Genomic DNA, 56,292 nt, shown 5'->3' with positions numbered 1-56,292 from the left:
CCCCTCGTGCCGGCGCCGACGCCGAACTCCTCCTCCAACCGCAGAGCCACCAGGAAGTTCAGCCCGGAGATGCAGCCCCACCCGACCGCCGCCACCACGCCGGCGCGCAGCACCGAGGGCTGCCATGCCGTGCGGAGACTGGGCCGTTCTCCCAGCTGCGCATTGCTCGCCGGAACACCGACGACCGCGAGCGCGCCGGCCACCGCCGCCACACCGGCGAATGCGATTCGCCAGTCGGCCTCGGCCGCGAGCCCGCCGACCAGCGGCGCGGAGGTCTGGCCCACCGCCTGCATCGAGCCGAACCAGCCGAGCGCCCGGCCGAGGCGTCCTGCGGGCACGCTGCTGGCCAGCGCGGCGAGCAGCAGGGGAGTGGTGAACGCGTTCGCGGCTCCCTGCAACGCGCGAGCCGCGAGGAACAGCGGCAGCGTGGGCGCGAGCAGGCACGCCACCGACGTGATCAGGTACGCGATGTAGGCGAGGGTGACCGTTCGGCGGCGTCCCCAGCGCTCGCCAAGCGTGCCCGACACCAGCATCGCGACGGCGAACGGCGCCGTGTAGGCCGTGATCGACAAGGACGCCGTGGCCGCCGACACGTCGAACGACGCGCCGAGCTCCGGCAGCATCGCGACGGTGATCCCGCCTCCGAAGGGGCCCAGGGCTGCTCCGGCGTAGAGACCAGCTCTGGCGAGGCGAGTGCGGGGGGAAGTGCGGGATAGCGGTGGATCTATCAGTTGCCCGAGCCCCCGGTGCCGCGCCGGCGCAGGTAACGCTCGAAGTCGGCGGCGATGGCGTCGCCGTCGGCCTCGGGGAGGACGTCGGCGTCGGCCTCGGCCTGCTCCTCGAGCTGACGTACGTACTCACGCACCTCGTCGTCCGCCTCCGCCATCTCCGAGACGGTGCGCTCCCACTCCTCCGCCTGTTCGGGAAGACCCCCGAGGGGGACCTCCACGTCCAGCAGCTCCTCGACGCGGTGCAGCAGCGCGACGGCGGCCTTGGGCACCCGGGCCTGCGACACGTAGTGCGGCACCGCCGCCCAGAACGACACCGCGGGGATGCCCGCCTCGACACAGGCGTTCTGGAAGACACCCACGATCCCGGTGGGTCCCTGGTAGCTCGACGGCTCCACCTGCAGGTCGCCCGCGGAGGACACGTCGTAGGAGATCCCGCTGACCGGCGTGGGCCGGGTGTGCGGCGTGTCGGTGAGCAGGGCGCCGAGGGTGATGACCTTTGTCACACCGAGCTTCTCGACATAGCCCAGCAACTCGGCGCAGAAGGTGCGCCACCGCAGGTTGGGCTCGATTCCGTTGACGAGCACGACGTGCCGGTCGGTGCCGGGAAGTGTGGCCACCGAGAGCCGGGTGGTCTGCCACTCGATCTTGCGCGTGACACCTCCGGCATGCCGCACATGCGGCCTGGTGACCTGGAAGTCGTAGTACTCCTCCGGGTCGATCGAGACCAAAGGTTCGGCGTCCCAGCTCAGCTCCAGGTGCTCCAGCGCCGTGCTGGCCGCCTCCCCGGCGTCGTTCCACCCCTCGAACGCGGCGATCAGCACCGGGTCGACGAGGCGGGGCAGTTCGTTCTCCGCTCCGGTTTCCGGCTCGCGATCGGTCATCCGCCCAGCCTACGGCCGGAGGCCGCAGCGCGATGGACGCCTCCCCCGGCCGCTACCGTGTCCACTGTGCAGCCTGACATCCGCACCCAGTCACCACCTGCCTTCGACACCACCATGATGGAGACCCTGTCGGAGCGGGTGGTGATCGCCGACGGCGCGATGGGCACCATGCTTCAGGCCGCCGACCTCGCCATCGACGACTTCGACGGCCTCGACGGCTGCAACGAGATTCTCAACGCCACCCGGCCTGACGTCGTGCGCAGCATCCACCGCGCCTATTTCGAGGCGGGCGCCGACGCCGTCGAAACCAACACTTTCGGGGCGAACCTGCCCAACCTGGCCGAGTACGGAATTTCGGAACGAATCCGGGAACTCGCACTGAAAGGTGCGGAGCTCGCCCGTGGCGTCGCCGACGAGATGAGCACGCCGGACCGTCCGCGCTACGTGCTGGGTTCGGTCGGGCCGGGCACCAAACTGCCCACCCTGGGCCACGAGACCTTCGCCCGGTTGCGCGACGCCTACGCCGAGTGCGGGCGCGGGCTGCTCGCCGGCGGCGCCGACGCCCTCGTCGTCGAGACGTGCCAGGACCTCCTGCAGGTCAAGGCCGCGGTCCTCGGCATGAAACAGGCGATGACCGACGAGGGCCGCCGGGTCCCGCTGATCACGCAGGTCACCGTCGAGACCACTGGCACGATGCTGCTGGGCACTGAGATCGGGGCGGCGCTCACCGCCCTGGAGCCGCTCGGCATCGACCTGATCGGGCTCAACTGCGCCACCGGCCCCGCCGAGATGAGCGAGCACCTGCGCACGCTGTCCAAGCACGCGCGCATCCCGCTGTCGGTGATGCCCAACGCCGGCCTGCCGCGGCTCGGCCCGAACGGCGCCGAGTACCCGCTCACCGCCGACGAGCTCGCCGAGGCGCTGTCCACCTTCGTGCGCGACTACGGCCTTCGCCTGGTGGGAGGCTGCTGCGGCACCACCCCCGAGCACGTGCGTGCCGTCTCCGAGGCGGTCCGCGACCTCGTGCCCGCGCCGCGGTCCCCGCGGCCGGAGCCCGGGCTGAGCTCGCTGTACGCGTCCGTGCCCTTCCGCCAGGACACCTCGGTGCTGATGATCGGCGAGCGCACCAACGCCAACGGGTCGAAGAAGTTCCGCGACGCGATGCTCGCCGAGGACTGGGAGGCCTGCGTCGCGATCGCCCGGGAGCAGACCCGCGACGGCGCGCACCTCATCGACCTGTGCGTCGACTACGTCGGGCGCGACGGTGTGGCCGACATGGCCGAGCTCGCCGGACGGCTCGCCACCGCGTCCACGCTGCCGGTGATGCTCGACTCCACCGAGCCCGAGGTGCTCCGCGCCGGGCTGGAGCGGCTCGGTGGGCGCTCGATCATCAACTCCGTCAACTACGAGGACGGCGACGGTCCCGGCTCGCGGTTCCAGCGCGCGATGGAGCTGGTGCGCGCGCACGGGGCCGCGGTCGTGGCGCTGTGCATCGACGAGGAGGGCCAGGCCCGCACCGCCGAGTGGAAGGTGCGGGTGGCGGACCGGCTCATCCGCGACCTCACGACCAACCACGGCATGCACGTCGAGGACATCGTCGTCGACACCCTGACGTTCCCGATCACCACCGGTCAGGAGGAGGTCCGCCGCGACGCGCTGGAGACCATCGACGCGATCCGCGAGCTGAAGCGCCGCTACCCGGACGTGCAGACCACGCTGGGCGTCTCGAACGTGTCGTTCGGCCTGAACGCCGCCGCGCGGCAGGTGCTGAACTCGGTGTTCCTGCACGAGTGCGTGAACGCCGGGCTGGACACCGCCATCGTGTCGGCGGCGAAGATCCTCCCGATGGCCAAGATCGACGACGAGCAGCGGTCGGTGGCCCTCGACCTCGTCTACGACCGGCGGCGGGAGGGCTACGACCCGCTCAACCGCTTCATGGAGCTGTTCGAGGGCGTCACGGCCTCGTCGGCGAAGGCGGGCCGTGCCGAGGAGCTGGCGGGGCTGCCGCTGTTCGAGCGGCTGGAGCGGCGGATCGTCGACGGCGAGCGACTGGGACTGGAGGCCGATCTCGACGAGGCGCTGGAGTCCCGCCCGCCGCTGGAGATCATCAACGACACGCTGCTGGCGGGCATGAAGACCGTCGGCGAGCTCTTCGGGTCCGGTCAGATGCAGCTGCCGTTCGTGTTGGCCAGCGCCGAGGTGATGAAGACGGCGGTGGCGCACCTCGAGCCGCACATGGAGAAGACCGACAGCGACGGCAAGGGCACGATCGTGCTCGCCACCGTGAAGGGCGACGTCCACGACATCGGCAAGAACCTCGTGGACATCATCCTCACCAACAACGGCTACAACGTGGTCAACCTGGGGATCAAGCAGCCGATCTCCACGATCCTGTCGGCCGCCGCGGAGCACCGGGCCGACGCGGTCGGGATGTCCGGGTTGCTGGTGAAGTCCACGGTGATCATGAAGGAGAACCTCCAGGAGATGAACTCCCGGGGGGTCGCCACGAAGCTCCCGGTGCTGCTCGGCGGGGCCGCGCTCACCCGCTCCTACGTCGAGAACGACCTCTCGGACGTCTACGACGGCCGGGTCGCCTACGCCCGCGACGCGTTCGAGGGCCTGCGGCTCATGGACGCCACGATGGCGCGCGCCCGCGGTGACGCACCCGAGGTCGACGCCGAGGAGGAGGCCCGCAAGGCCGAGCGCCGCGCCCGCCACGAGCGGTCGCAGCGGGTGGCGGCCAAGCGGAAGGCGGCCGAGGCCGAGGTCGCAGGCCCGTTGCCGGAGCGCTCCGACGTCACCGTGGACAACCCGCTGCCCACTCCGCCGTTCTGGGGCTCCCGCGTGGTCAAGGGCGTGTCCCTGGCCGACTACTCCGGGATGGTCGACGAGCGCGCCCTGTTCCTGGGCCAATGGGGTCTGCGCGGGGCGAAGGGCGGTTCCGGCCCGAGCTACGAGGAACTGGTGGAGACCGAGGGCCGCCCGCGGCTGCGGTACTGGCTGGAGCGGTTGTCCACCGAGGGCGTGCTCGCGCACGCCGCCGTCGTCTACGGGTACTTCCCGGCGGTGTCGGAGAAGGACGCGCTGCTCGTGCTGGAGGAGCCGCGCGCGGACGCGGCGGAGCGGTTCCGGCTGGAGTTCCCCCGCCAGCGCCGCGACCGGCATCTGTGCCTGGCCGACTTCTGGCGGCCGCGCACGCTGGCCGTCGAACGCGGCGAGGTGGACGTGCTGCCGCTGCACCTGGTGACGATGGGCTCGCCGATCGCCGACTACGCCAACGAGCTGTTCGCCAAGGACGCCTACCGCGACTACCTGGAGGTCCACGGCCTGGGCGTCCAGCTCACAGAGGCCCTCGCCGAGTACTGGCACCGGCGCATCCGAGAGGAACTGCGGTTCCCGACCGGTGACGCCGTGGCGAAGGAGGACCCCGCCGACGTCGAGGAGTTCTTCAAGCTCGGCTACCGCGGGGCGCGTTACTCGCTCGGCTACGGCGCCTGCCCCAACCTCGAGGACCGCACCAAGATCGTCGAGCTGCTAGAGCCCGGGCGGATCGGTGTGGAGCTCTCCGAGGAGCTGCAGCTGCATCCGGAGCAGTCCACCGACGCGATGGTGGCGCATCACCCTGAGGCGAAGTACTTCAATGCAGGCTGAGGGTCGCTTGCCGGGCCCGAACATCAACGCTGAGGGTCGCTTGCCGGGCCCGAACATCAACGCTGAGGGTCGCTTGCCGGGCCCGAACATCGACTCCGAGCTTCCCGCGGCCGTTCTGTGGGACATGGACGGCACGCTGGTCGACTCGGAGAAGGTCTGGAGCATCTCGCTCGCGGAGACGGCTCGCTGGCTCGGGGGAGAGCTGAGCCCGGAAGCGCGGGAGGCCATGATCGGGTCGAACATGGCTCGCACGCTGGTGCTCATGTTCGACGATCTGGGGCTCGACCGCGATCCGGTCCGGATGGCAGAGGCCGAGAAGTGGATGACGGCGCGCACGGGCGAGCTGTTCGCGGCCGGCCTGGAATGGCGGCCGGGTGCGCTCGAGGCATTGCGCATGGTCCGTGCGGCGGGCTGGCCTATGGCGTTGGTCACGAACACCGAGCGGGTCCTCACGGAGATGGCGCTGGAGACCATCGGGCGTGAGCATTTTCTCGTCACGGTTTGTGGCGATGAGGTGCCACACGGTAAACCCGATCCGGATCCGTACCTGCGGGCGGCGGAACTGCTCGGTGTCGCCCCCGACGATTGCCTCGCGGTGGAGGACTCCCCGACCGGGTCGCTCGCGGCAGAGCGTGCGGGCGCGGCCGTGCTCGTGGTGCCCTGCGAGGTGGCGGTTCCGGCAGGTCCGGCGCGTGTCCAGCGTCGCTCTCTCGCTGGACTCACGGCGGACGACGTGCGCGACGCCTACGCTCGGGTGCGCACCGATCGCGTGGCCTGAGGCTGAAAGTGGGCCGCGGGTGCGGTCGGCGATGGCGCCGTTGGACGTTGGCACTGCCGCCGTTCGCCGAATAAATCGCGCCCCCCATAATGCGCACAGCGACCGTTCGGCGAACCATCCGGCGCAGCACATGTGCCGGGCGCAGCACGCTCGGTGGTGCTGTACGCGTCGACCCTGTCGACGTATCAGACTGATGATGTTGTGAGGGAGAGAGCGAACGTGAAGACCTTCGACGAACTGTTCGTCGAGTTGACCGAGAAGGCCGCCACCCGCGCGGAGGGCTCGGGCACGGTCGCGGCTCTCGACGCGGGGGTGCACGAGCAGGGCAAGAAGCTGCTCGAGGAGGCCGGCGAGGTGTGGCTGGCCGCCGAGCACGAAGGCGACGACGCGCTGGCCCTGGAGATCTCCCAGCTGCTCTACCGCATCCAGGTCCTCATGCTCGGGCGCAAGATCTCGCTCGAAGACGTCTACAAGTTCCTGTAAGACCACAAGCAAGGCACTAGGAGAACTCTGATGCTCCGCGTCGCACTCCCCAACAAGGGAACGCTGGCCGAGCCTGCCGCCACGATGATGCGTGAGGCGGGGTACCGGCAGCGGTCGGACTCGCGCGACCTCAGCATGCTCGACGAGGAGAACGGGATCGAGTTCTTCTATCTGCGGCCCAAGGACATCGCCACCTACGTCGGTTCCGGCGACCTGCACCTGGGGATCACGGGTGCCGACCTCATGGACGAGTCGGGCAGCCAGGTGAAGCGGGTCATCGAGCTCGGCTTCGGTGCGTCGAAGTTCCGCTTCGCGGCCCCCGAACGCACGGACGACGGCCGGGACTGGAAGCTCGAGGACCTCGAGGGCAAGAAGATCGCCACGTCCTACCCCCGGCTGGTCCGCGCCCACCTCGCCCGCAACCGCGTCCGCGCCGACATCATCAAGCTCGACGGTGCCGTGGAGATCTCCGTCCAGCTCGGGCTGGCCGATGCGATCGCCGATGTCGTCTCCTCCGGGCGCACGCTGCGCCAGCACGGCCTGAAGCCGTTCGGTGCGGCGATCGCGGAGTCGCAGGCCACGCTGATCGAGCGGGAGCCGCGCCCGGACCGCGAGGAGACCGTCGAGGTCAAGTCGGCCAAGCAGGTGTTCACCGCGCGCATCCAGGGCGTCGTCTACGCGCGGCAGTACCTGATGCTCGACTACGACTGCCCGGAAGACGTGCTCGAGGAAGCCAAGCGCATCACGCCCGGCATGCAGGCGCCCACCGTGTCGCCGCTGATGCAGAAGGGCTGGTTCGCGGTCCGCTCCATGGTGAGCCGGTCGTGTGCCAACAAGGTGATGGACGATCTCGCCGCGCTCGGCGTGCGCGCCATCCTGACCTCGGAGATCCGTTCCTGCCGAGCGGTGGACGGCACCGGCATCGGGATCTGAGCCCCGAGTGTCGAGGAAACGAGGTCGTCTTGCCCGTTTCCGCGACACTAGCGAGGCCGCAGCACCACACTCTGCGCGGAGCGCCCTGTGTGCCCGTGCTCGTCGAAGAGCAGGCCCGACACGGTGCCCATGCCGGTCGGGCCGAGCACGGTCTCGGCGGCCACGGCCATCCATTCCCCGACCGGGGGCCGGTGCAGGTGGATCGTGAGCTCGGTGTTGACGAAGAGCCAGCTCGTCAGGTCCAGCGGGGAGGCCGCGCCGTTGGCGGTGTCGGCGAGCACGGCCAGCCGCTGCAGCGGGCTGGGTTTCTCGCCCTCGACGAGGGGCACCCGCAGCCGTCCCCAGGTGGTGCCCGGGCCGGGCTCGCCGAACCAGCCACGCAGCCAGCGCCACTCCACACAGTTCATGAAGCCCGGCAGCCAGCCCGGTGGCAGCTCCTGACGGGGTGTCCCCTGCTCCGGCGGCGGTAGCGGCTGGGCCTCTCCGGCGGCCACGACGCTCGTGTCGCCGAGGGCCAGGCGCCACGCACGGGCCCTGAGCACCGTGCGGCCGCCTGCGTGCATCTCGGCCGCGAGCAGCTCGACCGTGCGTCCCGGCCGCTCGATGTCAGCGCAGACCCGGACCTCTCCAGCGGGTACGGGACCGAGAACCTCCACGGTGATCCGGGACAGCTGCGTGCTCGCCGTGCTCGGGCAGCGTTCCAGCGCTCGCACCAGCAACGCAGAGGGTGGCCCGACGTGCTGCGCGTCGGCGAACCACGGCCCGGTGGTGGACGTGGTGGCGTGGAAGCGCTCGCCGTCGGCGCCGTCCAGCGGCCGGTAGAACGGCTCGAGCTCGGGCACGTCGGCTGGCACCCCTCGATGATGCCCCGGGACAGGCACCGCCCAGGCCGGCGGGTTCAGCCCGCCCGCTCCAGGGCACTCTCCTCGGCGTTGACGTCGGCAGGGTCGGCCAGCCAGCCCGGGTACTGCGGCGGGGTGCCGTCCCAGGCCGGGCAGAGCGCCTTGTGGCTGCACCACTCGCAGAGCTTGCTGGGGTTGGGACGGAAGTCCCCGGACTCACCGGCCGTGCGGATGGCCTGCCAGATGGCGTCGAGCGTGCGCTCGAAGCGGCGCAGCTCCGCCTCCTCGGGCTCGTAGGTGAGCGACTCGGTGTCGGCGAGGTACATCAGCCGCAGCTGGGTGGGCACCACCCCGCGCAGGTGGAGCAGCGCGAGGGCGTAGAACTTCATCTGGAACAGCGCCCGCGCCTCGGCCACCGGCCGCGGCGCCGCGCCGGTCTTGTAGTCGACCACCCGAATCTGCCCGGTGTGCGCGACGTCGAGCCGGTCGATGTAGCCGCGCAGCAGCAGCCCGGACTCCAGTTCGGTCTCGACCAGCAGCTCGCGCGCCTCGGGCTCCAGCCGGCGAGGGTCTTCGAGCTGGAAGTACGCCTCCAGCAGTGGCGCGGCGGACTCCAGCCACGGCGTCAGCTCCGGATCGTCCGGGCCGTCGAACAGCTGCCCCACCAGCTCCGGCTCCTGTGCACACAGCTGCTCCCACGCCGTCGCCACGAGCTCACAGGCGGCCTCGAGGGACCGCTGCGCAGCCGGTAGGTCGTAGAGGCGCTCCAGCACGGCGTGCACGACCGTGCCGCGGACCTGAGCCCTGGTGGGCCGCTCGGGCAGCCGGTCGATCGCGCGGAACCGGTAGAGCAGTGGGCACTGCTTGAAATCGCCCGCCCGTGACGGCGACAGGGCCGGCCTGCGCCGTGGACGGCCCGTGGTGGCGTCGGTGGCGGTCTGGGTCTGCGCGGTGCCGGCTTCGGTGGACTCTTCGGTGACTGTCGCTTCGGGGATCGACCCATGCGTGATCGCCGTGGGATCCGGGGTGGCGGGTTCGGCGGTGGCCGTGCCGAGCCCGTGGCCTGCGCCGTGTGTGTCCGTCACGCTCCGCAGGGTAGGCGACACCACCGACACTTCTGGGCAGCGCCGGGACGCTCGGGAGCCGGGCCGTCGTGTACAGCGGGTTGCGAGGACTTCGTGCATCCGATGCCCGGATCACGAACGGGAATCGGTCCGGCCGGGCGCTGCGACCGACGCCGTCCCCACCCTTTAGCGTTGTGCCTCGTGTCCAGACCGCTGCCACCGCTCTCCGATGAGGCGCCCGCTCTCGCTGCGCGGGGTGGCCCGTTCCGTCCCGGCGACCGCGTGCAGCTGACCGACCCGAAAGGCCGGCACTACACGCTCACCCTGGAGACAGGGGGCCAGTACCACACCCACCGCGGCGGCCTCGCCCACGACGACCTGATCGGCAAGCCGGAAGGCAGTGTGGTGATCTCGCGGGTGGGCACCCCCTACCTCGCGCTGCGGCCGCGGCTGGCCGACTACGTGCTCTCGATGCCGCGCGGGGCGCAGGTGATCTACCCGAAGGACGCCGCCCAGATCCTCATGTGGGGCGACATCTTCCCGGGTGCCCGTGTGCTGGAGGCGGGAGCGGGTTCCGGCGCGCTGACGTGCTCGCTTCTGCAGGCCGTCGGACCCGAGGGTGCGGTCGTTTCCTACGAGATCCGGGCCGACCACGCCGAACACGCCGAACGGAACGTTCGTCAGTTCTTCGGATGTTCGCCACCCAACTGGTCCTTGAAGGTCGCTGATCTTCATACTCATGATGGCGAGGCCGAACCGGTCGATCGTGTCGTTCTGGACATGCTGGCCCCCTGGGAACACCTGGACACAGTGGCGAAAGCACTGATTCCGGGTGGGGTCCTGGTGGGCTACGTGGCCACCACGACACAGCTCTCGCGGCTCGTGGAGGACCTGCGCGAGCAGCAGTGCTGGACGGAGCCCCAGGCATGGGAATGCCTGGTCAGGCCATGGCACGTGGTGGGTCTGGCAGTGCGGCCGGACCACCGTATGCAGGGTCACACCGCGTTTCTGGTGTCGGCCCGCCGGCTCGCCGAGGGGGTGGTCCCGCCTCGCCCTCAGCGCAGGCCGACCAGCCGGTGACGCCGGCCGGACGAACTTCCGCTCGTGCCTCGGAAGGACCAGGAGGGGTCGATGCGTCAAGGTGCCGTCCGGTTGAGTGGTGGATCACCGGTTCGTCGCAGGCCTTCAACGTTCGTTCGCAGGTACCGTATGGAAACGGAACACGGAGGGAGGATGCCGTGAACCCCTACGACGGTCCCGGCAGGCGTGACCCGGGTGACGGCGGGGAACTCAGCCCCGCGGAGGCTCGGGCGCAGATCCGCTTTCTCGAGGAGGAAGTGGCTCTGCTGCGCCGCAAGCTCGCGGAGTCGCCGAGGCACGTTCGCGTGCTCGAGCAGCGGCTCGCCGAGTCTGCCAGCCGGCTTGCTCAGCTGTCCGCGCGCAACGAGAAGCTCACCGAGACTTTGAAGGAAGCTCGGGGCCAGCTCGTCGCGCTGCGCGAGGAGGTAGATCGACTCGCGCAGCCGCCGAGCGGCTACGGCGTGTTCCTGGCGCGGTTCCCGGACGAGACGGTGGACGTCTTCACCTCCGGGCGCCGGATGCGTGTCGCCGTGTCGCCCGCGGTCACCACCGCGGAGCTACGCAGCGGGCAGACAGTCCGCCTGAACGAGGCGCTCACCGTCGTCGAGGCAGGCGACTACGAGCGCATCGGTGAGGTGTGTGCGCTGCGCGAGGTGCTCTCCGAGCCCACGGAGGACGGTCTGGCAGGGCGCGCGCTCGTCGTCGGGCATGCCGACGAGGAGCGGGTGGTCTGGCTGGCCGCGCCGTTGATCGCCGGTGCGGAGTACCCCGACGCCGTTCCGCTGAAGCCCGGCGACTCCCTGCTCGTGGACACGAAGGCGGGCTACGCCTACGAGCGGGTGCCCAAGGCCGAGGTGGAGGACCTCGTGCTGGAGGAGGTGCCCGACGTCGACTACTCCGACATCGGTGGCCTGTTCCGGCAGATCGAGCAGATCCGCGACGCCGTGGAGCTGCCGTTCCTGCACGCCGAGCTGTTCAAGGAGTACGAGCTGCGTCCGCCCAAGGGCGTGCTGCTCTATGGCCCTCCCGGCTGCGGCAAGACGCTCATCGCCAAGGCCGTGGCCAACTCGCTGGCCAAGAAGGTGGCCGCCGTGCGCGGCGACAACCCCGAGGACGGCCGAGCGTTCTTCCTCAACATCAAGGGCCCGGAGCTGCTCAACAAGTTCGTCGGCGAGACCGAGCGGCACATCCGGCTGATCTTCCAGCGCGCCCGGGAGAAGGCCTCGGCCGGCACCCCGGTGATCGTGTTCTTCGACGAGATGGACTCGATCTTCCGCACCCGTGGCTCGGGCGTGTCCTCCGACGTGGAGACCACGATCGTGCCGCAGCTCCTCGCGGAGATCGACGGCGTCGAGGGCCTGGAGAACGTCATCGTCATCGGCGCCTCCAACCGTGAGGACATGATCGACCCCGCGATCCTGCGGCCCGGCCGCCTGGACGTGAAGATCAAGATCGAGCGGCCGGACGCCGAGGCGGCGCAGGACATCTTCTCCAAGTACCTCACGGAGACGCTGCCGATCCACACCGACGACATCGCGGAGTTCGCGGGCAACCGCAAGGCCTGCGTCGACGCGATGATCCAGCGTGTGGTCGAGCGGATGTACGACGAGACCGAGGAGAACCGGTTCCTGGAGGTCACCTACGCCAACGGTGACAAGGAGACCTTGTACTTCAAGGACTTCAACTCCGGCGCCATGATCCAGAACATCGTCGACCGGTCGAAGAAGTCGGCGATCAAGTCGGTGCTCGAGACCGGCCAGCCGGGTCTGCGCGTGCAGCACCTGCTGGACGCGATCGTCGACGAGTTCGCCGAGAACGAGGACCTGCCCAACACCACCAACCCCGACGACTGGGCGCGCATCTCCGGCAAGAAGGGGGAGCGGATCGTCTACATCCGCACCCTCGTCACCGGAAAGAACGCCGAGACGGGCCGCGCGATCGACACCGCGTCGAACACGGGCCAGTACCTGTAAACGCCGAACACACGTGCGGCCCGTCCCCGTTGGGACGGGCCGCACGTGTGTTCGGGAGCCGTAGTGCTGCGGGGGCATGGCCCCTGACAGCAGTACGGCTCCGAAACGCGAGAAGATCTGGGTGTGGTTGCGAGCTGCCCGTGTGGGCTTCCCCAGGGGTATCCCGACTGCTGTGGGCGGTTTCATCGTGGGGAGGCGGCGCCTACCGCCGAGCTGCTCATGCGGTCCCGGTACACCGCTTTCGCCCGTGGCGACACGGCGTACCTGCTGCAGACCTGGCATCCCGACACCCGCCCCCCTCGCCTCCGGCTCGACCCGGAGGACGAGTGGACGCGGTTGGAGATACTCGGCGGCACCGGGGGCGGATTGCTGGGGGCGACCGGAACGGTCGAGTTCCGCGCCCACCGCACCAACCGCGGCCACCCCGACGTGCTGCACGAGAACAGCGAGTTCGTCCGTGAGGACGGCCGCTGGAGCTACCTCGGCCCCCTCTGACGGCCGGCCCGGCGAGTGCTCCGCCGAACGTGCGTCCGATTCGTTCACGACTCGGGCTACGGCGGGCCCTACGGTGCCTGCCATGACGATCGAAGCACGGTTTGACGCGGTCGGGGTCGTGGTGGCCGACATGGCGAAGGCGCTCGAGTTCTATCGAGCGCTCGGGCTGGCGATACCCGCCGAGGCGGACAGCCAGCCGCACGTGGAGGTGGCGCTGCCCGGCGGGCTGCGCCTGTTGTTCGACACCGAGGAGACGGTGCGCTCGTTCCATCCGGAATGGCAGGCGGTGGCCGGTGCCGGACGGCTGGGCCTCGCCTTCGCCCTGCCCGACGTTGCCGCCGTGGACGCCCTGTATACGGAGCTCACCGGTGCGGGCCACCGCAGCGAGATGGCGCCGTTCGACGCGTTCTGGGGCCAGCGCTACGCAGTGATACTCGATCCGGACGGCAACGGGGTGGACCTGTTCGCCCCGCTCGCGAGCTGACGGGGGGCCACGCCCGCCAACGCCCGCACCTCCCGCGAGAGGTGCGGCTGGTCGGCGTACCCGGCGCGGGCCGCGGCCTCGGCGATGGGGACGCCGGCGTAGAGCAGAGCTGCGGCCCGGCGGAAGCGCAGCACACGCCGTAGCACGGCGGGTCCGTATCCGAACGCGGCCAGGCAGCGGCGATGCAGGGAACGGTCGGTCCAGCCGAGCCGCTCGGCGGTGGCAGCCACCGCGGCACCGGCTCCGAGCTGGGTGGCCACGGCGCGCAGGGCGGGCTCGGCCGGCATGCCCGGCAGCGCCTCGGCGACCTTGGCGAGCACGGACGCGGGAGCGGCGCCCGCCTCCAGCCGGGCAATGGCCCGCCGGGCCAGGCCCGGGTGCAGCTCGTGAAGGGGGACGCGCTGGTCGCGCACCACGGCGGCCGGGACGTCGAGCAGCGCGGGCAGCCGTCCGGGCGCGAAGCGCAGGCCCGCACTCAGCACCCCGGGCTCGCGGTGGACGCGGTGGGAGTGGGTGTCCGGGCCCGCCACGACGAACTCGTCGCCCGTCCAGACGAGGTCCATGCAACCGTCGGGCAGCACGTCCTGCGCCTGCATCGGGTCGCCCGCGTCGACGCCGGCCGTCCACACGCACTCGACCTCGGTGCGCAGCGCCGGCGGCGGCGGGCTCTCCAGGTAGGACACAACCGGCACGGTAGCCCGGCACCCCGACATCAGTCAGGCAGCTCCAGCGCGAGCAGGCGGGAGCTGAGCGCCTTCCCATGGGTGTCGAGCGCGAGCGAGGTGGTGACCCCGCCGTCGAGGATCCCGGTACAGACGAACTGAAGGGCGGGCAGCAGCGGCAGCTCGAAGCGCAGGACGTCACCACCGACGTACCGGGCCAGCCGCCAGCGCACCCGCTGCGGCGTGAGCTCGCGGACGAGCAGGGCGTAGTCCGTGTCGACGTAGGGGATCACGGACAGCGTGGCGACATTGCCCTTGTCGCCCGCGCGGCAGTGCGCGATCTCATGCAGCCGGACGGACACCGGGAGCCTCCAGGATCGTGACGCCGGGACGCACCGCCGTGCGCGGTACGAGGGTGGACACCACACCGATCACCTCGCCCGTGCTGACACGCACGCCGCCGCCCCCCGCGGGACCGTTCGTGTACAGCGCCTCCACTTCGTGCCCGACCGTTTCGAGGGTCGCCGGGTCGGCGCCGAGCGCCACCACCCGGAGCCGGCACTCGACCCGGTCGTCGGCGTCCGGTGGCACGATGCCGATGACCTCGATCCGCGGCCGCAGCGGCAGGCCGGCCACCCGGGCGGCGACGATGTCGGCGGCCAGTGCGGCCCGGCGGTCGGCACCCGGGCCCGAGTAGGAGATCTCCGCCTCGACCTTGTGGCCTGCCTGGTAGCCCACGGTGACCTTGAGCCGGTCCGGTCGCGGGCGCCCGACGGCCCCTGTGACGCGCACGCTGCTCGGCCCGAACGGCGTGACCGTCACCCGGCGCAGGTCGAGCACCACGTCGGGCGTGGGGTAGCCGGTGGGGTCGGTGACCTCGTAGAGCATCTGCTCGCGCACCGTCGCCCGGTCGAGGCGCCCGCCGGTGCCGGGCAGCTTGGCGAAGACGGCCGAGCCGTCGGATTCGACGTCGGCGAAGGGGAAGCCCAGTTCGGCGAGCCGCGGAACGTCCTTGACACCGGGGTCGGCGAAGTAACCGCCGGTGAGCCGGCCCGCACATTCCAGGAGGTGCCCGACGAGGGTGCCCCTGGCGGCGAACGCCACGTCGTCCAGGTCGGCGTCGAAACGATGGGCGAGCGGGGCGAGGAACAGCGACGTGTCGGCGACCCGCCCGGTGATCACCACCTGGGCGCCTGCGTCGAGGGCGGGCAGCAGCGCGTCGGCGCCGAGGTAGGCGTTGGCGGAGACGAGCTCGCCGTGCTCACGCAGTGGCCTGCCGTCCTCCAGAGCCGGGGCGTCGAGGTCGAGGGCGTCGAGGACGTCGTCGCCGGTCACGACGGCGACACGTGCCGCGGACCCCGCCATGTCGAGGAGGTCGCGGGTGACGTCTCCGGCCGCGAGCGGGTTGGCCGCGCCCATGTTCGTCAGGACACGCACCCCGCGCTCGACGGCCAGCGGCAGGAGCCGGGAGAACCGCGCGACCAGGCGCGGGTCGTACCCGGCCGCCGGGTCCGCGAGCCGCCGCTGCTGTCCCAGGGCGACCGTCTGCTCGGCGAGGCATTCGAGCACGATGTCGTCCAGCCTGCCGCGGTCGACGAGGTCGACGGCTGGTTCGAGACGGTCGCCCGCAAACCCGGCCCCGCAGCCGATCCGCACTGTGGTCGTTCGCGCGCTCATCGGTCTCCTTCCGCCTCAGGGAAGCGGACGGCGCCGGCGAGGAGGGCGACTGCCCTCGTCACCGGCGTCGTGCCGAACTCCATCGGAACACGAACCGTTGGTGCGCGCCGAGCTCGACGCCCGCCGTACCCGGCAGGATGAAATGTCGAGGCAGGAGCGGGTTCAGCGGGAGCCGAATGGCGGTAGCGGCGGGCGAGGGAACCTCCCTCTCGCCCGCCGCCGTCGTCGTGGAGCCGGATGTCCAGCCGGTCAGGCCTGGCGGCGCACGGCCTCGATCTCCAGGGTGATCTGCACCTTGTCGCTGACGACCACGCCGCCGCCGTCCATCGGCATCTTGATGTCGACGCCGAAGTCGTTGCGGTCGATCGTGGTGCTGGCCGAGAACCCGGCGCGGTAGCCGCCGTAGGCGTCCGGACCGAAGCCGTTCGCCTCCAGCGCGAGCGTGACCGGCTTGGTCACGCCCTTGATCGTCAGGTCGCCGTGCAGCACGACGTCGTCGCCGTTGGCACGGGCGCCGGTGGAGCGGAAGGTCCACTGGGGGTGGTTGTCGGCGTCGAAGAAGTCGGTGGAGCGGATGTGGTTGTCGCGCTGCTCGTTGCCGGTGTCGATGGAGTCCGCGGCGATGGTGGCGTTCACCGAGGAGTCGGAAATGTCCTCACCTGTCACGATCTCGCCCGAGAAGTTTGTGAAGCGACCGCGTACCTTGCTGACCATCATGTGGCGGACTGAGAAGGAGACATCGGAGTGCACCGGGTCGATGTCCCATGTGGCCGCGACGTAACCGGGGATCCGGACCGAGGATGTGGTCATGTTGACCTCCGTGAGGCTCTTGAACTCTCACTTGTTGAGAGTCGCATTACCCTGAACAACATCACGGCTGACCTATTCCGGAGGTGTGGTGCCTGACACCCGGTGGCTCAACGATGAGGAGCAGCGCACCTGGCGCAGCTACCTCACCTCCTGTCGACTGCTGTTCGACCGGATCGAGCGACAGCTTCAGCAGGATGCGGGACTGCCGCACGCCTACTACGAGATCCTGGTGCGCCTTTCCGAGGCGCCGGGCCGTTCGATGCGGATGAGCCAGCTCGCGACCTCGGCGATGTCCTCGCGCAGCAGGCTCTCACATGCCGTCGCCCGGCTGGAAGAGTCGGGCTGGGTGCGTCGTCGCCCGTGCGCGGACGACCGCCGAGGAGCGCTGGCGGAGCTCACGGACGAGGGGCTCGCCCGCCTGAAGGCCGTGGCCCCCGGTCATGTGGAGGCGGTGCGCGAAGCGATGTTCGACGCGCTCAGCCCGGAGCAGATGCGGGCGTTGCGCGACATCAGCGACACGCTCGTGGCGAACCTGGCCGACGCGCCGGTCTGGCCGGCTTCGGAGGACAAGTACGACGACCCGGAGTAGCGCGTACGCCGCGACTGCGCGTCCGCTGTGGGTCTTAGAGTCGTTGTATGGCTTCACATGTCGATGTCGTGGTTCTCGGAGCGGGTCCCGGTGGGTACGTCGCAGCGATCCGGGCGGCCCAGCTGGGCCGCAGCGTCGCTGTGGTGGAGGACAAGTACTGGGGCGGGGTGTGTCTGAACGTCGGCTGCATCCCCTCCAAGGCGCTGCTGCGCAACGCGGAGCTCGCCCACCTGGTGACTCAGGAGGCCAAGACCTTCGGCATCTCCGGGGACGTGTCCGTCGACTACGGTCCCGCGTTCGACCGCAGCCGCAAGGTGGCCGACGGCCGGGTCAAGGGCGTCCACTACCTGATGAAGAAGAACAAGATCACAGAGTTCGACGGGTGGGGAAAGTTCGTCGACGCCTCCACCATCGAGGTCGCTCTGTCCGACGGCGGCACGGAGACGGTCACCTTCGACGACGTGATCATCGCCACCGGTGCGACCACCAAGCTGCTCCCGGGCACGTCGCTGTCGGAGCGTGTGGTGACCTACGAGGAGCAGATCCTCAGCCGCGAGCTGCCCCGCAGCATCATCATCGCCGGGGCGGGCGCGATCGGCGTCGAGTTCGCGTACGTGATGAGCAACTACGGCGTGCAGGTCACGATCGTCGAGTTCCTGGACCGGATGCTCCCGCTGGAGGACCCCGACGTGTCCAAGGAGCTGGCCAAGCGCTTCCGCAAGTACGGCGTCGACGTCCTGACCTCGACGCGGGTGGAGTCGATCGACGACTCCGGCGACCAGGTCACGGTCACCGTCTCGCAGAACGGCGAGACCAAGCAGCTCACCGCCGACAAGGTCATGCAGGCCATCGGTTTCGCGCCGCGGACCACGGGCTACGGCCTGGAGAACACCGGCGTGGAGCTCACCGAGCGCGGTGCCATCGCGATCGACGAGCACATGCGCACCAACGTGCCGCACATCTACGCGATCGGTGACGTCACGGCCAAGCTCATGCTCGCCCACGTGGGCGAGGCGCAGGGGGTGGTGGCCGCGGAGACCATCGCCGGCGCGGAGACCCAGGAGCTCGAGTACGTGATGATGCCCCGGGCGACGTTCTGCAACCCGCAGGTGGCGAGCTTCGGCTACACGGAGGAGCAGGCGCGGGCGCTGGCGGACGAGAAGGGCTGGAAGGTCAAGGTCGTCCAGTTCCCGTTCACGGCGAACGGCAAGGCGCAGGGGCTCGGGGAGCCCGGCGGGTTCGTCAAGCTCGTCGCCGACGAGACCTACGGCGAGCTGCTCGGCGGGCACCTCATCGGCCCCGAGGTGACGGAGCTGCTGCCCGAGCTGACGCTGGCGCAGAAGTGGGACCTGACCGCCCACGAGCTCGCCCGCAACGTGCACGCGCACCCCACGCTGAGCGAGGCGCTGCAGGAGGCGTTCCACGGCCTCACCGGGCACATGATCAACCTGTGATCCCGGCGTCCCGGGCGGCCAGCCAGCGTTCGATGCCCACGCGGCCGTCCGGGACGAAGGGCCAGCGCCGGCCGTCGGCGAGCCGTGCGCGCAGCTCGGTGAGCGTCACCCAGTCTCCCCACACGACCTCCTCTGGCTGGTGGTGCAGCGGGCCGTCCCAGCGCACCTCGTAGGTGAACATGTGGCAGCGCAGCGTGCCGTCGTCGTAGGCGAAGGGCCCGTAGCTACGTTTCAGCGACACGCCGGTGACACCGAGTTCCTCCGCCAGCTCGCGGGCGGCGGCGTCGTCGGGCGACTCGTCCGGCCCGATCACCCCGCCCGCCCAGCAGTCGTACATGCTCGGGAAGATCAGCTTGTCCGGTGAGCGTCGGTGCAGGTACACCCGCTCGCCGTCGCTGCTGCGCACGAGCACGCCGGTGGTGCCGTGCCACAGTCCGTCCCGGTAGACCACGCCGCGCGGGGCCACTCCGACCACTGCTCCACCCGGGTCGTAGACCGCGACCGGCTCGTCCTCTGCGGGGGTCCCTGCCTGCATGCGCTCATCATCCTCCGGCCGCGGTTAGGCTCGACCCATGACAGCGCACGTCGAGGGCCGCCCATGACCGCCCGCCGGATCATGGGCACCGAGATCGAGTACGGCATCTCGGTGCCGGGCGACCCCACCGCCAACCCGGTGATCACGTCCACACAGGTGGTGCTGGCCTACGCAGCGGCAGCGGACATCCCACGTTCGCGCCGTGCCCGGTGGGACTACGAGGTGGAGTCCCCATTGCGCGATGCGCGCGGGTTCGACCTGTCGGCACCCACCGTGCACAACCCGGCGGAGTCCGAGCTCGACGACCTCGGCGCCGCCAACGTGATCCTCACCAACGGCGCCCGGCTTTACGTCGACCACGCCCACCCGGAGTTCTCCACCCCCGAGGTCACGACGCCTCGCGACGTCGTCATCTGGGACAAGGCGGGGGAGCGGGTGATGGAGGAGGCCGCGATGCGGGCGGCCACCGTGCCGGGCGCTCCGCGGATCCAGCTCTACAAGAACAACGTCGACAACAAGGGGGCCAGCTACGGCTCCCACGAGAACTACCTGATGGCCCGCACCACCACGTTCCCCGCGATCGTGGCCGGGCTGACGCCGTTCTTCGTGACGCGTCAGGTCATCTGCGGGGCCGGACGGGTCGGCATCGGCGCATCGGGCGACGAGGCCGGCTACCAGCTCGCGCAGCGCAGCGACTACATCGAGGTCGAGGTCGGGCTGGAGACCACCCTCAAGCGCGGCATCATCAACACCCGCGACGAGCCGCACGCCGACGCCGACAAGTACCGCCGCCTGCACGTCATCATCGGCGACGCGAACATGAGCGAGTACTCCACGCTGCTCAAGGTCGGCACCGCCGCCCTCGTCCTCGACATGATCGAGAACGGCGTGCGGTTCGACGAGCTGCGCCTCGCCGAGCCCGTACGCTCCGTGCACCGCATCAGCCACGACCCCTCGCTCAAGACGCTGGTCGACCTGGCCGACGGCCGCAAGATGACCGGCGTCGACGTGCAGCGCGCCTACTTCGAGAAGGCGCAGAAGCACGTCGAGAACACGATGGGCGCCGACGTCGACGACGCCACGGCCGAGGTCCTGCAGCTGTGGGGCGAGGTGCTGGACGCGCTCTCGCGCGACCCCATGGAGTGCGCCGACCGCCTCGACTGGCCCGCCAAGCTGCGGCTGCTCGAGGGCTACCGCGAGCGCGACGGGCTGGCCTGGAACTCCGGGCGGCTGCAGCTGGTCGACCTGCAGTACACCGACGTGCGGATGGCCAAGGGCCTCTACAACCGGCTGGTGGCGCGCGGGTCGATGAAGCGGCTGGTCACCGAGGAGCAGGTGGTCGCCGCCATGCGCCGGCCGCCGGAGGACACCCGCGCGTACTTCCGTGGCCGCTGTCTCGAGCGTTACCCGTCCGAGGTGGCGGCGGCGTCGTGGGATTCGGTCATCTTCGACCTGGGGCGCGAGTCCCTGGTGCGGATACCCACCCTCGAGCCGCTGCGCGGCACGCGCCGCCACGTGGGTGAGCTCATCGACAACTCCCGTACCGCCGAGGAGCTGGTCGAGGCGCTGACCCGCGGCTGAACCGCGACTCGCCCATCGGCATGGCTTCGATCGCGGGCGTGTCGCCGATCGGCTGGGTAAAGTTCAAATACCGGACCCCGGTACGCCGTGCAGTTCGACGGCACCGGGCAGGCGAAGAGGAGACGGCCATGTCCCAGGAGCAGACCAAGCGTCAGGGTGGTGGTGGCGGCGACGACGAGGACGGCGCCGACGCCGCGGCAGCCGGTCAGGAGCGCCGTGAGAAGCTCGGCGAGGACGTCGACACGATCCTCGACGAGATCGACGACGTCCTGGAGGAGAACGCCGAGGACTTCGTCCGGGCGTACGTCCAGAAGGGCGGCGAGTAGCCGCTCCCTGCGTCACCGCACCAGCCCTGCACCGCACGACGAGAGGCACTCACCAGACCATGGAGCCCCGGCTGCCGGTCGCCCCACCGGGCCCGGGCGCGTATCTCGCGCCCGGCCCGTCGTCATTCACCGACTTCGTTACGGCCAACGCGCCGCATCTGCTTCCGGGCCGGCTTCCCGAGGGGGTCACGCCGGGCGCCGCGGGCGTGGGCGGCCTCCAGGTGCCGCACGGCACCACCATCGTCGCGCTCACATTCGCCGACGGGGTGATCATCGCCGGTGACCGCCGGGCCACGGCCGGCAACGTCATCGCCCAGCGCGACATCGAGAAGGTGTTCATCACCGACTCGCACTCGGCGATCGGGATCGCGGGCTCGGCGGGCATCGCGCTGCAGATGGTGCGGCTGTTCACGGTCGAGCTCGAGCACTACGACAAGATCGAGGGCGTGTCGCTCTCGCTGGACGGCAAGGCCAACAAGCTGGCCAGCATGATCCAGCAGAATCTCGGCGCTGCGCTGCAGGGCTTCGTGGTCGTGCCGTTGTTCGTCGGCTACGACATGGACTCCGCCGATCCGTCGAAGGCGGGCCGCATCGTCACCTACGACGCCACGGGTGGCCGCTACGACGAGCTGCTCGGCTACCACTCCGTGGGCTCCGGGTCGGTGTTCGCGAAGTCGTCGCTGAAGAAGCTCTACGACCCCCAGGCCGATCTGGCTGCGGCCGTGCGCACGGCCGTCGAGGCGCTCTACGACGCCGCCGACGACGACACCGCCACCGGCGGCCCGGACCTGGTCCGCAAGATCTACCCGGTGGTCGTCAGCATCACCGGGGAGGAGGGAGCGGTGCGCCGCTCCGACGAGGAGATGGAGGCGGTCGTCCGCGCTGTCATCGCCGGTCGTACCGATAAACCCGGCGGATAGTTCGCCGGACAACCCTGCCGTGCTCTCCATCCCTGCGACGCCTCTGGAGTCCGCCCCGTGACGATGCCGTTCTACTCCTCCGTCGACCAGCTGCTGCGCGACCGCTCGGAGCTGGCGCGCAAGGGCATCGCCCGTGGCCGCAGCGTCGTCGTGCTCACCTACACCGGCGGCGTGCTGTTCGTCGCCGAGAACCGTTCCAGCGAGAATCGGCCCAGCGCCCTGCGCAAGGTCTCCGAGATCTACGACCGCATCGGGTTCGCCGCCGTCGGGCGCTACAACGAGTTCGAGACGCTGCGCAACGCCGGCATCCGCATGGCCGACGTGCGCGGCTACTCCTACGACCGCCGTGACGTCACGGGCCGGATGCTCGCCAACTTCTACGCCCAGGTGCTCGGCACCTCCTTCGTCGAGCAGCAGAAGCCGTACGAGGTGGAGCTCTGCCTCGCCGCGGTCGGCGAGACGCCGGACGGTGACCAGCTCTACCGCATCACCTACGACGGCTCGATCACCGACGAGCCGCAGTTCGTGGTCATGGGCGGCACCACCGACCCGATCAGCGCCAAGCTCAGGGACACCTACCGGGCCGGGATGGAGCTGGGACAGGCGATCGGCGTCGCCGTGGAGGCCCTGCAGGTCGCAGGGGCGGCAGGCTCCGGGCCGTCGGGCGGCAACGGCGGGGCACAGGCCGCCCGCGTGCTCGGTGCGAGCGCGCTCGAGGTGGCGGTTCTCGACCGCACGCGCCCGAGGCGCACGTTCCGGCGGATCACCGGGCAGGTCCTGCGGAACCTGCTGCCCGAGGCGAACCGCGCCGTCGACGCCCCGGCCGCCCCCACCGTGGCCGGAGGCGACGACCTGCCGGCGGGGAGCGGGGCCGTCGACGGCGAGCAGAGCGGCGGCAACGGCTCGAACGGCACCACCAACGGCTCGTAGCCGTCCCGCAGGGGCCAGCTCGTAACGCTTGACCTGAACCTGGGTTCAGGTCGCACTCTTGGGTCATGAGCATCGAGCTGAACCACACCATCGTCGCGGCCCGGGACAAGCACGCGGAATCCCGGTTCGTGGCCGAGGTCCTCGGCCTTCCCGAACCCGGAACGTTCGGGCCGTTCGCCGTCGTGGAGCTGAGCAACGGCGTGAGCCTCGACTTCATCGACACCGATGAGGTTCCCTCGCAGCACTACGCGTTCCTCATCAGCGAGGAGGAGTTCGACGCGGTCGCGGGCCGGCTGCGCGAGCGCAGGGTGGCGACCTACGGCGACCCGGGGCACAACCAGCCGGGGCACAACACCCACGACGGCGGGCGCGGCCTGTACTTCTCCTCGCCCGAGGGTCACAACCTCGAGGTCATCACGCGGCCCTACGGCAGCGGCGGTAACTAGCGGCGCCCGTCCGGTGCCCTGATTCGCAACGTGCGTGCCGTTCGCGCCGTCCGGGCACTCGGAGGTGGCCTCGGCCGTACGGAGCCGCTCAGGGCCGCTCAGCCGATGAAGGGGCGTTCGCGCCCGGTCCACCTGTCCTCGTGGCGCCGGTAGACCGGGATCGCGTCCTTCGCGACGCGGAACGTGAAGCGCCCTGCCTCTTCGACGACCTCGCCGTCGGTGGCGAGCATGCCCGGCACGGCGAGCTCGACATCGAGTTCCGGAACCTCGCGCTGGTGGTAGACGCGGCTGTGCCCCAGTGCGCCGAGCAGCAGCGCGGCGACGGCGCGCAGCCGGGAGAACCGGACGTCGGCACGCAGCCAGCGCACGTCGAGCAGGCCGGTGTCGAGCGAGGGCCGCCACGCCGGCACCGCGCCGCGCGGGTAGTAGGGCCCGTTGCCGACGAAGAGGAACCAGACCGACGTCCAGCGGCCGTCGATCTTGATCTCGACGGGTTCGGCGCGGTGCAGCACCATCACGAGCGCCGCGGCGAAGGCCGGCCACTTGCCCCACCGGGACTGCCACTTCTCGCGCAGCCGCACGAGGTCGGGGTAGGAGCCGAGGCTCGCGGTGTTGAGGAAGCAGCGGACGCGCACGACCTGTTCCGTCTCGGGGTCGCTCCCGTGGCCGGGGTGCACGTCGATCAGGCCGAGGTCGACGGCGACGGCCTCGCCTGCCCCGGTGGCGTCCACGGCCTCCTGCATGTCGTAGATGCCGACGTCACGGGCGAAGTGGTTGAGGGTGCCCGTGGGCACCACCACCAGCGGCAGGCGGCGCCGCCCGGCCACCGCCGCGGCGGCCGCTGCCGTGCCGTCCCCGCCTGCCACGCCGATCGCGCGCACCCAGTCGCCCCGCTCGGCGACCGCGGTGTCGAGCTGTTCGTCGAGGTCGCGGTCCGGTTCGGCGCGCAGTACGACTGCCGCCGGTAGCGCCGTCTCCAGCTCGGTGGCGGGGTCGTAGTCGGGGATGCCCGAGCGCTGGTTGGACACGATCACGAGGCCCTCCCCCCGGGGGAGCTCGGGCACCGCGTCGAGCGGGCGGGCCCTGGCCTCGTCGGTGCGCCGGACCGGCCACCAGCGGCGGGTGGCGAGCGCGATCCCGCTGCCGAGGGCCGCCCCGGCGAGCACGTCCGACGCCCAGTGCACGCCGACGTGCACGCGCGAGTAGGCCACCGAGGCCGCGAGCGGGGCCACGGCGAGACCGAGGCGCGGGCTCTCCAACGCCACCGCCGTGGCGAACGCCGCGGCCGATGCCGCGTGCCCGGACGGGAACGAGGACGAGGTCGGCGGGTTGTCGATGATCTGGTAGGCGGGCAGCTCGGCGGCAGCCGGGCGCCGGCGCGGAAGCGCAGGCTTGAGCAGCGCGTTGGCGGTGGCGCTGGCGCCCGCGATCGCGAGAACCCCCCGGAACGCGCCCTTGCGGCTCGCTCCCCGCCGCGCCGCCAGCAGCGCGGCGATCCCGAACCAGAGCAGGCTGTGGTTGGCGGCCGTCGACACCGCCTTCATGGTGTTGTCGAGCGCTGACGGAGGCATGGAGGAGATCGCCCGTGAGACGGCTCGGTCGGCGTCGTTCACCTCGTCGGCGGCCCGCTGCAACCACGAAATCACGGGCTGACAGTACGCACGTATTTCTGCACCCGGAGGAGGACCTGTTGAGCCCGCGATGAGGACCCACCGTAATCAGATGGCCCGCCGGACACCCCCCAGCGTCCGGCGGACCGACCGCGGGCAACGCTAACGGCGTAATCGGCGACCGGCTTCAGTAGAACTACTCGGACGACGCGCCCGAACCGGTCGGTCACAGCCATGACATCAAGGGGCGTACTGCGCCTACGCTGACGGGATGCAGCGGCGGATCTACGGTGTGGAGACCGAATTCGGGGTCACATGCACCTTCCACGGACAGCGGCGACTCTCACCTGATGAGGTTGCGCGTTACCTGTTCCGCCGGGTCGTGTCGTGGGGGCGTTCGTCGAACGTCTTCCTACGCAATGGTGCCCGGCTCTACCTCGACGTCGGTAGTCACCCCGAGTACGCCACGGCGGAGTGCGACTCCCTCGCCCAACTCGTCGCACACGACAAGGCGGGTGAGCGCATCCTCGAAGACCTGTTGGTCGACGCCGAGCGCAGGCTCGTCGACGAAGGCATCGGCGGCGACATCTACCTGTTCAAGAACAACACCGACTCTGCGGGCAACTCCTATGGCTGCCACGAGAACTACCTGGTCGCACGCGCCGGGGAATTCTCGCGGATCGCGGACGTGCTGCTGCCCTTTCTGGTCACCCGCCAGCTGATCTGCGGCGCGGGCAAGGTGCTCCAGACGCCCCGGGGTGCCGTGTACTGCCTGTCGCAGCGCGCCGAGCACATCTGGGAGGGGGTCTCCTCGGCCACCACCCGCTCGCGCCCGATCATCAACACCCGCGACGAGCCGCACGCCGACGCTGAGCGTTACCGCAGGCTGCACGTGATCGTCGGCGACTCGAACATGTCCGAGGTCACCACGCTGCTCAAGGTCGGCTCGGCCACCCTCGTGCTCGAGATGATCGAGGCAGGCGTCCAGTTCCGGGACTTCACCCTCGACAACCCGATCCGGGCGATCCGCGAGATCAGCCATGACCTGACCGGCAAGCGCACGGTCCGGCTCGCCGGCGGGCGGGAGGCGAGCGCGCTGGACATCCAGCGCGAGTACTACAGCCGCGCCGTCGAGCACGTCGCCACCCGTGGCACCGAGGACCCGACGATGGAGCGGGTGCTCGAGCTGTGGGGGCGCACCCTCGACGCCGTCGAGTCGCAGGACCTGTCGCTGATCGACCGCGAGATCGACTGGGCCATCAAGCACCGGCTGGTCGAGCGGTACCGCCGTCGCAACGACCTGGACCTGGCGAGCCCGCGTATCGCGCAGCTCGACCTGGCCTACCACGACATCCGGCGTGGCCGCGGGCTGTTCGACCTGCTGCAGCGCAAGGGCATGGTCGACCGGGTCACCGACGACGGGGAGATCGAGGCGGCCAAGGACACCCCGCCTCAGACCACGCGAGCCAAGCTGCGCGGCGACTTCATCGCCGCCGCCCAGGCCGCGGGGCGGGACTTCACGGTCGACTGGGTGCACCTCAAGCTCAACGACCAGGCGCAGCGCACCGTGCTGTGCAAGGACCCGTTCCGCGCGGTCGACGAGCGCGTCGACCGGCTGATCGCCTCGCTGTAGGGGTCGCGCGGATACGGGTGCCGCAGCACTCGTATCCGCGCCTGTGTCAGAGCGTCAGCGCTCGCCCAGCATCCGGGCGCGCAGCGCGGCCAGCTCGTCCTGCACCAGCGGCGAGGTCACGCTCTCGTCGTTGCGTCCCGGCTCGATGCCGAACGCGCGCAACAGCGCCGTGGCCGGCACCGCGGGGTCCCCGGCCTCGCCCAGCACCGGGTGCAAGCCCTGGTCGGCGAGGTGATGGAACACGAGGTTGACCACGGTCCACGGGTTGAACGTCTCGACACGGTCCGTGTCGCCGGGCCGGCCTGCATTGGTGTCTGTGTGCTCCACGGTGCCTCTCCCCGGTCCGGCGGATACCTCGCAGAGCCTCGGCTCGGGGGGTGATCGGGTCAAGGGTTCGGGTGTCGCAAGCTGAGACACTCGACCAGGTTGCGCCGGTCGCCCACGATGCGGGCGGTGCCGGTCGTACGATGCCGGTCGTGTCCTCTGCACGGGCCGAGCGTCTGGTGAACCTGGTGCTCTGCCTGCTGTCCACCCGGCAGTTCCTTCCTGCCGAGCGGATCCGCCAGATCGTGCCGGGCTATGCCGACGCCCGGGGCGACGAGGCGTTCTTCCGGATGTTCGAGAGGGACAAGAACGAGCTGCGGGAGCTCGGTGTGCCGCTCGAGACAGGGCGCATGTCGAGCTTCGACACGGTCGACGGCTACCGGATCGCCCGCCAGGACTACGAGCTCGGCGAGATCGACCTGGAGCCCGACGAGGCCGCCGCCGTCGCACTCGCCGCGCGGCTGTGGGATTCCCCCGACCTGGCGGCACCCGCACACAGTGCGCTGGTCAAGCTGCGCGCTGCCGGCGTCGAGGTCGACGAGGAACAGGGCCGCGTGCAGCCGCGCGTGCGCACCACCGAGCCGGCGTTCGCGCCCCTGCTCGCCGCGGTGCGCTCCGGGCGCGTCGTCATGTTCGAGCACCGCCGTGGTGGTCCCGGCGGAGCGCTCCAACGGCGGATCGTCGAACCGTGGGGCGTCGTGTCGTGGCGCGGGCGTTGGTACCTCGTCGGGCACGACCGCGACCGCAACGCGCCCCGTTCGTTCCGGGTGTCGCGCATCAGCGACTCCGTCACCCCGGTCGGTCCCGCGGGTGCCGTCACGGTGCCTGCCGATATCGACCTCATGGCGATGGTGCGCCACAACGTCGACCCGCCCCCGGTCAGCGGCACCGCCAGGGTGTGGGTCGCTGAGGGCAGGGCGCAGGGCCTGCGCAGGCTCGCACGGATGATCGGCCCCCGCACGCAGGGCGGACGACCCGGCGACGAGATGGAGCTCGACCTGCGCAGTGTCGAGACCGTCGCCCGCTGGCTCGCCGGTCACGGTCCCGACGTCGCCGTGCTCGGCCCGGAGAGCCTCGCGCAGGCGGTCCGGAGCAACTGGGCGGCATCGGCGGCGGCGCATGTCCCCGACGACGCCGGCGACGCCACCGGCGACGGCCCCGCCCTCGTCACCGACGTCAGCGGGCCCGTCGGGCGCCTGCGCCGTCCCGACCGTGCCGGGACGTGGCGGTGAGCAGCGGCGGGGTCACCGAGCGGCTGCCGCGGCTGCTGTCGCTGGTGCCCTACCTGCTCGCGCGGCCGGGCATCCCGGTCGCCGAGGCCGCGGCCGACTTCGGCGTCACCGAGCGGCAGCTGCGCCGCGACCTCGAGCTGCTGTGGATGTGTGGCCTGCCCGGGTACGGACCGGGCGACCTGGTGGACCTGTCGTTCTCCGGCGACACCGTCACCGTCACCCACGACGCCGGGATGCGCCGGCCGCTGCGGCTCACCACGGCGGAGGCCACCGCGCTCCTGGTGGCCCTGCGCACGCTCGCCGAGGTGCCCGGCATGGTCGACACGGCGGCGGTGCAACGGGCCACCGCGAAGATCGAGCGGGCGGTCGGCGACGCCGGCAGCGTGGGCGTGGCGGTCGACCTGCCACACGAGGAGGCCGCGGCCACCACCACCGTCCGGGACGCGCTGGACGCGGGACGGGCACTGCGCATCGTCTACTACACGGCGGGACGCGACGCCGTCTCGCAGCGCACGATCGACCCGATGCGGCTGCTGATCGTGGAGGGGCGCGCATACCTGGAGGCCTGGTGCCGCCGGGCAGAGGCGGTGCGGATGTTCCGGCTGGACCGGGTGGAGGAGGTCGAGGTGCTCGACGAGCCGGCTGCCCCGCCGCCGGACGCGGAGCCCTCCGACGTGTCCCACGGTCTGTTCCGTCCCAGCGAGGACCACCGGTCCGCCGTGCTGCTGCTGGAGCCCGAGGCCCGGTGGGTGGCGGAGTACTACCCCGTCGACGAGGTCGTGGAGCTCGACGGGAACCGGGCGAGGGTGCTGCTGCGCTACGCCGACCCGGCATGGCTGGTCCGGCTGGTGCTGGGGCTCGGGGGCGGGGCGCGGCTGCTGGAGCCACCGGAGCTGGTGGAGACAGTCGGCCGGCGGGCGCGCGAGGCACTGACCGCCGCGGAGGCAGGCGGTGCCGATCAGACCGGCGAGCAGGACGGCGACGAGGGCGGAGAGCGAAACGATGGGTGAGTTCTTGCCCGCGGTGGTCACCGCGGGTGCCGGGCTCGTGCTGCTGGCGCTCGTGCTGCTGCTGGCCGTGCCGCCCGTGCGCCGTTTCCGTCGGGCGAGTGCTGAGCTGCAGGTCGACACGCGTGGGCGCATCGCGCTGTTGCAGCAGCTGGTGAACTCCCGGCGACGCCCTTACGAATGAGCAACGACCAATCGGACGTGCCCGGCCCGTACCCGTATCGGGCGTTCCGGGCGGCGTAGACTCCGCGGCACGTGCTCACGGCGGAAGGACGAGAATCATGCCGAGCCTCGGCGGCTGGGAATTCGTGATCCTCATCGGGATCTTGGTGCTCTTGTTCGGTGCCAAGCGGCTCCCGGACATGGCGCGTTCCATCGGACAGTCCGCCCGTGTCTTCAAGGGCGAAATGAAAGGTATGAAGGGCGACGAGACGCGCGAGGACGCTGCCGGCACCACCGACAAGCCGGCCGCCGCCCAGCCTGCGCCGCCTGCGCCTCCTGCGGCCCTTCCCGCAGCGCAGCCCGCACAGGTCCAGGAGCCCCGGCCGGAGGGCACCCGCACCACGCAGCCGGGTGCCAGCAACACCGGGCAGTAGCCCAGCCCGGTGGCCAAGTTCTCCGTGAAGTTCGGCAGCCGTCGGCCGAAGAACCCCGACGGCACGATGACGCTCATCGAGCATCTCTATGAGCTGCGCAACCGGCTCGCGATCGCGCTGATCGCGATCGCGGTCACCACGATCATCGGTTACATCTGGTACGGCACGAACTTCTTCGGGCTGCCCAGCCTGGGCGACCTGCTCAAGGAGCCCTACTGTGCCATCCCCGCCTCGTCGCGGGGTCAGTTCAGCGCCGATCCCAACGCCTGCACACTGCTCGCGACGGGCCCGTTCGACCAGTTCAACCTCCGGTTGAAGGTCGCCATGACGGCCGGCATCGTGCTGGCCTGCCCGGTGTGGCTGTACCAGATCTGGGGGTTCATCACCCCCGGTCTCTACGCGAAGGAGCGGCGCTACGCGCTCACCTTCGTCTCCGTGGCCGCAGTGCTGTTCGTCTTCGGGGCGGTGCTGGCCTTCCTGGTGGTCACCCAGGGCCTGAGCTTCCTGCTCAGCATCGGCGACGAGGTGCAGACCACGGCGCTGACCGGTGAGTACTACTTCTCGTTCATCATCGCGCTGCTGCTGATCTTCGGGGTCAGCTTCGAGATCCCCCTGCTCGTGGTGATGCTGAACCTCGCGGGCGTCATCTCCTACGAGAAGCTCAAGGCGTGGCGGCGGGGGCTGATCTTCGCCTTGTTCGTCTTCGCCGCGATCGCCACGCCCGGTCAGGACCCGATCTCGATGCTGGCGCTTGCGCTGGCCCTCGTGGCGCTGTTCGAGATCGCCATCCAGATCACGAGGATCAACGACCGTCGTCGTGCCGCGCGCCGCGCCGCCGAGGGCTGGGACGAGTGGGACCCCGACGCCCCGAGCCCCATCGACACCACGCCGAGCAAGATCGACGTCAGCCCGAGCTCGATCGACGAGCCGAGCACCCTCGACCCGCCCGGCCCGATCGAGGTGCCGCAGAACAACTCCGACTCCGCCCGCCGGGTCGACGACGCCACCTGACCCCGAGCCGCTCCGCCGCCGCTGCTGCGCCGCTACGGCTGCGCGGCTGCCGGCGGAGCGCTCGCACGAAGCACGTCGGTGGCCCGGTGGTCCGGTCCCACCCCGTCCACCAGCAGTACGTCCGCGATCGAGTTCTCCGTGCGCAGCGGGAGGATCGCCCGGTAGGCGGGTGAGTCGTACCAGTCCTGCGCCTGCTGCCGCGTGGGGAAGGCGACCACGATGAGATGTCCGGGGAACTCGCCCTCGACCACGGTCGTCTCGGCGCCGTGCACGATGAACCGGCCGCCGAACGGCTCGAGCGTCGCGTCGATCCGCTCCAGGTACTCAACGATCGCCGGCCCGATGGTGACCTCGCGCATGTGCGCGACGGCGTAGGTCGTCATGGTTCCTCCCCGGTCCGGCGGCCGGGCTGTCCGGCCGTCGGGTACCAGCCTGGGCGGGAGCGGAGTGCCCGGTCGATGACCTGGGAGGTAAGGCGGCCGGCTCAGGCCGCCTCGCGCCAGACCATGATCCGGTCGTTCTCGCCCGCCAACAGCACCGCCGCGGGCTGCACCTGCAGTCGCCACGGCTCCAGCCGCAGCGCGGCGAATCCGGGGGAGAGCGGCCCGTCCCAGCCGGAGATGATCGCCGGGTCGTAGCCGACCGGCTCCGGGGCCGAGCGGAAGCGCTCCCACAGCTCGGTCCGCGTCTCCTCGTCGGTGTGCAGGCTCGCCCTGCACTGGGCGGTGGCGGTGTCCTGCGAGGGGTCCCAGTAGGTCAGCGAGACGTACGGGTGGGCGTCCAGGTGCGCCTGCTTCGTCGGCGACGGCCCGGTGCCGACCCAGCCGACCAGACGCTCGCCGTCCCACTCCCAGATGGGGTGCAGGATCCGGGTCCACGGCCTGCCCTGCGTGTCGACGGTGGCGGTGGTGGCCCAGACGATGCGGTGGGCAAGCGCGACGAATGCGGGAGCGGTTTCGGAGAGCGAGGACACGGGACGACCTTCTCATGACGTGCGATTGCCCCGTTGTGACCAGGCAGTCCCGATTGACGGTGCTCCGATGTGGAAACCTGGGCCGGTGGCAAGCAGCAATCCCGCTCCCGCGGAGGCATACGCCGCCGCCAGGAGCCGCGCCGCACGCCCCCGCCTCGCGGAGTTCGCAGGGAGTCTCCCCTTCGAGCTCGACGGGTTCCAGCACACGGCGTGTTCCGCTCTCGAAGACGGGCACGGGGTCCTCGTATGCGCGCCGACCGGTGCCGGCAAGACCGTGGTCGGTGAGTTCGCGGTGCATCTCGCGCTCGCCCAGGGTCTCAAGTGCTTCTACACGACCCCGATCAAGGCACTGTCGAACCAGAAGTACGCCGACCTTGTGCAGCGCCACGGTGCCGACGCGGTCGGCCTGCTGACCGGCGACACCGTCATCAACGGCGACGCGCAGGTGGTGGTGATGACCACCGAGGTGCTGCGCAACATGATCTACGCCGGGTCCCGCCAGCTCGAGCACCTGGGCTTCGTGGTGATGGACGAGGTGCACTACCTCGCCGACCGCTTCCGCGGTGCCGTCTGGGAGGAGGTCATCCTCCAGCTCCCGGAGCACGTCGCGCTGGTGAGCCTGTCGGCCACCGTGAGCAACGCCGAGGAGTTCGGCGACTGGCTGGTGACCGTGCGCGGCGACACCACCGTGGTGGTCGACGAGCATCGTCCGGTGCCGCTGTGGCAGCACATGATGGTCGGCAACCGGCTCCTGGACCTGTTCGCGGGCGAGGACGCCGCCGGCGAGCTGAAGGTGGACCCCGACCTCGTGCGCTACACCCGCGATCTCGACCGGCAGAGCGCCGTGTGGGACCGGGGACGGGGCCGCGGCCCCCGCGGTGGCGGGAACGGCCGCTCCTCCAGCCGGTTCCGGCCTCCTTCGCGCACCACCGTGATCGACCGGCTGGACCGCAACGCGCTGCTCCCCGCGATCACGTTCGTCTTCAGCAGGGCGGGCTGCGACGCCGCGGTCGGCCAGTGCGTGCGCTCCGGACTGCGGCTCACCACCGAGGTCGAGGCCGAGGAGATCCGGCGCACGGTGGAGCGTCGCACCGTCGACCTCCCGCAGGCCGACCTCGCGGTCCTCGGGTACTGGGAGTGGCTCGAGGCGCTGGAGCGCGGGATCGCGGCCCACCACGCCGGGATGCTGCCCGCGTTCAAGGAGACCGTGGAGGAGCTGTTCGTCCGTGGCCTGGTCCGCGCGGTGTTCGCGACCGAGACCCTGGCCCTCGGGATCAACATGCCCGCTCGCACCGTCGTGCTGGAGCGCTTGGTCAAGTTCAACGGCGAGTCGCACGCCGACCTGACTCCGGGCGAGTACACGCAGCTCACGGGCCGCGCCGGCCGCCGCGGGATCGACGTGGAGGGCCACGCGGTCGTGATCTGGCAGCCCGGCGTCGACCCCGTCCAGGTCGCCGGGCTCGCGTCGACCCGCACGTACCCGCTGCGCAGTTCGTTCCGGCCCGGCTACAACATGGCCGTCAACCTGGTCAAACGGCTCGGCACGGAGGCGGCCCGCGAGCTGCTCGAGAAGTCGTTCGGGCAGTTCCAGGCGGACCGGTCGGTGGTGGGGCTGGCCCGGCGCATCGAGCGCAACAACGAGGCGCTCGCGGGCTACGCCGAGTCGATGCACTGCCACCTCGGGGACTTCGCCGAGTACGCGGCGCTGCGCCGCCGCGTCGGGGAACGGGAGAAGGCGCTCTCACGTCAGGGTGTGGCCGACAGCCGGGAGGCCGCGGCCGAGTCACTGCGGGCCCTGCGGCCGGGGGACGTCATCGCGGTACCCGGTGGCCGGCGCGCCGGTCTGGCCGTGGTGCTCGATCCCGGTCTCGCCCCCGGGGCCGACCCGCGCCCGCTGGTGCTCAGCGAGGACCGGTGGGCGGGCAGGCTCTCCTCCGCCGATTTCCCCACGCCTGTCGAGCCGCTCGGGCGGATGCGGCTGCCCAAGCGTGTCGACCACCGGACACCGAGCGTGCGTCGCGACCTCGCGTCGTCGCTGCGCAACACGGGGATCGTCGCTCCCGCTGCGCCCCGGCGGCGCTCGCGCGGCGGAGCCACCGACGATCCGGAGCTCGCGACGCTGCGCCGGACCCTGCGTGCCCACCCGTGCCACGGCTGCGACGACCGCGAAGCCCATGCGCGGTGGGCGGACCGGTACGCCCGTCTGGAGCGCGAGACCGAACAGCTGCGGCAGAAGGTGCGGGCGACCACCCACTCCCTGGCGCGGGCCCTCGACCGGATCCGCGCGATCCTCGCGGAACGGGGCTATCTCGACGGCGACGAGGTCACCGCGCACGGTGAGCGGCTCGCGCGGCTCTGGGGTGAGTCGGATCTGCTGACCGCGGAGTGCCTGCGCCACGGCGTGTGGGACGGGTTGGGCGCCGCGGAGCTGGCTGCGGTGGTGTCGTCGCTGGTCTACGAGTCGCGACGGGATAACGGCCCGATGCCGCAGGTGCCGTCGGGTCCCGTGTCGGATGCCCTGGGCCGGACGGTGCGGACCTGGGCCGAGCTGGAGGGCGACGAGCGCCGCCACCGGGTGGATCGCACCCGTGAGCCCGACCTCGGTTTCGCCTGGCCCATGTACCGCTGGGCTCGGGGTGAGTCGCTGTCGGTCGTGCTGACGGCCGCCGAGCAGAACGGCGCGGAGCTCTCGGCAGGCGACTTCGTGCGCTGGTGCCGTCAGGTGCTCGATCTGCTCGACCAGATCGCCGGCGTCATGGGCCGCAGCGACGGTGTGGGCCGTGCGGCGGCTCAGGCGGTGGCGGCTGTGCGGCGCGGAGTGGTCGCCGTCGGCGCCGTGTGAGCAGGGTGTTCCCAGGCCCGTGATCGGGTTGTGCTTGGATCGCCCGACCGCACCTGGCAGAAAGGTCCCCGATGAGCGCGCCCCAGGGTCCCAACCCGCCGCATGGCAGTCCTCCGGGGAACCCGGCGGATCAACCGGCATGGGGTCAACAGCCGCCCGGCGGCTGGGGCCAGCAGCCACAGGACGGGGATCCGGACCAGACCCGAGCGGTTCCGACCGGCCCCGAGACCCGCGCCGTGCCGACGCAGGGCCCGGGCAACGAGCCGCCGCCCCAGCCGGGGCAGTTCGCCAGCCCGCACAAGCAGCACACCGAGACCGTCCCGGGCATGCCGGCGCAGCACTCGGAGACCATGCCGGGCATGGCGCCGTACGGCCAGCCGCCCCAGCCCCAACCGGGCCTGCCGCCCTACGGCCAGCCCCACCCGGGTCAGCCGCCCTACGGTCAGCCCCAGCAGTTCGGGCAGCCGCCCTACGGCCGTCCCCAGCAGGGCCCACAGCAGCCCTACGGCGGGCCGCAGCCCGGCGGACCCCAGCAGTTCGGATCGCCGGGCTGGGGGCAGCAGCCCACCCAGCAGTGGGCGGGCCAGCAGCCTGCGGGTCAGCAGCCGTGGGGGCAGGCCCGCCCGCCTGCGCCGGCTCCGGCCGGGAAGAGCGGGGCGAAGCGCCTGCTGCTGCCGATCATCGGCGGCGTCGTGGTCATCGCGGTCATCGCCGTGCTCGGGTTCGTGTGGCCGGGGTTCTTCGTCAGCAAGGTGTTCGACCAGGCCGCCCTGCAGGACGGCGTGCAGCGAGTCCTCGCACAGAACTACAACCTCGACGTGTCCGCCGTGCAGTGTGACGCGGGGATCCGCGTCTCCGAGGGCACGAGCTTCGAGTGCCAGGCCACCGTGGACGGCGCCACCGTGAAGGTCCCGATCACGATCACGAGCCCGGACGGCGCGTACGAGGTGGGCCGCCCCGCCTGACCCACGGAGGGCCCGGAACCGGGTTTGCCCGGGAGAGGGCTTCGGGCAGCATCACGCTCTGTGAACCCCGACGTCCGCGTCCTCGAGGCCGACCAGCTCCGATCGGCCCACATGCTCTTCGCCGCCACGATCCACCGCGGCCCGGTCGATGACCAGCGGTGGTCCCACACGGCCACGACCTACAGCCCCGGGCGCACCCTCGGGGTCCATCACGGCAGCGCGCTGGTGGCCACGGCGACGTCCATCCCGAGCCAGCTCGTGGTGCCCGGTGGCGCCGTGCTCCCGATGGCCGCCGTCACGCGCGTCGGTGTGCGGGCCGACCACACTCGCCGGGGCCTGCTGACGGCCCTGATGCGAGCCCAGCTCGACGACGTCGCGGCGCGGGGCGAACCGGTGGCGACGCTGCGGGCCAGCGAGGCGCGGATCTACGGGCGGTTCGGCTACGGCGTGGCCACCCGCGGGCGGGACCTGAATGTGAACGCCGAGCGCGCGGGGTGGCGGTCCGGTGCGCCGCTGGGCGGGTCGGTACGCCTGCTCGACCGGGACGAGATCCTCCCGACGATGCGGGACGTGCACGCGACCATCGCGCTGAACCGTGTCGGGAGCATCACCAGGCCCGACCGATGGTGGCAGAGCATGTTCGGGAAGCGGATCGACGAGCGCGAACCCGTCCTCGGCGTCGTGCACACGGGAGCAGGCGGCGACGACGGCTTCGCGATCGCGTTCCGGACCTCCGCCGCGGGCTTCGCGGAGCAGACGCTGGAGATCGCCGACCTGCAGGCCGCGGACGTGCAGGCGACGGCGGGGCTCTGGCGGTTCCTGCTCGGCGTCGACCTGATCACCTCGGTTCACACCGAGCTGCGGCCGTTGGACGAGCCCCTGGAGCTCCTGCTGGGCGACCCGCGGGCCTGCGCGGTCGCCGGGCAGCACGACGAGACGTGGTTGCGGCTCGTGGACGTGCCCGCGGCTCTCGCCGCCCGCTCCTACGGGCCCGCCGATCCGGTGCTGCTCGCGGTGCACGACCCGTTGCTGGAGAAGAACGCCGGCGTCTACCGGATCGCCGACGGCAGCGTGGAGTTCGTCGGGCCCCTCGGCGGCCCGGTGACGCCGGAGTTGGAGTGCGACGCGGCGGCGCTGGCGATGGCCTATCTCGGGGACCGCACGCCCTCGCAGCTCGTGGCCACGGGCTGGTGGAGCGCACCCGACCCGAGCGCCGTCCGGCGCGCCGACACCGCGTTCGCCACAGCCGAGGTGCCGTGGTGCGGCACGTACTTCTGAGCTGCCGCCTATCCGGCCGCGGCGGACTTCGCCAGCGCGGCGAGCAGCCGGTCGACCGAGCCGCCGAGTCCCCAGCGCTCGGTCAGTGCGGCCAGGCGGCCCGGGTCGGCAGGTGACCCGGGCAGGGCGTCGGGCCGGTCGTGGCGGACCGGGGCGTCCTGCGCCACCCGGACCACGGGTTCCACGACCGCGAGATACGGCGCCGCCGCGGCCAGCTTGGTGCGGACGGGCGGGGACAGCCGCGCGTCCGACCGATCGGTGACGGCGGCCACGAGCTCGGCCCACGAGTCGAAGCGGCCGACGAGCGTGGCCGCGGTCTTCGCCCCGACCCCGGGCACGCCGGGCAGCCCGTCGGACGGGTCGCCGCGCAGCATGGCCATCTCGGCGTAGGCCTCGCCTGCCCGGGACACGGGCACGCCGTACTTCGCTGCCACCTCGGCCGGGCCCAGGTGCTCGGCCTTCGCGAGGCCCCTGCCGACGTAGAGCAGGCGCACCGGGACGGGTTCCTCGCGCACGATCTGCATCAGGTCACGGTCGCCGCTCACGGCCAGCACCGCGTCCGTCCGCTCACCCGCCGCGAGCGTGCCGATCACGTCGTCGGCCTCGTAGCCCTCGGCACCGGCAGTGGCGATGCCGGCCGCGGCCAGCACCTCGAGCAGGATCGGGACCTGAGGCGCGAGGGTGTCGGGCACCTCTTCCGGGAGCCCGGCGGGGGCCACGTCGGGCTCACCGGGCACCCGGTGCGCCTTGTAGGACGGCAACGCCTCGACGCGAAACGCCGGGCGCCAGTCCAGGTCGAGGCACGCGACGAGCCGCGTGGGCCGCCGTTCGGTGATCAACCGCGCCACCATGTCGGTGAACCCGCGCACCGCGTTGACGGGGGTGCCGTCCGGCGCGGTGATCGTCTCGGGCACGCCGTAGTAGGCGCGGAAGTAGAGGCTCGCGGCATCCAGCAGCATCAAAGAGGGCGCAGGCGCGGTCACGCTGGGACAGCTTGCCGGAATACGCTGCCATCCATGACACCGGCCGTTCCGATCGCGCTGCTCGCCGACCGCATCCGCCGTGCCGGAGAGGTTGCAGCGGCGCACGACACCGACTTACTGCTCGTCACCCCCGGCACCGATCTGCGTTACCTGATCGGTGCCGATGGCGAGTCCCACGAGCGCCTCACCTGCCTCGTGCTACCCGCTGCCGGCCACAGGGCGCCCCCGGCCCTCGTGGTGCCGCGGCTGGAAGCACCGGGTTACGCCGGGCTGCCCCTGGACGATCTCGGCGTGGAGGTCGTCACCTGGATCGACGGCGAGGATCCCTACCTGCTCGTCAGCGATCTCGCGGGCGGGCCGACCAGGGTCGCCGTGGTGGACTCGATGCCGGCCGCTCACGTCTTCGGTCTCCGCGACGCGCTCCCGGACGTCCTGCAGGAGCTCGCCGGTCCGGTGTTGCGGGACCTGAGGATGCGCAAGGACGCCGCCGAGGTGGCCGAGCTGCGCGCGGCCGGAGCGGCGATCGACCGCGTGCACGCCCGGATGGCCGAGTTCCTGAAGCCCGGCCGCACCGAGCAGCAGGTGGGAGCCGACATCGCCGCGGCGATCGTGGAGGAGGGCCACACGTCGGCCGCCTTCGTGATCGTCGGCTCCGGGCCCAACGGCGCCAGCCCGCACCACGGCGTGTCCGACCGGGTGATCGCGGACGGGGACGTCGTCGTGATCGACATCGGCGGCCCGCTGCCGAGTGGCTACTACTCCGACTGCACCCGCACCTACGCCGTGGGAGACACCCCGCCGGCGTCAGTGCGCGAGGCCTACGCCGTGCTGCAGGACGCGCAGGACCGCGCCGTGGCCGCCGTCCGGCCGGGTGTCACCGCCGAGCAGGTGGACGCCGCTGCCCGGCAGCCGATCACCGCCGGAGGCCTCGGTGAGCGGTTCGTGCACCGCACGGGGCACGGCATCGGACTGGACGTGCACGAGGACCCCTACATCGTCGGCGGGAACGCGCTTGCGCTGGAGCCGGGTATGGCGTTCAGCGTGGAGCCCGGCGTCTACCTCGACGGCGAGTGGGGTGCTCGGATCGAGGACATCGTCGTGGTGACCGACGACGGTTGTGAGCGGCTCAACGGCCGTCCGCGCGACCTCGTGGTGCTCTGACACCAGGGCCTCTGCGGGCCGGGCCGGGGTGTGCGACCAGACCTCGAGCCCGGCGCGGGCGGCTGAGGCGGCTCAGGCGGCCGCCGGTGCCGGGTGCGCCGCCTCGACCCGGTTGTGGCCGTCCGGCCCGGTCACGCACGAAGCCGCCTGCGCGGGTGAGCGCACGAAGTCGGCGAGGCAACGCCCCATCTCGGCGTGCGCTGCAGCATTGGGGTGGAACGACTCCTGGGCGAGGTGGAAGCCGACCGCGTCGAGGCCGCCGTGGACCAGCGCCTGCGGGTCGACGGTGATGCGGCGCTGCCACTCGTCCGAGGGCAGGGGGTGGCTGCAGGCCTCACGGCCCTCCGTGGCCCGCACCATGTCGAGGAACCGCGCGCCCGTGCGCTGGGCGACACCGGCGAGGGCGGCCGAGAGCGCGGGGAACAGCGTGGTGCGACCCCACGCGGCGTCGGCCTTGTTGTAGGGACAGCCCTGGAGCGCCTGCGCGCGCACCGCGTGCTCCGAGACCGGCGAGGCATAGGACAGCAGCACGAGCTGGTAGCCGTTGTCGGCGTAGCCCGCCCGGCGCATCGCCTCCCGGACATCGCGCACCGCCGCCTCGACCTTCGACGCGGTGGCGGCCATGCGGCCGCCGACCAGCGGCCCGATCGTGTCGCGGCACGGGGGCCGGCGCGTGTCGAGGAACGCGGCGATGCAGGCGATACCGGTGGCGGTGAGCGCGGCGTCGTCGTTGGCGCCGACCTGCAGGACGACGGTGGTGACCTGGTAGCGGGTGGCGACGTCGATGAGGCGCTGTGCCTGCGACCCCTCGGTGTTGTGGCTCCCGCCGAAGGCCACGGCCGCGGAGTCGGCACCCGAGCAGGCGAGGTTGACCGACTGCTGGGCCAGCCCGGTGCGGTTGATGTAGGCGTGCGGCGAGCGGTGGCACCAGTCGCCGTTCTCCCCGCGGGTGCCGGGCTCGTAGTCGCCCGCCCCGTCGCCGGACGCGGCGCTGTCGCCCAGTGCGACGACCGCTGTGGGCCGCGCGTCGGCGGCTGCTGCCGGCCCGCCCAGCAGCGCCGCGACGACGGCGAGCAGGCAGGCCATGGCGACCACGGCGAGCGGGGAGCGAGATCGATTCACGATGACGACGCTAAGCGGCGGTCCCGAACCCGGCCAGGGCGTCCGGCGACATCAGTGGACAGGTCACAGCCAACGCCCGGGCGGAGCAGCGTAGACCTCACGATGGGCGAGTGCTCTCCCTCGTTCGGGGGTATATCCGGGGAGAACTCAGGGCTGCATCGGGGCGCTCACCGAGTTCTCCCCTTTCGCCGCCGCTGCAAACTGGATCTTGAGCGGCGACGGACGCCGCATCTGGAAGAAGGAGCTCCTCGTGGCATCGACACTGGCCCGCCCGCAGCACGGGAAGGTCATCGCCGGGGTCTGCGCGGGACTCGCCGAACGTTTCGGCTGGAGCCCGTTCGCCGTCCGGCTCGCGTTCCTGCTGTCCTGCCTGTTGCCCGGCCCGCAGTTCGTCGTCTACATCGTGCTGTGGATGATCATGCCCAAGCGCCCCTACTGATCGGTGCGGTAGACAGGCCCGGTGACCCGCACCCTGCTGCTCGGCGCCCGGGTTCTCGACCCGGGCGGCCGGGGGGACGCCGAGGCCGTCGAGCTCGACCGTGACCGCATCAGTTTCGTCGGCACGGCCGCCCAGGCCCGGGAGCGGGCGCCGGGCGCCACCGTGCTCGAACTGGACGGCGCGGTGATCGCCCCGGCGTTCGTCGATGCCCACGTCCACGCCACGGCCACCGGCCTGCTGGTCGACGGTGTCGACCTCACCGGCTGCGCATCGCCCGAGTCGCTGCTCGCGGCGGTGGCCGCCCGCGCGGCGCAGCGCCCGGGCGCGCTGGTCTGGGGCCACGGCTGGGAGGACCAGCTCTGGGCGGGCGCGCTGCCCACCCGCGCCGCGCTCGACCGGGCCGCCGCGGGTGCCCCCGTGTACCTGAGCCGGATCGACGTGCACTCGGCGCTCGTGTCCTCCGCGCTGCTCGACCGGGCTCCCGCCGCCGTCGGCGCGGCTGGCTGGTCCGACGGTCCGCTGTCGGCCGACGCGCACCACCACGCCAGGCGGGCGGCGCTGGCCGCGGTGGACAGCACGGGCCGAGCCGCAGCCCAGACCGCCTTCCTCACCGCGGCCGCCGCCCGGGGCATCGCCGTGGTCCACGAGTGCGCCGGGCCCGACATCTCCTCCGCCGACGACCTGGCCGAGCTGGTCGGTCGTCCGGGCCCCGAGGTGGTCGGCTACTGGGGTGAGGCGGTGACCACGGCCGGGGAGGCCCGTGAGCTGCTCGCCGCCACCGGCGCGCACGGCCTGGCCGGGGACCTGTTCGTCGACGGCTCGATCGGATCGCGCACCGCTGCGCTGCGGGCCCCCTACGTCGGTACTGCCGGGTGCACCGGCAACCGCTACCTGGACGCCGGCGCCGTTGCCGCGCACGTCGCGGCCTGCACCGGCGCCGGAGCGCAGGCGGGTTTCCACGTAATCGGCGACGCCGCCACCGACCTGCTCCTGGCCGGGCTCGACGCCGCCGCTGCGGCCACATCGGTCGGGGCCCTGCGGGCGGCCGCCCATCGCGTCGAGCACCTCGAGATGATCGATCCCGAGCAGGCGCGGCGGCTGGCCGAGCTGGGCGTCGTCGCCAGCATGCAGCCGATGTTCGACGCCCTCTGGGGCGGCGCCGCCGGGATGTACGCCGAGCGGCTCGGCCCGGACCGGGCGGCCGGGATGAACCCCTTCGCCGCGCTCCGGGACGCGGGGGTCGTGCTGGCGTTCGGGTCCGACTCGCCCGTCACGCCGCTGGGCCCATGGGCGGCCGTGCACGCCGCGGTCCGCCACCACACCCCCGGCTCGGGGCTGCGGCTGTCCGAGGCGCTGGCGGCGCACACGGCCGGCGGGTACCGCGCTGCCGGCGAGCGGGGACAGCTCGCCGGCAGGCTGGTGCCCGGCGCCCCGGCCTCCTACACCGTCTGGGACGCAGGCCCCGACGCCGTCGATCACGCCCGGCCGCCGCGCTGCCTGCGCACCGCCCACAGGGGGGTGGTGCTGCACGACACCCTTCCTGGTGTGGGACCATTCGCGTCATGACGGACCGGACGGGCTTCGCGGGTGTGTCCCGCTGCTGTCCGGGGTGTTGTCGCTGCTGTCGCTGTCGCAGCTGACCACCCCCGCTTCCGTCCATTCGGCCGCCATCGCGGCCCGCACAGTCTGTGATCACGAACGTGACCGCTTCCCCCGATCTGCGTGGCCACACCGTCCTCGTGCTGCACGCCCACCCCGACGACGAGGCGATCTTCACCGGCATCACGCTCCGCCGCCTGGCCGAGGCCGGTGCGCGCACCGTGCTGGTCGTCGCCACCGCAGGTGAGCTCGGCAGCTCCCGCCTTCCGCTGAGGCCCGGCGAGACGATCCCCGAGCGCCGCGTGGCCGAGCTCGAACGGGCAGCCGAGCTGCTCGGAGTGTCCCGTCTGATCCTGCTCGGCAAGCGCGATTCGGGGCTCCCCGGGTGGACGGCCGGTGAACACGCACGCGCGCTCGCCGCGGCCGACCCGCTGCACCTGGCGCGCCACGTCGCCGAGATCGCCGACGACGAGGGCGCCGGCACCGTCGTCCACGACGACGAGCACGGCATCTACGGCCACCCCGACCACCGGGCGGTGTTCCGGATCGGCGCCACGGCGGCCGAGATGGTGCAGGCGAGCGCCTACCGGATGACCGTCGACAGGGAGCACCTGCACGTGACGGCGCGGGACGGCCACCTGGTCCACGGAGCCGCGCGCGCGGCCGCGGTGCCCTTCGGCCGGGCCACCGCGGAGATCGGCCTCGCCGTGTCCGGCTCCGGCGAGCACCTCACGGTCAAGCGGGAGGCGATGATCGCGCACGCCTCCCAGATCGCACCCGACGAGGTGCCGGCCGCGGATTTCGCCGCCGCCTACGGCTACGAGTGGTACCGGCGCAGCGGAAAGCCAGGTCTCCTGGACGCGCTCGGCAACGTGCACCTGCTCGCTCCCGTGCCTGCCTGACCGGGCAGGTCCGACATCGGCGACGGACGGGACGACCGACGTGCCGGTCGGGGGAGAGTCGGCAGCCGACAGCCCGGTTCCGGGTGCCGCTGGTCACGGCCGTCATACATCGGCGCCGTAGGCTCTGCTCCCGTGGCCGTACCCACCACCACCGTCGCGTCGGAGCCGTCCGAGCCCGGTCCGCCTCCTCCCGCCCGGTGGCGCCGCCGCGCCTGGTCGGCCTTCGCCGCGCGGTTCGTGGCGGTGGCCGGTGGCGGTCTGCTGTTGTACCTGAGTTTCCCGCCCCGCACCGTGTGGTGGCTGGCTTTGCCGGCGTTCGCGCTCCTCTGGGCGGCACTGCGCGGCCGTGGCGTGCGGGCCGGGTTCGGCTGGGGCTACCTGTTCGGGTTCGCGTTCCTGCTCCCGCTGTTGGTCTGGATCGGCTCGCTCGTCGGCCCGGTGCCGTGGGTGGCGCTGTGCGTGTTCGAGGCGCTGTTCTTCGGTCTGGCCGGCGCGGGGATGTCCCTGGTGTCCCGGCTACCTGCCGCGCCGATCTGGGCCGCGGCGGTGTGGATCGGCGGCGAGGCGCTGCGGGCGCGGGTGCCGTTCGGCGGGCTGCCGTGGGGCCGTGTCGGGTTCGGCCAGCCCGACGGACCTCTGCTGCCGCTCGCGTCGATCGGCGGTGAGCCGCTGCTGTCGTTCGCCACGGTGCTGGCCGGGCTCGCGCTCGGCGAGGTGGTGCGCCGGATCGTCCGGGATCCTGGCGTCCTCCGGCGCCGTCCCGTTGCGCTCGCCACGCCCGCCGTCATCCTGGTGCTGACGCTGGTGGCAGGGCCGCTGGCGGCGCTCGTACCCGCCGCTCCCGGCGCGCCCGACCGCACCGTCACGATCGCCGCCGTGCAGGGCAACGTGCCGCGCCTGGGCCTGGACTTCAACGCCCAGCGCCGTGCCGTGCTCGACAACCACGTCCGCGTCACCGAGCAACTGGCGGCCGACGTCGCGGCCGGGAAGCGGCCGAAGCCGGACCTGGTGATCTGGCCGGAGAATTCCAGCGACATCGACCCGTTGCAGAACCCCGATGCGGCCGCGCAGATCGACCGCGCCGCACGTGCCATCAACGTCCCGATCCTGGTCGGTGCGGTGCTCCGCAATCCCGACGGTCGCACCACCACCAACTCCGCCCTCGTGTGGCAACCGGGGGTCGGGGTCGTCGAGCGCAACGACAAGCGCAGGCTGCAGCCCTTCGGGGAGTACATGCCGTGGCGCAGCTTCTTCCAGCACTTCTCGTCCTACGTCGACCGCGCGGGCTACTTCGTGCCCGGCCCCGGCACCGGCGCGGTGGACATGGCGGGAGTCCGGGTCGGGATCGCGATCTGCTGGGAGATCGCGTTCGACGACCTGGTCGAGCAGAGCGTCGAGGCCGGGGCCACCGTGCTCGCCGTGCCGAGCAACAACGCCACATTCGGGTTCTCGGAGATGACCTACCAGCAGCTCGCGATGTCGCGGGTCCGGGCCGTCGAGCACGATCGGCCGGTGATCGTGGCGACCACGAGCGGCGTCAGCGCGACGGTGACTCCGGACGGCACCGTCACCGCCAGCACCCGCGAGTTCACGCCCGATGTCCTGGTGGATCGAACCACTCTCAAGGACACCACTACGCTGGCCACTCGGTTGGGCGCCGTACCCGAATGGGTTCTGGTCGCGTTGGGAGTGGTGGCGGTCGGCGTCGGGGTTGTGGCCCGGCGTCGCACGGGCACGCGTGTGGGGAAGGACGAGGATGGTTGAGCCCACGGTTCCGGTGCTGGTGGTGATCCCGACCTACGAGGAGCGGGACAACCTGGAACCGGTGCTGTCCCGCCTGCACGCCGCGGTTCCCACGGCCGACGTCCTGATCGTGGACGACGCGAGCCCGGACGGCACCGGTGAGCTCGCCGACGCTCTGGCCGCCGCCGATCCCCGGATCTCCGTTCTGCACCGGGCAGGAAAGGCCGGACTCGGCGCCGCCTACCTCGCCGGGTTCGCCGCCGCCTTGCGCGGCGAGTACCAGTTCGTCGTCGAGATGGACGCCGACGGTTCCCACCCGCCCGAGGACCTGCCTGCCCTCCTCGCGGCCCTCGACGACGCGGACGTCGTGATCGGCTCGCGGTACGTGCCCGGCGGCGTGGTGCGCAACTGGCCAATGCACCGCGAGATGATCTCCCGGGGCGGCAACCTGTACTCCCGCATCGCGCTCGGTGTGCCGATCAAGGACATCACGGCGGGCTACCGGGCGTTCCGCCGGCAGGTGCTGGAGGAGCTCGACCTCGACGAGGTCTCGTCGCAGGGCTACTGCTTCCAGATCGACATGGCCTGGCGGGCCGTGCAGGCCGGCTTCCGGGTGCGCGAGGTCCCGATCACGTTCACCGAGCGGGAGCGTGGCAGGTCGAAGATGAGCGGGGCGATCGTCGCCGAGGCGTTCTGGCGCGTGATGTGCTGGGGCACCTCCCGGGTGCTGCGCCGCTCGCACGGCCGAGACGACGCGGTGTCGGGCGGCCCGGTGCGTGCATGACCGAGGCTCGCGAGGAACTGAGCTGGGAGCAGTTCGGCACGGCGGCGCGTGAGCTCGCCGAACAGATCGCGGCCGACGGCTACCAGCCCGACATCATCCTGTCGATCGCGCGGGGCGGCCTGTTCGTGGCCGGTTCGCTGGGTTACGCGCTCGACGTGAAGAACCTGCATGTGGCGAACGTCGAGTTCTACACGGGAGTCAACGAACGGCTGCCCGTGCCGATCATGCTCCCGCCGGTGCCCAACGTGGTGGACCTGTCCGGCTCGCTGGTGCTCATTGCCGACGACGTCGCCGACACCGGTGCCACCCTGAAGCTCGTCCGCGACTTCTGCGTCGGCCACGTGGCCGACGTCCGCTGCGCGGTGGTGTACGAGAAGCCGCAGAGCAGCGTGCAGTGTGAGTACGTGTGGCGGCGCACCAACCGATGGATCAACTTCCCGTGGTCCACGCAGCCGCCCGTGGTGCGGCGCGGCGCTGCTCAGGTTATCGACTCCTAGCGGTCGGCCGCCCGGAGCGTCCGGCTCCTGCGTGCAGACGCACGAGAGCCGGACCACCCGATGGGGCGACCCGGCTCTCGAGGAACTGCGTCAGGCGATCTCGCGACGGCGCTCGGCCAGAAGTTCGAGCCGCTCGTTGAGCAGCACCTCCAGTTCAGCCACCGAGCGACGCTCGAGAAGCATGTCCCAGTGGGTGCGTGGCGGCTTGACCTTCTTCTGCTCGGGCTCGCTCCCGTCGACAAGCCGGGAAATGCTGCCGTGAAGACGGCACTCCCACGTCGCCGGCGCCTCCGCGTCGTTGGCAAAGGGCACTTCGAAGTCGTGCCCCCGCGGGCACGCGTAGCGCATCGACTGCCGCGGTGCGAGGTCGTGGTTGCGATCGGTCTCGTAGCTGACAGCCCCGAGCCGGCTGCCACGGAGCACGCGGTCGGCCATGCGTCGTCCTCCCGTTCACGGCCCGAGGGAGGCTCCCTCGGGCGAATCCACCGGGTGTAACGTCTGCGGAGCAGCCGTCTGTTCCCGCCATCGGGCCGGTTCCGTCAGGTGTCGTTGTCGTATGACGGACACCAAACGTTTCACGCCCCGACCGGTGAGTGTCCCCGATCGGGTGCAGCTACACACGCGACTGTGACGTGTCAGCCAACTGTGACTTATGTCACCGCTGTTGACGAGGTGTTCACACGCGGAGCGGTTGCTCGTTACCGGTGGCCCTGATTGCCCGTCTCACCGGCACGAACGCGAGGGCCACTCCGCCCACGACGAAGAACACCACGAGCGAGACGATCGCGGGCCGGAAGGACCCCGTGACGTCGGCGACCGTGGCGAAGAGCAGCGGACCCAACCACGAGGTGCCCTTCTCGCCGATCTCGTAGAGCGAGAAGTACTCGGCCTCCCTGCCGGGCGGGATGAGCTGGCTGAACATCGAGCGGGTGAGTGCGAGCGTGCCGCCCAGCACCACCCCGATTCCCACGCCGACCGCGAGGAACGGACCCACCGCACCCGGGGTGAGGGCGTACGCGCAACACACGACGGCTGTCCACCCGACGAGGCTGCCGAGCACCGTCCGCTTCGCGCCGAACCGGGCGGCCAGGCGGCCGTGCAGCACGGCGCCGCCGAAGGCGACGAACTGCACGATCAGGATCGTCGCGATGAGCACGGACCGGGGCAGCAGGAGCTCCCGCTCGCCGTAGAGGCCCGCGATCTGCGAGACGGTGGAGATGCCGTCGGCGAACACCAGGTAGGCCGCGAGGAAGGCCAGGGTGAGCGGGAACCGGCGGGCATCGCCCAGCGTGGCGGCGAGCTGGCGGAACCCCGCGGTGAACACGGCCGCCCCGTGCTCGTCCCCCTGCGGCTTCTGGTGGCGGCGCAGCCGCCGTAGCGGCACGAGCGTGAACCCCGCCCACCACACGCCCGCGGTGAGGAAGCAGATCCGCACGGCGTCGGCCTCGGAGAGACCGATCGCATCGTGGCTGAGGTAGATCGTGAGGTGCAGAAGGAGGGCGAGGCCACCCCCGAGGTAGCCGAACGCCCAGCCGCGGGCCGACAGCGCGTCGCGCTCGTCGGGGCGGGCGAGCTCGGGCAGAAACGCGTAGTACACGACGATCGACGCGCCATAGGCGGTGTTCGCGACCAGGAACAGCACGAACCCGAGCTGCCAGTTCGTACCGGCCACGAGGGCCAGCGCCGCGGTGGCGCCTGCCCCGACGAACGCCGACAACCCCAGCATGCGCCGCTTGTCCTGCGTGCGGTCGGCGATCGCGCCGGTGATCGGTAGCACCAGCACCTGCAGGAGCGTGGCCAGCGAGATCAGGTAGCCGTAGACCGAGCCCGCGGCCACGTCGAGGCCGAACAGCGGGACGTTGCAGTCGACGAGCGCGGTGCGGCCCGTGCAGGGCTGCCCGGACGCACGCGCGGCGGCTTCGGCGACCCCCGTCAGGTAGAGCGACAGGAACACCGTGACCACGGAGGTCTGGAAGACCTGGTTGGCCCAGTCGTAGAAGACCCAGCCCGCGCGCTCGCGTGCCTCCGGTGTGGTCATGCCTCCACTGTCTCCGCCGCCGCGTGGGCCGGTGGGTGGACCGGCCACAGCGCCAGCAGGCCGGCGACGAGGACCAGCAGGATGCCGATCATCCCGGCGCGGTCGGAGCCGAACAGGTAGGTGAAGAGGCCGACGAGGGTGGGGGCGAGGAACGACACGGCCCGGCCCGTGGTGGCGTAGAGCCCGAACAGCTCGCCCTCCTGGCCTGCCGGGGCGAGGCGCGCGAGGAAGGTGCGTGAGGAGGACTGCGCAGGCCCCACGAACAGCGTGAGGAACAGGCCGAAGATCCAGAACATCGTCGGGCCGGACACGAACAGCAGGATCACCCCGGCCACCAGCATCCCCACCAGCGAGCCGACGATCACGGCCTTCGGCCCGATCCGATCGTCGATCCGGCCCGCCGCGAGCGCCCCGATCGCCGACACGACGTTGGCCGCGATCCCGAAGATGAGCACATCGCCCGCCCCGATCCCGTACACGGTGACGGCCAGGACCGCGCCGAAAGTAAAGATCGCGGCGAGCCCGTCACGGAACAAGGCACTCGCGCCGAGGAAGTACAGCGTGTGCGGGCTGGTGCGGTAGAGGATGCGCAGATCACGGAACAGCGCGCGGTAGGAGCCCACGATCCCGGGCGCCTTGCGCCGGTCGGCCTGCGGCGGCAGCTCGGGCACCACCAGGAACATCGGCAGCGCGAAGACGAGGAACCAACCGGCCGCGACGAGCGCGACCACCCGGATGTTGAACCCGTTCTCGGTGGGGACGCCCAGCGCACCGCCGTCGCCGCTGATGAATCCCACGTAGACCAGCAGCAGCAGGACGATCCCGCCGAAGTAGCCCATCGCCCAGCCGAAGGCCGACACCCGGCCGATCGTCGCGGGCGTCGAGACCTGGGTGAGCACAGCGTTGTAGGACACCGAGGCGAGCTCGTAGAAGATCGACGACAGCCCGAGCAGCAGCAGACCCAGCCACAGGTAGTGGTAGTCGTCCTGCACGAGGACGAGCCCGGCCGTCGCCACGACCGTCAGCACCGTCCAGATCGCCACCGACAGCTTGCGGCGCCCGGCGTTGTCGGCTCGGCTCCCGATCACCGGGGCCATGAGCGCGATGAGCAGCCCGGCGGCGCCGATCGAGTAGCCGAGCCAGCTGTTCGCGTCGACCGAGCCGGGTAGGTCCGCCCCGACCGAGTCGGTGAGGTACACGGAGAAGACGAAGGTCAGGATCACGGCGTTGTACGCCGAGGAGCCCCAGTCCCAGAACCCCCAGGCGAGGATCTGGCCGCGGGTGGCACCACCGCGGCCGCTCCCGGATAGGCCGGAGCTCACGACTCCTGCCAGGCGTCGCGGGAGTGCAGCACCTCGCGCAGCAGGTCGGGCCGGTCCGACAGCAGGCCGTCGACGCCGAGGTCGAGCAGCGTGGCCATCTCGACCGGATCGTCCACCGTCCACACGTGGACCTCTCGTCCCCCGGCGTGCGCCGTGCGCAGCAGGGCCTCGTCCACCACCGTGAGCGCACCGAAGCGGCGGGGCAGCTGAGCGAGGTTGCCGTGCACCGGTGGGGTGGGTAGCGACGACAACGGACCCGGCAGGGCGTCGAGCCAGGCCCGGGCCCGCAGCCCGAACGCGGAGGCCTGGGCGAGCGAGGTGAACAGCCGGGCTCCGGCCGCGTTCCGTGCCTTCGTCAGCCGGCCGTCGTGATAGCTGCCCAGGCACACCCGGTGCCAGCTGTCGGTGCGTTCGAGCACGGCGAGCACGGGCTCGACAACGCCGTGAGCCTTGAGCTCGATGGTCATCCTGGTGGTGGGCAGCTCGGTGAGTACCTGCTCGAGCAGCGGGATCGGCTCGCGTCCGTTGACCCGCACCTGCGTGAGCGCCGCGGCGGGCAGGGCGGCGATCAGCCCGGCGCCGTCGGTGGTGCGGTCCAGCGTGGCGTCGTGGTGAACGACGGGCACGCCGTCTGCGCTCGCGTGCACGTCCAGCTCGAGGTAGCCGAACCCCTCCTCGACGGCCCGGTGGAACGCGGCGAGCGTGTTCTCGCAGCCCGCGAGGTCGCCCACGTGCCAGCCGCGATGGGCATAGGCCCGGGGGTACCCACCGTCGAGGTAGGGGTGCTGATCCACGCGTGGAGAGTGCCAGTAGACCTTCGTCACGCGCGACGGGGCAGGCGTTTCCGCTCGGTGAACAGCGGGGCCAGCAGGTCGCCGTGCTCGGCGATCCGCGAGGGCAGGTCGGCCGCGGTGAACACGAGGTCGTCGGGACGACGGCAGGCGCGCACCTCCTCCCAGGTCACGGGCGTGGCCACCGTGGGCCGGGCCCGTCCGCGCAGGGAGTAACTCGCGATCGTGGTCTTGTGCGGATTGTTCTGGCTCCAGTCCACGAACACCTTCCCGCGCCGGCGGGCCTTCGCCATCACGGCGGTGACCCGCCCCGGTGTCTCGCGGGCGAGCTCCTCGGCGAGGGCCTTCGCGAACTCCGAGGTCTGCTCGGCACGGGTCACCGTGACCGGCACGTACAGCTGCATCCCTTTGCCGCCGCTGGTGCGCGGGTAGGCGACGAGGTCGTCGTCGGCCAGGCGCTCGGCGATCCGCTCGGCCACCCGTGCGCAGTCGACCACGGTGGTGCCCTCACCGGGATCGAGGTCGAAGACCACGAGGTCGGGGGGCTGGTGCCCGCCGCGCGGGCCGAGCCGCCACTGTGGGACGTGCAGTTCGAGCGCGGCGAGGTTGGCCGCCCAGGCCAGGCCCTCGACGTCGTCGATCAGGGGGAAGTCGGCGCTCTGAGAGCGCCCGCCCGGCGTGCCGACCCGTGCGGTCCGGATCCAGTCCGGCGCGTGCCGCGAGACGTCCTTCTCGAAGAACGACGACTTCTCCACCCCGTCGGGCCAGCGCACCAGCGTGACCGCGCGGTCGCGCAGGTGCGGCAGCATGACGTCGGCAACGGCCATGTAGTGCGCGAGCACGTCCGACTTGGTCGTGCCGGTGAGCGGGTAGATGACCTTGTCCGGGTTGGTGAGTCGCGCCCGTCCGACGCCCGCTGCCGCTGTACGTGGGCCAGGCGCGGTGGACCGCGGCCGCGACGGTGCGGCACCGGCGACCTCCGTGGCCACCTCCAGCCAGTGCTCGCTGCGCCGTCCTGGCTCGTAGACCGAGTCGGCGTCCTTGCCCACGACACCGGGCAGGCCCTGCTGCCCGGCCGCGGCGAGCACCTCGGCCCCGCCACCGTGGAAGACCGGGGCGAGCTTCCAGTGCCTGCCGTCGAGCGGGAGCCGTTCCAGCAACGCCCGCCGCTCCCGGAACGGGAGCGGGCACGTGTCGCGCCCGTCGAGGTGCAGCAGGTCGCCGATCCACAGCTCGGCCTTGTCCGTCGGCCCCACGAGCTCGCCGTCGAGCAGCACCTGCGTGGCGCCGAGCGAGGGCCCGAGCTCGCGCAGCCGGGGGACGGACAGCTCCTCGCCGTCCCCGTCGGTGATCGTCGCGCGGCCGCCGTCCACACGCAGGATGACCCGGCGTCCGCCGAACCCGATCTGCCACCACCGCTCCGGGCCGTCGCCGGGCCGGGGGAGCGGTCCAGGTGTTGCGAGCATCGGCAGCGCGTCGTGCGGAAGCGGCTCTCGGTCAGGAGCAGGATCGGAGCGGCGCAGCAGCCAGTTGTCCTTACCGCCGTTGCGGTCGGTGCGGATGAACACGAACCGGCCGGACGCCCGGGCACCGCGTAGCCGGACGATGACCTCGCGCGGGTTCCACTTCTCGGTCTCGTACGTGCCGGTGTCCCAGATCGTCATCGCGCCGCCGCCGTACTCACCCGCCGGGATCTCCCCGGAGAACTCCAGGTACTCGATCGGATGGTCCTCGGTGCGCACCGCGAGCCGGATCGTCTCGGGCTCGGTCGGCAGGCCCTTCGGCACGGCCCACGAGGCGAGCACGCCGTCGCGCTCCAGACGCACATCCCAGTGCAGCCGCCGCGCGTGGTGCTCCTGGATGACGAAGCGGTGGCCCGGGTCGGACGCCTCGGGATCCGTGTCCGGGACAGGTTCCGGGGTGCGCCGCGGATCGCGCTTGCGGCGGTACTCGTCCAGTGACACGGGGTCAGATTAGGGGCTTGCGCCCGATGCGGGGCACTGTCAGCATAGCCTTGCCTTGCCTTAACGAAGGAGCGCCTGTGTACGTCTGCATCTGCGCGGCGGTGCCGGACACCGAGATCCGTTCTTGCATCGCGCGCGGTGCCAGCACTGTCGAGGATGTGGGCGATGCCTGCGGAGCCGGCACCGGCTGCGGTTCGTGCCATGACCACATCGATGTCTTCCTCGCCGCCGCGAACGCTCCATCGGAGATAGCAGGAATGCCGGTTTCTGCCTGAGCGTCACACTAAGGGTGTTCACACTAAGGGTGCGGTGGCCTGCGCAAAGGCGGTCCTGAGTTCGACCCGTTCGAGCGTCGCCGATACCGTCGCGCTATGCGTGGCGACCCGGAGATCATCGCACTGCTCAATGACCAGCTCACCAGTGAGCTGACGGCGATCAACCAGTACTTCCTGCACGCCAAGATGCAGCAGAACTGGGGCCTCACCAAGATCGCGGCCTACACCCGTGCCGAGTCCATCGACGAGATGCGGCACGCCGAGACAATTACCGACCGCATCCTGTTCCTCGAAGGGCTGCCGAATTATCAGCGCCTCTTCTCCTTGAGGATCGGGCAGACCGTTCGCGAACAGTTGCAGGCCGACCTCGCCATCGAACTGGAGGTCGTCGAACGCCTGCGCCCCGGGATCACGATGTGCCGGGAGAAGGGCGATATCACCACCGCCAACATCTTCGAGAAGATCCTCGCCGACGAGGAACACCACATCGACTACATCGAGACGAACCTCGAGCTGATGGACAAGCTCGGCGAGCAGCTGTACCTGGCTCAGCTCGTGGACCAGCCGCCCACCCCGGGCTGATCCTTCCCTGCTCGCCCGGCCCGCCGCCCGTCCAGTTGGTTCTGCTTGACACTCCGTGAAACGGTTTGCAGAGTTGGGCAGCGAGGACAGGAGCGGGCTTGGTTGTGAAGATCCGGGCGACGACGCGGGCGACGATCCGATGGCGGTGACCATTCACCACGTGGCCCGGGTCGCCGAGGTGTCGGTGTCCACGGTCTCGCGTGCGTTCACCGTGCCCGACATGGTGCACCCGCAGACACGCCGGAAGGTGCTGCAGGCCGCCGAGGAGCTGGGCTACCAGCCGAACCGCGCGGCCCGCGGCCTCGTCACCGGCAGAACCGGCAACATCGGCGTCGTCGTCCCCGACGTCGCCAACCCGTTCTTCTCCGCCGTCCTCAAGGGATGCGCGGCCCGCGCCCGGGGAGCACAGCACGTCGTATTCCTCGCCGACGCGGCCGAGGACCCCCGCGTCGAGGCCGAGATGGTGGGGGCGATGGCCAAGCAGGTCGACGGCATTGTTCTGTGCTCGCCCCGGGAGAACTCAGCAGAGCTGCACCGAGTGGTCGGCACGTCGCCCCTCGTCCTGGTCAACCGCGTGGAGGGCGGCCTGCCCGCCGTGCTCATGGACAGCGCGGACGGCGTCCGGCAGGCCGTGGAGCATCTCGCCGCGCTCGGGCACCGGCGCATCGCCTACCTCTCCGGCCCGGCCGCATCCTGGGCCGGAGAGGAGCGCCTGAGCGGGCTGCGTGCGGCCGCTCCCGCCTGCGACGTCGAGGCGGTCGAGCTCGGGCCGTTCCCACCGACGTTCCAGGGCGGCATCCAGGCCACCGACCTCGCGCTGGCCCGTGGCGTCACCGCCGTGCTGGCCTTCAACGACCTCATGGCCATCGGGGTGCTCAACCGCCTCGCCGCCCGTGGGGTCTCCGTGCCGGGGCAGATGAGCGTGATCGGGTTCGACGACATCGAGATGGCGTCGATGACCACCGAACCCCTCACGACGGTGCAGATGCCGATGGAGGCCGCCGGGCGGGCCGCCGTGGACATGCTGCTCGACGACCCGCAGCCCACCACGGAACTGCAGCGCTGGCTGCCCACCCAGCTGATCGTCCGCTCGACCACTGCGCCCCTGCCGGCGGCCTCGGTGGCGACGCGCTGACGTCGCCTGCCCGGATCAGAGGGCCAGGATCTCGTCCACGTGTACGGGCAGGCCGGTCTCGAAGGATCGGTTGGCCGCGAGGCCGGTGAGCAGCGACTGTGCGCCGTCGCGGTGGGTCGAGGCGCGTCCCAGCGGGTCGGCGGGGCGTTGCCCACCGAAGATCTCCGCGAGCATCCTGGCGTCACCGCCGCCATGGCCCTCGCCGGTGGCCTCCGGCAGGTCGATCTCCAGCGGCTTCTCCCAGTGGCGGCGCACCGTGAGCCGCGAGGAGTGCTCGGGTGCCGCCTCCACCCCGTGCAGGGCTTCGCCCGGTGCCTTGCCTGCCGTGCCGGGGTCGACGAAGGAGTTCTCCACGACGTCGAGCTCGAGCCGGCCCTGGCTGCCGTTGAACGCCACGTGATAGCCCTCCCACGGCGAGTAGGCCGTGAGGTGGTAGCTCATCGTCGCGCCGCTGCGGTAGCGCACGGCCACCGTCATGTCGTCCTCGATCGTGATGCCGTCGCCGAAGACGTTCTGGTCGCGGTGGTAGCCGTCCTCGTGCTCGGCGTCGAGGTAGAGGGCGCGCAGGGTGGGAGAGCCTGCCAGGTCGAGAGCGAACGGGTCTCCCGCCGCCGACTCCGCGCCGTGGGCCCGGGCGTAGGGGTGGGCGAGCTCGCGGCGGGTGCCGTTGGCGGAGCCGTAGAAGAACAGCTTGCCGAGTCCGAACACGACCTCCGGGGACGAGGCGATCCACCAGTTGACCAGGTCGAAGTGGTGGGTCGCCTTGTGCACCATGAGCCCGCCGGAGTTGGCCTTGTCCCGGTGCCAGCGGCGGAAGTAGTCGGCGCCGTGGCGGGTGTCGAGCAGCCACTCGAAGTGCACCGAGCCGATCTCGCCGATCGCCCCGTCGGCGATGACCTCGCGGACCTTGGCGTGCACCGGGTTGTAGCGATAGTTGAAGGTGACGGTCACCGCCCGCCCGGTCTCGGCCTGGGCGTCGAGGATGCGCCGGCAGCGTTCGGCGTCGGTGGTCATCGGCTTCTCGGTGACGACGTCGCAGCCGGCACGCAGCGCGGCCACGATGTACTCGTCGTGGGTGCGGTCGATCGTGGAAACCACGACCGTGTCGACGCGCTCCCGTTCGAGCATCGATCGGAAGTCCTGCGGCTGGTAGGTCGGCACGGGCGGTAGCCCGAACCCCTGCACTGTGCGGTTGTGCACCTGCATCCGCGTGCTGTTCACGTCGCAGAACGCCACGAGCTCCGCGTGCTCGGCATGGGTGCTCGCGATGGCGCGGACGAACATCTGTGCACGGCTACCCAGACCGACGACCGCGTAACGGGTGCGCCGGGCGGTGGGGGTCGCGGTGGAGTGTGCTGCGCTGGCGGTCATGAAGCTCCTGCCGTCGGGGGGTGCGGAGAGGGCTGCAAACGCTTGTAACAGGCGCGCGGGCTGCCCGCTCGCTCCGCGGCTCGCCGAGCGCCCGCAGGTGGCGATGACGTCATGATGCAAACGCCTGAAAACTTCCGCAAGAGCCATTGACCCGGCCCCCGACCCCTGACCTAATGGGCTCGAGCACGCGGTGTGTCCCGGCGCACAGCGGCAGCAAGCATGTGAGTGATCGAAGGAGCTCCCTCATGACCATCTCCGGTATGCGTCGCACGGCGCCGCCCGTGCGATCGCGGTGGGTGCGGCATCTGCTGGCCACCGGCGTCGCCATGGCACTTCTCGCCACCGCGGCCTGCGGGGGTTCCGCGGGGGAGCAGGAGCCCGGTGCGGCACCCGTCACCGACCAGCCCGTGCAGCTCGCGGTGGCCTGGTGGGGCGGTCCCGCGCGCGCGGAGTTCACGCAGAAGGTGCTCGACCTCTACACGCAGAAGCACCCCAACGTCACCTTCACCACGCAGTGGCAGGGCTACGCCGGCTACTACGACAAGATCAACACGTCGGCGGCGGGCCGGAACGCGCCCGATCTCATCCAGATCGACAACCGCGTTCTGCGTGAGTACGCCAACAAGGAGCTCATCGCCGACCTGACGCCGTGGCAGGGCTCGACGCTGAAGGTCGACAAGATCGACCCCAAGCTCCTGGGCACAGGAAAGCTCAACGACAAGCTCTACGCGATGCCGCTCGCCTCGAACACGCAGGCGCTCGCGGTCGACCGCACGGTCGTCGAGCCG

56 protein-coding genes (2 of these 56 only partly in view) are annotated in these 56,292 nt (G+C 71.3%); 35 read left to right on the top strand and 21 right to left on the bottom strand.

The annotated features are described in order from the left end of the window. Positions 1–728, bottom strand: partial view of an MFS transporter gene (locus ACQPZQ_RS24195; RefSeq protein ID WP_433299335.1) — the 5' portion only. The gene continues 418 nt to the left of window position 1, outside the view; only the first 728 of its 1,146 coding nucleotides appear in the window; the start codon lies at positions 726–728; its stop codon lies beyond the left edge, outside the window. After that, complete coding sequence (locus tag ACQPZQ_RS24190) at positions 728–1,612, bottom strand: PAC2 family protein (RefSeq protein WP_241038041.1); 885 nt, start codon at positions 1,610–1,612, stop codon at positions 728–730. The genes ACQPZQ_RS24195 and ACQPZQ_RS24190 overlap by 1 nt, the downstream gene beginning before the upstream one ends. 114 nt (positions 1,613–1,726) lie before the next feature. On the opposite strand from ACQPZQ_RS24190, the gene metH reads away from it, so the two are divergent. The 4 genes from metH to hisG all read left to right on the top strand — a co-directional run bounded on the left by metH (position 1,727) and on the right by hisG (position 7,457). Then, positions 1,727–5,263 (top strand): methionine synthase, encoded by a 3,537-nt coding sequence (gene metH, locus ACQPZQ_RS24185; protein WP_433299333.1) that lies wholly within the window; start codon positions 1,727–1,729, stop codon positions 5,261–5,263. 73 nt (positions 5,264–5,336) lie between these two features. Further along, entirely contained in the window at positions 5,337–6,041 is a 705-nt protein-coding gene (locus ACQPZQ_RS24180; protein ID WP_433284267.1) for an HAD family hydrolase, read from the top strand. A gap of 219 nt (positions 6,042–6,260) precedes the next feature. Continuing rightward, positions 6,261–6,524 (top strand): phosphoribosyl-ATP diphosphatase, encoded by a 264-nt coding sequence (locus ACQPZQ_RS24175; protein WP_433284265.1) that lies wholly within the window; start codon positions 6,261–6,263, stop codon positions 6,522–6,524. 30 nt (positions 6,525–6,554) lie between these two features. Beyond that, complete coding sequence (hisG, locus tag ACQPZQ_RS24170) at positions 6,555–7,457, top strand: ATP phosphoribosyltransferase (protein ID WP_433284263.1); 903 nt, start codon at positions 6,555–6,557, stop codon at positions 7,455–7,457. A 47-nt stretch (positions 7,458–7,504) separates the two neighbouring features. On the opposite strand, the gene ACQPZQ_RS24165 is transcribed toward hisG, so the two are convergent. Both ACQPZQ_RS24165 and ACQPZQ_RS24160 read right to left on the bottom strand, forming a co-directional pair. Further along, entirely contained in the window at positions 7,505–8,311 is an 807-nt protein-coding gene (locus ACQPZQ_RS24165; protein ID WP_433284261.1) for a thioesterase family protein, read from the bottom strand. A gap of 44 nt (positions 8,312–8,355) precedes the next feature. Continuing rightward, positions 8,356–9,294: a RecB family exonuclease gene (locus ACQPZQ_RS24160; RefSeq protein ID WP_433299331.1), complete on the bottom strand. Its 939-nt coding sequence runs from the start codon at positions 9,292–9,294 to the stop codon at positions 8,356–8,358. A gap of 270 nt (positions 9,295–9,564) precedes the next feature. Here ACQPZQ_RS24160 and ACQPZQ_RS24155 point away from each other — a divergent pair, with 270 nt between their 5' ends. From ACQPZQ_RS24155 to ACQPZQ_RS24140, 4 genes are all read left to right on the top strand, one after another. Next, complete coding sequence (locus ACQPZQ_RS24155; RefSeq protein ID WP_433284260.1) at positions 9,565–10,443, top strand: tRNA (adenine-N1)-methyltransferase; 879 nt, start codon at positions 9,565–9,567, stop codon at positions 10,441–10,443. Positions 10,444–10,601: 158 nt separating this feature from the next. Beyond that, complete coding sequence (gene arc / locus ACQPZQ_RS24150) at positions 10,602–12,416, top strand: proteasome ATPase (protein ID WP_433284258.1); 1,815 nt, start codon at positions 10,602–10,604, stop codon at positions 12,414–12,416. A 123-nt stretch (positions 12,417–12,539) separates the two neighbouring features. Next, positions 12,540–12,911, top strand: coding sequence for a YchJ family protein (locus tag ACQPZQ_RS24145; RefSeq protein ID WP_433284256.1), 372 nt, complete (start codon positions 12,540–12,542; stop codon positions 12,909–12,911). Positions 12,912–12,993: 82 nt separating this feature from the next. Next, a complete protein-coding gene (locus ACQPZQ_RS24140) occupies positions 12,994–13,395 on the top strand; it encodes a VOC family protein (RefSeq protein ID WP_433284254.1) in 402 nt (133 codons plus the stop codon). Here the strand turns inward: ACQPZQ_RS24140 and ACQPZQ_RS24135 are convergent. The 4 genes from ACQPZQ_RS24135 to ACQPZQ_RS24120 all read right to left on the bottom strand — a co-directional run bounded on the left by ACQPZQ_RS24135 (position 13,332) and on the right by ACQPZQ_RS24120 (position 16,544). After that, entirely contained in the window at positions 13,332–14,078 is a 747-nt protein-coding gene (locus ACQPZQ_RS24135) for a DUF6597 domain-containing transcriptional factor (RefSeq protein WP_433284252.1), read from the bottom strand. The two genes, ACQPZQ_RS24140 and ACQPZQ_RS24135, sit on opposite strands and share 64 nt — an antisense overlap. A gap of 29 nt (positions 14,079–14,107) precedes the next feature. After that, positions 14,108–14,419, bottom strand: coding sequence for an AtuA-related protein (locus tag ACQPZQ_RS24130; protein ID WP_433284250.1), 312 nt, complete (start codon positions 14,417–14,419; stop codon positions 14,108–14,110). Beyond that, entirely contained in the window at positions 14,400–15,734 is a 1,335-nt protein-coding gene (locus ACQPZQ_RS24125) for an acyclic terpene utilization AtuA family protein (protein WP_433284249.1), read from the bottom strand. Before ACQPZQ_RS24125 ends, ACQPZQ_RS24130 begins: the two co-directional genes overlap by 20 nt. A gap of 249 nt (positions 15,735–15,983) precedes the next feature. Next, positions 15,984–16,544 carry a YceI family protein gene (locus ACQPZQ_RS24120; RefSeq protein WP_433284247.1) on the bottom strand — a complete coding sequence of 187 codons (561 nt, stop codon included), beginning with the start codon at positions 16,542–16,544 and terminating at the stop codon, positions 15,984–15,986. 88 nt (positions 16,545–16,632) lie between these two features. Here ACQPZQ_RS24120 and ACQPZQ_RS24115 point away from each other — a divergent pair, with 88 nt between their 5' ends. Further along, positions 16,633–17,133 (top strand): MarR family winged helix-turn-helix transcriptional regulator, encoded by a 501-nt coding sequence (locus ACQPZQ_RS24115; protein WP_241038027.1) that lies wholly within the window; start codon positions 16,633–16,635, stop codon positions 17,131–17,133. Positions 17,134–17,180: 47 nt separating this feature from the next. After that, the gene (gene lpdA / locus ACQPZQ_RS24110; protein WP_433284244.1) at positions 17,181–18,587 is read left to right on the top strand and encodes a dihydrolipoyl dehydrogenase; all 1,407 of its coding nucleotides are present in this window, start codon (positions 17,181–17,183) and stop codon (positions 18,585–18,587) included. Here the strand turns inward: lpdA and ACQPZQ_RS24105 are convergent. Beyond that, the gene (locus tag ACQPZQ_RS24105; protein ID WP_433284242.1) at positions 18,577–19,122 is read right to left on the bottom strand and encodes an NUDIX hydrolase; all 546 of its coding nucleotides are present in this window, start codon (positions 19,120–19,122) and stop codon (positions 18,577–18,579) included. The genes lpdA and ACQPZQ_RS24105 overlap by 11 nt on opposite strands. A 63-nt stretch (positions 19,123–19,185) precedes the next feature. On the opposite strand from ACQPZQ_RS24105, the gene dop reads away from it, so the two are divergent. The 5 genes from dop to ACQPZQ_RS24080 all read left to right on the top strand — a co-directional run bounded on the left by dop (position 19,186) and on the right by ACQPZQ_RS24080 (position 23,325). Beyond that, complete coding sequence (gene dop, locus ACQPZQ_RS24100) at positions 19,186–20,703, top strand: depupylase/deamidase Dop (RefSeq protein WP_241038023.1); 1,518 nt, start codon at positions 19,186–19,188, stop codon at positions 20,701–20,703. Between the two features lie 128 nt (positions 20,704–20,831). After that, positions 20,832–21,029 carry a ubiquitin-like protein Pup gene (locus tag ACQPZQ_RS24095; protein WP_142101234.1) on the top strand — a complete coding sequence of 66 codons (198 nt, stop codon included), beginning with the start codon at positions 20,832–20,834 and terminating at the stop codon, positions 21,027–21,029. Between the two features lie 59 nt (positions 21,030–21,088). Further along, positions 21,089–21,949 carry a proteasome subunit beta gene (prcB, locus tag ACQPZQ_RS24090; protein WP_433284240.1) on the top strand — a complete coding sequence of 287 codons (861 nt, stop codon included), beginning with the start codon at positions 21,089–21,091 and terminating at the stop codon, positions 21,947–21,949. Positions 21,950–22,006: 57 nt separating this feature from the next. Beyond that, on the top strand, positions 22,007–22,879 hold the full coding sequence (gene prcA, locus ACQPZQ_RS24085) for a proteasome subunit alpha (RefSeq protein ID WP_433284239.1): 873 nt from the start codon (positions 22,007–22,009) through the stop codon (positions 22,877–22,879). A 65-nt stretch (positions 22,880–22,944) separates the two neighbouring features. Next, positions 22,945–23,325 carry a VOC family protein gene (locus ACQPZQ_RS24080; protein ID WP_433284237.1) on the top strand — a complete coding sequence of 127 codons (381 nt, stop codon included), beginning with the start codon at positions 22,945–22,947 and terminating at the stop codon, positions 23,323–23,325. A gap of 98 nt (positions 23,326–23,423) precedes the next feature. Here ACQPZQ_RS24080 and ACQPZQ_RS24075 read toward each other — a convergent pair whose 3' ends face one another. Beyond that, positions 23,424–24,971, bottom strand: coding sequence for a bifunctional phosphatase PAP2/diacylglycerol kinase family protein (locus tag ACQPZQ_RS24075; RefSeq protein WP_433284235.1), 1,548 nt, complete (start codon positions 24,969–24,971; stop codon positions 23,424–23,426). A gap of 235 nt (positions 24,972–25,206) precedes the next feature. On the opposite strand from ACQPZQ_RS24075, the gene pafA reads away from it, so the two are divergent. Beyond that, positions 25,207–26,568 (top strand): Pup--protein ligase, encoded by a 1,362-nt coding sequence (pafA, locus tag ACQPZQ_RS24070; RefSeq protein ID WP_433284233.1) that lies wholly within the window; start codon positions 25,207–25,209, stop codon positions 26,566–26,568. A 54-nt stretch (positions 26,569–26,622) separates the two neighbouring features. On the opposite strand, the gene ACQPZQ_RS24065 is transcribed toward pafA, so the two are convergent. After that, positions 26,623–26,895 carry a hypothetical protein gene (locus tag ACQPZQ_RS24065; protein WP_433284231.1) on the bottom strand — a complete coding sequence of 91 codons (273 nt, stop codon included), beginning with the start codon at positions 26,893–26,895 and terminating at the stop codon, positions 26,623–26,625. Positions 26,896–27,044: 149 nt separating this feature from the next. Here ACQPZQ_RS24065 and ACQPZQ_RS24060 point away from each other — a divergent pair, with 149 nt between their 5' ends. From ACQPZQ_RS24060 to tatC, 5 genes are all read left to right on the top strand, one after another. Further along, on the top strand, positions 27,045–28,124 hold the full coding sequence (locus ACQPZQ_RS24060) for a helix-turn-helix transcriptional regulator (protein ID WP_433284229.1): 1,080 nt from the start codon (positions 27,045–27,047) through the stop codon (positions 28,122–28,124). After that, on the top strand, positions 28,115–29,134 hold the full coding sequence (locus ACQPZQ_RS24055) for a helix-turn-helix transcriptional regulator (protein ID WP_433284227.1): 1,020 nt from the start codon (positions 28,115–28,117) through the stop codon (positions 29,132–29,134). Before ACQPZQ_RS24060 ends, ACQPZQ_RS24055 begins: the two co-directional genes overlap by 10 nt. Beyond that, entirely contained in the window at positions 29,127–29,315 is a 189-nt protein-coding gene (locus tag ACQPZQ_RS24050; RefSeq protein WP_433284225.1) for a hypothetical protein, read from the top strand. The genes ACQPZQ_RS24055 and ACQPZQ_RS24050 overlap by 8 nt, the downstream gene beginning before the upstream one ends. A gap of 97 nt (positions 29,316–29,412) precedes the next feature. Continuing rightward, positions 29,413–29,727: a Sec-independent protein translocase subunit TatA gene (gene tatA, locus ACQPZQ_RS24045; protein ID WP_433284223.1), complete on the top strand. Its 315-nt coding sequence runs from the start codon at positions 29,413–29,415 to the stop codon at positions 29,725–29,727. Between the two features lie 66 nt (positions 29,728–29,793). Then, entirely contained in the window at positions 29,794–30,738 is a 945-nt protein-coding gene (tatC, locus tag ACQPZQ_RS24040; RefSeq protein WP_433299329.1) for a twin-arginine translocase subunit TatC, read from the top strand. A gap of 32 nt (positions 30,739–30,770) precedes the next feature. Here the strand turns inward: tatC and ACQPZQ_RS24035 are convergent, their stop codons facing one another. After that, a complete protein-coding gene (locus ACQPZQ_RS24035) occupies positions 30,771–31,121 on the bottom strand; it encodes a DUF1330 domain-containing protein (RefSeq protein WP_433284221.1) in 351 nt (116 codons plus the stop codon). A gap of 101 nt (positions 31,122–31,222) precedes the next feature. Next, complete coding sequence (locus ACQPZQ_RS24030) at positions 31,223–31,711, bottom strand: pyridoxamine 5'-phosphate oxidase family protein (protein ID WP_433284219.1); 489 nt, start codon at positions 31,709–31,711, stop codon at positions 31,223–31,225. 85 nt (positions 31,712–31,796) lie between these two features. Between ACQPZQ_RS24030 and ACQPZQ_RS24025 the strand changes: the two genes are divergently transcribed. From ACQPZQ_RS24025 to ACQPZQ_RS24015, 3 genes are all read left to right on the top strand, one after another. Continuing rightward, a complete protein-coding gene (locus ACQPZQ_RS24025; RefSeq protein WP_433284217.1) occupies positions 31,797–34,553 on the top strand; it encodes a DEAD/DEAH box helicase in 2,757 nt (918 codons plus the stop codon). A 236-nt stretch (positions 34,554–34,789) separates the two neighbouring features. Further along, positions 34,790–35,518 carry a DUF4333 domain-containing protein gene (locus ACQPZQ_RS24020; protein ID WP_433284215.1) on the top strand — a complete coding sequence of 243 codons (729 nt, stop codon included), beginning with the start codon at positions 34,790–34,792 and terminating at the stop codon, positions 35,516–35,518. A gap of 60 nt (positions 35,519–35,578) precedes the next feature. Then, entirely contained in the window at positions 35,579–36,796 is a 1,218-nt protein-coding gene (locus ACQPZQ_RS24015) for a GNAT family N-acetyltransferase (RefSeq protein ID WP_433284214.1), read from the top strand. Between the two features lie 8 nt (positions 36,797–36,804). On the opposite strand, the gene ACQPZQ_RS24010 is transcribed toward ACQPZQ_RS24015, so the two are convergent. Beyond that, complete coding sequence (locus ACQPZQ_RS24010; protein ID WP_433299327.1) at positions 36,805–37,755, bottom strand: 5'-3' exonuclease; 951 nt, start codon at positions 37,753–37,755, stop codon at positions 36,805–36,807. A gap of 57 nt (positions 37,756–37,812) precedes the next feature. Here ACQPZQ_RS24010 and ACQPZQ_RS24005 point away from each other — a divergent pair, with 57 nt between their 5' ends. Further along, positions 37,813–38,940, top strand: coding sequence for a M24 family metallopeptidase (locus tag ACQPZQ_RS24005; protein ID WP_433284213.1), 1,128 nt, complete (start codon positions 37,813–37,815; stop codon positions 38,938–38,940). A 72-nt stretch (positions 38,941–39,012) separates the two neighbouring features. Here ACQPZQ_RS24005 and ACQPZQ_RS24000 read toward each other — a convergent pair whose 3' ends face one another. Beyond that, entirely contained in the window at positions 39,013–40,062 is a 1,050-nt protein-coding gene (locus ACQPZQ_RS24000; protein WP_433284211.1) for a GDSL-type esterase/lipase family protein, read from the bottom strand. Positions 40,063–40,312: 250 nt separating this feature from the next. Here ACQPZQ_RS24000 and ACQPZQ_RS23995 point away from each other — a divergent pair, with 250 nt between their 5' ends. The 6 genes from ACQPZQ_RS23995 (at position 40,313) to ACQPZQ_RS23970 (ending at position 46,026) form a co-directional block, all read left to right on the top strand. Next, a complete protein-coding gene (locus ACQPZQ_RS23995) occupies positions 40,313–40,501 on the top strand; it encodes a PspC domain-containing protein (protein WP_433284210.1) in 189 nt (62 codons plus the stop codon). Between the two features lie 21 nt (positions 40,502–40,522). Then, a complete protein-coding gene (locus ACQPZQ_RS23990; RefSeq protein ID WP_433284208.1) occupies positions 40,523–42,067 on the top strand; it encodes an amidohydrolase in 1,545 nt (514 codons plus the stop codon). Between the two features lie 134 nt (positions 42,068–42,201). Further along, on the top strand, positions 42,202–43,002 hold the full coding sequence (locus ACQPZQ_RS23985; protein WP_433284206.1) for a PIG-L deacetylase family protein: 801 nt from the start codon (positions 42,202–42,204) through the stop codon (positions 43,000–43,002). Between the two features lie 132 nt (positions 43,003–43,134). Beyond that, the gene (gene lnt / locus ACQPZQ_RS23980) at positions 43,135–44,766 is read left to right on the top strand and encodes an apolipoprotein N-acyltransferase (RefSeq protein ID WP_433284204.1); all 1,632 of its coding nucleotides are present in this window, start codon (positions 43,135–43,137) and stop codon (positions 44,764–44,766) included. Then, positions 44,759–45,529: a polyprenol monophosphomannose synthase gene (locus ACQPZQ_RS23975; protein WP_433284202.1), complete on the top strand. Its 771-nt coding sequence runs from the start codon at positions 44,759–44,761 to the stop codon at positions 45,527–45,529. Before lnt ends, ACQPZQ_RS23975 begins: the two co-directional genes overlap by 8 nt. Continuing rightward, positions 45,526–46,026: a phosphoribosyltransferase gene (locus ACQPZQ_RS23970; protein ID WP_433284200.1), complete on the top strand. Its 501-nt coding sequence runs from the start codon at positions 45,526–45,528 to the stop codon at positions 46,024–46,026. Before ACQPZQ_RS23975 ends, ACQPZQ_RS23970 begins: the two co-directional genes overlap by 4 nt. A 90-nt stretch (positions 46,027–46,116) precedes the next feature. On the opposite strand, the gene ACQPZQ_RS23965 is transcribed toward ACQPZQ_RS23970, so the two are convergent. The 5 genes from ACQPZQ_RS23965 to ligD form a co-directional block, all read right to left on the bottom strand. Then, on the bottom strand, positions 46,117–46,461 hold the full coding sequence (locus ACQPZQ_RS23965) for an RNA polymerase-binding protein RbpA (protein ID WP_241037980.1): 345 nt from the start codon (positions 46,459–46,461) through the stop codon (positions 46,117–46,119). A 241-nt stretch (positions 46,462–46,702) separates the two neighbouring features. Beyond that, positions 46,703–48,064: an MFS transporter gene (locus ACQPZQ_RS23960; RefSeq protein WP_433284198.1), complete on the bottom strand. Its 1,362-nt coding sequence runs from the start codon at positions 48,062–48,064 to the stop codon at positions 46,703–46,705. Further along, complete coding sequence (locus ACQPZQ_RS23955; protein ID WP_433284196.1) at positions 48,061–49,386, bottom strand: MFS transporter; 1,326 nt, start codon at positions 49,384–49,386, stop codon at positions 48,061–48,063. The genes ACQPZQ_RS23960 and ACQPZQ_RS23955 overlap by 4 nt, the downstream gene beginning before the upstream one ends. Continuing rightward, entirely contained in the window at positions 49,383–50,180 is a 798-nt protein-coding gene (locus ACQPZQ_RS23950) for a glycerophosphodiester phosphodiesterase family protein (protein WP_433284194.1), read from the bottom strand. Before ACQPZQ_RS23950 ends, ACQPZQ_RS23955 begins: the two co-directional genes overlap by 4 nt. Before the next feature lie 26 nt (positions 50,181–50,206). Then, entirely contained in the window at positions 50,207–52,141 is a 1,935-nt protein-coding gene (gene ligD, locus ACQPZQ_RS23945) for a non-homologous end-joining DNA ligase (protein ID WP_433284192.1), read from the bottom strand. 77 nt (positions 52,142–52,218) lie between these two features. Between ligD and ACQPZQ_RS23940 the strand changes: the two genes are divergently transcribed. The 3 genes from ACQPZQ_RS23940 (at position 52,219) to ACQPZQ_RS23930 (ending at position 54,133) form a co-directional block, all read left to right on the top strand. Next, positions 52,219–52,416: a (2Fe-2S)-binding protein gene (locus ACQPZQ_RS23940; RefSeq protein WP_433284190.1), complete on the top strand. Its 198-nt coding sequence runs from the start codon at positions 52,219–52,221 to the stop codon at positions 52,414–52,416. A gap of 96 nt (positions 52,417–52,512) precedes the next feature. Then, positions 52,513–52,998 carry a bacterioferritin gene (gene bfr, locus ACQPZQ_RS23935; protein WP_241037972.1) on the top strand — a complete coding sequence of 162 codons (486 nt, stop codon included), beginning with the start codon at positions 52,513–52,515 and terminating at the stop codon, positions 52,996–52,998. A gap of 139 nt (positions 52,999–53,137) precedes the next feature. Beyond that, positions 53,138–54,133 (top strand): LacI family DNA-binding transcriptional regulator, encoded by a 996-nt coding sequence (locus tag ACQPZQ_RS23930; RefSeq protein ID WP_433284188.1) that lies wholly within the window; start codon positions 53,138–53,140, stop codon positions 54,131–54,133. A 15-nt stretch (positions 54,134–54,148) separates the two neighbouring features. On the opposite strand, the gene ACQPZQ_RS23925 is transcribed toward ACQPZQ_RS23930, so the two are convergent. Beyond that, complete coding sequence (locus tag ACQPZQ_RS23925) at positions 54,149–55,504, bottom strand: Gfo/Idh/MocA family protein (RefSeq protein ID WP_433284186.1); 1,356 nt, start codon at positions 55,502–55,504, stop codon at positions 54,149–54,151. A 245-nt stretch (positions 55,505–55,749) separates the two neighbouring features. On the opposite strand from ACQPZQ_RS23925, the gene ACQPZQ_RS23920 reads away from it, so the two are divergent. Continuing rightward, a protein-coding gene (locus ACQPZQ_RS23920; RefSeq protein ID WP_433284184.1) for an ABC transporter substrate-binding protein crosses the window boundary here: on the top strand, positions 55,750–56,292 show its beginning. Its footprint extends 807 nt past the window's final position; only the first 543 of its 1,350 coding nucleotides appear in the window; the start codon lies at positions 55,750–55,752; its stop codon lies beyond the right edge, outside the window.

The sequence above is a fragment of the Pseudonocardia sp. CA-142604 genome, assembly GCF_050948475.1.
Classification (GTDB): Bacteria; Actinomycetota; Actinomycetes; order Mycobacteriales; family Pseudonocardiaceae; genus Pseudonocardia; species Pseudonocardia alaniniphila.
Note: the sequence above shows the minus strand (reverse complement) of the source record. Positions and strands in the feature narration are given on the sequence as shown.

What these genes read in the sequence shown, in the direction of transcription:
- ACQPZQ_RS24190 (WP_241038041.1), bottom strand. Translation starts at nt 1,612, where the DNA reads ATGACCGATCGCGAGCCGGAAACCGGAGCGGAGAACGAACTGCCCCGC.
- metH (WP_433299333.1), top strand. Translation starts at nt 1,727, where the DNA reads ATGATGGAGACCCTGTCGGAGCGGGTGGTGATCGCCGACGGCGCGATG.
- hisG (WP_433284263.1), top strand. Translation starts at nt 6,555, where the DNA reads ATGCTCCGCGTCGCACTCCCCAACAAGGGAACGCTGGCCGAGCCTGCC.
- ACQPZQ_RS24140 (WP_433284254.1), top strand. Translation starts at nt 12,994, where the DNA reads ATGACGATCGAAGCACGGTTTGACGCGGTCGGGGTCGTGGTGGCCGAC.
- ACQPZQ_RS24125 (WP_433284249.1), bottom strand. Translation starts at nt 15,734, where the DNA reads ATGAGCGCGCGAACGACCACAGTGCGGATCGGCTGCGGGGCCGGGTTT.
- ACQPZQ_RS24120 (WP_433284247.1), bottom strand. Translation starts at nt 16,544, where the DNA reads ATGACCACATCCTCGGTCCGGATCCCCGGTTACGTCGCGGCCACATGG.
- lpdA (WP_433284244.1), top strand. Translation starts at nt 17,181, where the DNA reads ATGGCTTCACATGTCGATGTCGTGGTTCTCGGAGCGGGTCCCGGTGGG.
- ACQPZQ_RS24105 (WP_433284242.1), bottom strand. Translation starts at nt 19,122, where the DNA reads ATGCAGGCAGGGACCCCCGCAGAGGACGAGCCGGTCGCGGTCTACGAC.
- dop (WP_241038023.1), top strand. Translation starts at nt 19,186, where the DNA reads ATGACCGCCCGCCGGATCATGGGCACCGAGATCGAGTACGGCATCTCG.
- ACQPZQ_RS24095 (WP_142101234.1), top strand. Translation starts at nt 20,832, where the DNA reads ATGTCCCAGGAGCAGACCAAGCGTCAGGGTGGTGGTGGCGGCGACGAC.
- prcB (WP_433284240.1), top strand. Translation starts at nt 21,089, where the DNA reads ATGGAGCCCCGGCTGCCGGTCGCCCCACCGGGCCCGGGCGCGTATCTC.
- ACQPZQ_RS24080 (WP_433284237.1), top strand. Translation starts at nt 22,945, where the DNA reads ATGAGCATCGAGCTGAACCACACCATCGTCGCGGCCCGGGACAAGCAC.
- pafA (WP_433284233.1), top strand. Translation starts at nt 25,207, where the DNA reads ATGCAGCGGCGGATCTACGGTGTGGAGACCGAATTCGGGGTCACATGC.
- ACQPZQ_RS24050 (WP_433284225.1), top strand. Translation starts at nt 29,127, where the DNA reads ATGGGTGAGTTCTTGCCCGCGGTGGTCACCGCGGGTGCCGGGCTCGTG.
- tatA (WP_433284223.1), top strand. Translation starts at nt 29,413, where the DNA reads ATGCCGAGCCTCGGCGGCTGGGAATTCGTGATCCTCATCGGGATCTTG.
- tatC (WP_433299329.1), top strand. Translation starts at nt 29,794, where the DNA reads ATGACGCTCATCGAGCATCTCTATGAGCTGCGCAACCGGCTCGCGATC.
- ACQPZQ_RS24035 (WP_433284221.1), bottom strand. Translation starts at nt 31,121, where the DNA reads ATGACGACCTACGCCGTCGCGCACATGCGCGAGGTCACCATCGGGCCG.
- ACQPZQ_RS24010 (WP_433299327.1), bottom strand. Translation starts at nt 37,755, where the DNA reads ATGCTGCTGGATGCCGCGAGCCTCTACTTCCGCGCCTACTACGGCGTG.
- ACQPZQ_RS24005 (WP_433284213.1), top strand. Translation starts at nt 37,813, where the DNA reads ATGACACCGGCCGTTCCGATCGCGCTGCTCGCCGACCGCATCCGCCGT.
- ACQPZQ_RS23975 (WP_433284202.1), top strand. Translation starts at nt 44,759, where the DNA reads ATGGTTGAGCCCACGGTTCCGGTGCTGGTGGTGATCCCGACCTACGAG.
- ACQPZQ_RS23970 (WP_433284200.1), top strand. Translation starts at nt 45,526, where the DNA reads ATGACCGAGGCTCGCGAGGAACTGAGCTGGGAGCAGTTCGGCACGGCG.
- ACQPZQ_RS23965 (WP_241037980.1), bottom strand. Translation starts at nt 46,461, where the DNA reads ATGGCCGACCGCGTGCTCCGTGGCAGCCGGCTCGGGGCTGTCAGCTAC.
- ACQPZQ_RS23960 (WP_433284198.1), bottom strand. Translation starts at nt 48,064, where the DNA reads ATGACCACACCGGAGGCACGCGAGCGCGCGGGCTGGGTCTTCTACGAC.
- bfr (WP_241037972.1), top strand. Translation starts at nt 52,513, where the DNA reads ATGCGTGGCGACCCGGAGATCATCGCACTGCTCAATGACCAGCTCACC.
- ACQPZQ_RS23930 (WP_433284188.1), top strand. Translation starts at nt 53,138, where the DNA reads ATGGCGGTGACCATTCACCACGTGGCCCGGGTCGCCGAGGTGTCGGTG.
- ACQPZQ_RS23925 (WP_433284186.1), bottom strand. Translation starts at nt 55,504, where the DNA reads ATGACCGCCAGCGCAGCACACTCCACCGCGACCCCCACCGCCCGGCGC.